This window comes from Bacillus sp. FJAT-27001, assembly GCF_019039175.1.
In the GTDB taxonomy this organism is placed as follows: Bacteria; Bacillota; Bacilli; order Bacillales; family Bacillaceae; genus Bacillus; species Bacillus velezensis.
In genome coordinates, this window is the sequence record NZ_JAHOAA010000002.1 from 455,722 (window position 1) to 510,032 (window position 54,311).

At 46.1% G+C, this 54,311-nt stretch carries 68 protein-coding genes, 1 tRNA gene and 1 riboswitch (1 of these 70 running past the window's edge); of the genes, 55 read left to right on the plus strand and 14 right to left on the minus strand.

From position 1 onward, the window contains the following. Positions 1-79: 79 nt before the first annotated feature. From rpmG to BGM27_RS07020, 3 genes are all read left to right on the plus strand, one after another. Positions 80-229 carry a 50S ribosomal protein L33 gene (rpmG, locus tag BGM27_RS07010; RefSeq protein ID WP_003153056.1) on the plus strand — a complete coding sequence of 50 codons (150 nt, stop codon included), beginning with the start codon at positions 80-82 and terminating at the stop codon, positions 227-229. Positions 230-307: 78 nt separating this feature from the next. Further along, entirely contained in the window at positions 308-862 is a 555-nt protein-coding gene (locus BGM27_RS07015; protein WP_007408310.1) for a 5-formyltetrahydrofolate cyclo-ligase, read from the plus strand. 70 nt (positions 863-932) lie between these two features. Then, entirely contained in the window at positions 933-1,106 is a 174-nt protein-coding gene (locus BGM27_RS07020; RefSeq protein WP_007408311.1) for a hypothetical protein, read from the plus strand. A gap of 75 nt (positions 1,107-1,181) precedes the next feature. On the opposite strand, the gene nhaC is transcribed toward BGM27_RS07020, so the two are convergent. Next, positions 1,182-2,546, minus strand: coding sequence for a Na+/H+ antiporter NhaC (gene nhaC / locus BGM27_RS07025; RefSeq protein ID WP_007408312.1), 1,365 nt, complete (start codon positions 2,544-2,546; stop codon positions 1,182-1,184). A gap of 197 nt (positions 2,547-2,743) precedes the next feature. On the opposite strand from nhaC, the gene BGM27_RS07030 reads away from it, so the two are divergent. The 5 genes from BGM27_RS07030 to BGM27_RS07050 all read left to right on the plus strand — a co-directional run bounded on the left by BGM27_RS07030 (position 2,744) and on the right by BGM27_RS07050 (position 6,590). Next, complete coding sequence (locus BGM27_RS07030) at positions 2,744-2,953, plus strand: YqgQ family protein (RefSeq protein ID WP_007408313.1); 210 nt, start codon at positions 2,744-2,746, stop codon at positions 2,951-2,953. Between the two features lie 34 nt (positions 2,954-2,987). Further along, entirely contained in the window at positions 2,988-3,950 is a 963-nt protein-coding gene (gene glcK / locus BGM27_RS07035) for a glucose kinase GlcK (protein ID WP_003153068.1), read from the plus strand. Between the two features lie 82 nt (positions 3,951-4,032). Beyond that, positions 4,033-5,160: a M14 family metallopeptidase gene (locus BGM27_RS07040; RefSeq protein ID WP_007408314.1), complete on the plus strand. Its 1,128-nt coding sequence runs from the start codon at positions 4,033-4,035 to the stop codon at positions 5,158-5,160. A gap of 72 nt (positions 5,161-5,232) precedes the next feature. Continuing rightward, a complete protein-coding gene (locus BGM27_RS07045) occupies positions 5,233-6,270 on the plus strand; it encodes a YqgU-like beta propeller domain-containing protein (protein ID WP_007408315.1) in 1,038 nt (345 codons plus the stop codon). Positions 6,271-6,275: 5 nt separating this feature from the next. Further along, positions 6,276-6,590, plus strand: a complete 315-nt coding sequence (locus BGM27_RS07050) for an MTH1187 family thiamine-binding protein (protein WP_003153073.1) — start codon at positions 6,276-6,278, stop codon at positions 6,588-6,590. A 32-nt stretch (positions 6,591-6,622) separates the two neighbouring features. On the opposite strand, the gene BGM27_RS07055 is transcribed toward BGM27_RS07050, so the two are convergent. Further along, complete coding sequence (locus tag BGM27_RS07055) at positions 6,623-6,796, minus strand: DUF2759 domain-containing protein (RefSeq protein ID WP_003153076.1); 174 nt, start codon at positions 6,794-6,796, stop codon at positions 6,623-6,625. 153 nt (positions 6,797-6,949) lie between these two features. Here BGM27_RS07055 and BGM27_RS07060 point away from each other — a divergent pair, with 153 nt between their 5' ends. Beyond that, positions 6,950-7,588, plus strand: coding sequence for an MBL fold metallo-hydrolase (locus tag BGM27_RS07060; RefSeq protein WP_007408316.1), 639 nt, complete (start codon positions 6,950-6,952; stop codon positions 7,586-7,588). A 39-nt stretch (positions 7,589-7,627) separates the two neighbouring features. On the opposite strand, the gene BGM27_RS07065 is transcribed toward BGM27_RS07060, so the two are convergent. After that, entirely contained in the window at positions 7,628-7,873 is a 246-nt protein-coding gene (locus BGM27_RS07065) for a DUF2626 domain-containing protein (protein WP_003153078.1), read from the minus strand. Positions 7,874-8,109: 236 nt separating this feature from the next. Between BGM27_RS07065 and BGM27_RS07070 the strand changes: the two genes are divergently transcribed. Further along, positions 8,110-8,490, plus strand: a complete 381-nt coding sequence (locus BGM27_RS07070) for a Spx/MgsR family RNA polymerase-binding regulatory protein (RefSeq protein ID WP_003153079.1) — start codon at positions 8,110-8,112, stop codon at positions 8,488-8,490. A gap of 64 nt (positions 8,491-8,554) precedes the next feature. Here BGM27_RS07070 and BGM27_RS07075 read toward each other — a convergent pair. Next, positions 8,555-8,625 (minus strand) — tRNA-Gln (locus BGM27_RS07075). A 71-nt stretch (positions 8,626-8,696) separates the two neighbouring features. Between BGM27_RS07075 and BGM27_RS07080 the strand changes: the two genes are divergently transcribed. Next, the gene (locus BGM27_RS07080) at positions 8,697-9,527 is read left to right on the plus strand and encodes an STAS domain-containing protein (protein WP_007408317.1); all 831 of its coding nucleotides are present in this window, start codon (positions 8,697-8,699) and stop codon (positions 9,525-9,527) included. A gap of 37 nt (positions 9,528-9,564) precedes the next feature. On the opposite strand, the gene BGM27_RS07085 is transcribed toward BGM27_RS07080, so the two are convergent. Beyond that, positions 9,565-10,866, minus strand: a complete 1,302-nt coding sequence (locus BGM27_RS07085) for a hemolysin family protein (RefSeq protein ID WP_007408318.1) — start codon at positions 10,864-10,866, stop codon at positions 9,565-9,567. Between the two features lie 145 nt (positions 10,867-11,011). Here BGM27_RS07085 and BGM27_RS07090 point away from each other — a divergent pair, with 145 nt between their 5' ends. From BGM27_RS07090 to BGM27_RS07130, 9 genes are all read left to right on the plus strand, one after another. Further along, entirely contained in the window at positions 11,012-11,962 is a 951-nt protein-coding gene (locus BGM27_RS07090; protein ID WP_007408319.1) for a magnesium transporter CorA family protein, read from the plus strand. Positions 11,963-12,153: 191 nt separating this feature from the next. After that, a complete protein-coding gene (comGA, locus tag BGM27_RS07095) occupies positions 12,154-13,224 on the plus strand; it encodes a competence type IV pilus ATPase ComGA (protein WP_007408320.1) in 1,071 nt (356 codons plus the stop codon). Further along, positions 13,211-14,248: a competence type IV pilus assembly protein ComGB gene (gene comGB, locus BGM27_RS07100; protein WP_007408321.1), complete on the plus strand. Its 1,038-nt coding sequence runs from the start codon at positions 13,211-13,213 to the stop codon at positions 14,246-14,248. Before comGA ends, comGB begins: the two co-directional genes overlap by 14 nt. Positions 14,249-14,252: 4 nt before the next feature. Next, positions 14,253-14,561, plus strand: a complete 309-nt coding sequence (gene comGC / locus BGM27_RS07105; RefSeq protein ID WP_003153087.1) for a competence type IV pilus major pilin ComGC — start codon at positions 14,253-14,255, stop codon at positions 14,559-14,561. Further along, complete coding sequence (comGD, locus tag BGM27_RS07110) at positions 14,551-14,988, plus strand: competence type IV pilus minor pilin ComGD (RefSeq protein WP_007408322.1); 438 nt, start codon at positions 14,551-14,553, stop codon at positions 14,986-14,988. Before comGC ends, comGD begins: the two co-directional genes overlap by 11 nt. After that, a complete protein-coding gene (gene comGE, locus BGM27_RS07115; RefSeq protein WP_007408323.1) occupies positions 14,972-15,286 on the plus strand; it encodes a competence type IV pilus minor pilin ComGE in 315 nt (104 codons plus the stop codon). The genes comGD and comGE overlap by 17 nt, the downstream gene beginning before the upstream one ends. After that, positions 15,195-15,695, plus strand: a complete 501-nt coding sequence (gene comGF / locus BGM27_RS07120) for a competence type IV pilus minor pilin ComGF (RefSeq protein WP_258566475.1) — start codon at positions 15,195-15,197, stop codon at positions 15,693-15,695. The genes comGE and comGF overlap by 92 nt, the downstream gene beginning before the upstream one ends. Then, positions 15,696-16,073 carry a competence type IV pilus minor pilin ComGG gene (gene comGG / locus BGM27_RS07125; protein ID WP_007408325.1) on the plus strand — a complete coding sequence of 126 codons (378 nt, stop codon included), beginning with the start codon at positions 15,696-15,698 and terminating at the stop codon, positions 16,071-16,073. A gap of 56 nt (positions 16,074-16,129) precedes the next feature. Further along, the gene (locus BGM27_RS07130; protein ID WP_003153093.1) at positions 16,130-16,309 is read left to right on the plus strand and encodes a YqzE family protein; all 180 of its coding nucleotides are present in this window, start codon (positions 16,130-16,132) and stop codon (positions 16,307-16,309) included. A gap of 39 nt (positions 16,310-16,348) precedes the next feature. Here BGM27_RS07130 and BGM27_RS07135 read toward each other — a convergent pair whose 3' ends face one another. Then, positions 16,349-16,678 (minus strand): DUF3889 domain-containing protein, encoded by a 330-nt coding sequence (locus tag BGM27_RS07135; RefSeq protein WP_020954231.1) that lies wholly within the window; start codon positions 16,676-16,678, stop codon positions 16,349-16,351. A gap of 258 nt (positions 16,679-16,936) precedes the next feature. On the opposite strand from BGM27_RS07135, the gene tapA reads away from it, so the two are divergent. The 3 genes from tapA (at position 16,937) to tasA (ending at position 19,014) form a co-directional block, all read left to right on the plus strand. Further along, complete coding sequence (tapA, locus tag BGM27_RS07140; protein ID WP_020954230.1) at positions 16,937-17,608, plus strand: amyloid fiber anchoring/assembly protein TapA; 672 nt, start codon at positions 16,937-16,939, stop codon at positions 17,606-17,608. After that, positions 17,580-18,164, plus strand: a complete 585-nt coding sequence (gene sipW / locus BGM27_RS07145) for a signal peptidase I SipW (protein WP_007408328.1) — start codon at positions 17,580-17,582, stop codon at positions 18,162-18,164. Before tapA ends, sipW begins: the two co-directional genes overlap by 29 nt. Before the next feature lie 64 nt (positions 18,165-18,228). After that, complete coding sequence (gene tasA, locus BGM27_RS07150) at positions 18,229-19,014, plus strand: biofilm matrix protein TasA (RefSeq protein ID WP_007408329.1); 786 nt, start codon at positions 18,229-18,231, stop codon at positions 19,012-19,014. Positions 19,015-19,061: 47 nt separating this feature from the next. On the opposite strand, the gene sinR is transcribed toward tasA, so the two are convergent. The 4 genes from sinR to BGM27_RS07170 all read right to left on the minus strand — a co-directional run bounded on the left by sinR (position 19,062) and on the right by BGM27_RS07170 (position 22,267). After that, positions 19,062-19,397: a transcriptional regulator SinR gene (gene sinR / locus BGM27_RS07155; protein ID WP_003153104.1), complete on the minus strand. Its 336-nt coding sequence runs from the start codon at positions 19,395-19,397 to the stop codon at positions 19,062-19,064. Positions 19,398-19,430: 33 nt separating this feature from the next. Continuing rightward, positions 19,431-19,604 carry an anti-repressor SinI gene (gene sinI / locus BGM27_RS07160; RefSeq protein WP_003153105.1) on the minus strand — a complete coding sequence of 58 codons (174 nt, stop codon included), beginning with the start codon at positions 19,602-19,604 and terminating at the stop codon, positions 19,431-19,433. 176 nt (positions 19,605-19,780) lie between these two features. Then, a complete protein-coding gene (locus tag BGM27_RS07165) occupies positions 19,781-20,575 on the minus strand; it encodes a YqhG family protein (protein WP_007408330.1) in 795 nt (264 codons plus the stop codon). A 21-nt stretch (positions 20,576-20,596) separates the two neighbouring features. Further along, positions 20,597-22,267 (minus strand): DEAD/DEAH box helicase, encoded by a 1,671-nt coding sequence (locus BGM27_RS07170; RefSeq protein WP_007408331.1) that lies wholly within the window; start codon positions 22,265-22,267, stop codon positions 20,597-20,599. Between the two features lie 144 nt (positions 22,268-22,411). Next, a riboswitch (glycine riboswitch) is annotated at positions 22,412-22,512 on the plus strand. Positions 22,513-22,690: 178 nt separating this feature from the next. On the opposite strand from BGM27_RS07170, the gene gcvT reads away from it, so the two are divergent. The 3 genes from gcvT to gcvPB are packed head-to-tail and all read left to right on the plus strand — an operon-like array spanning position 22,691 to position 26,620. Then, a complete protein-coding gene (gene gcvT, locus BGM27_RS07175) occupies positions 22,691-23,791 on the plus strand; it encodes a glycine cleavage system aminomethyltransferase GcvT (protein ID WP_007408332.1) in 1,101 nt (366 codons plus the stop codon). A gap of 14 nt (positions 23,792-23,805) precedes the next feature. Next, positions 23,806-25,152 (plus strand): aminomethyl-transferring glycine dehydrogenase subunit GcvPA, encoded by a 1,347-nt coding sequence (gcvPA, locus tag BGM27_RS07180; RefSeq protein WP_007408333.1) that lies wholly within the window; start codon positions 23,806-23,808, stop codon positions 25,150-25,152. Then, the gene (gene gcvPB, locus BGM27_RS07185) at positions 25,145-26,620 is read left to right on the plus strand and encodes an aminomethyl-transferring glycine dehydrogenase subunit GcvPB (RefSeq protein WP_007408334.1); all 1,476 of its coding nucleotides are present in this window, start codon (positions 25,145-25,147) and stop codon (positions 26,618-26,620) included. Before gcvPA ends, gcvPB begins: the two co-directional genes overlap by 8 nt. A 52-nt stretch (positions 26,621-26,672) precedes the next feature. On the opposite strand, the gene BGM27_RS07190 is transcribed toward gcvPB, so the two are convergent. Then, positions 26,673-27,053: a rhodanese-like domain-containing protein gene (locus BGM27_RS07190; protein WP_007408335.1), complete on the minus strand. Its 381-nt coding sequence runs from the start codon at positions 27,051-27,053 to the stop codon at positions 26,673-26,675. 193 nt (positions 27,054-27,246) lie between these two features. On the opposite strand from BGM27_RS07190, the gene BGM27_RS07195 reads away from it, so the two are divergent. The 3 genes from BGM27_RS07195 to BGM27_RS07205 all read left to right on the plus strand — a co-directional run bounded on the left by BGM27_RS07195 (position 27,247) and on the right by BGM27_RS07205 (position 29,601). Beyond that, a complete protein-coding gene (locus tag BGM27_RS07195) occupies positions 27,247-28,083 on the plus strand; it encodes a lipoate--protein ligase family protein (RefSeq protein ID WP_003153114.1) in 837 nt (278 codons plus the stop codon). Between the two features lie 99 nt (positions 28,084-28,182). Beyond that, the gene (gene mntR, locus BGM27_RS07200) at positions 28,183-28,611 is read left to right on the plus strand and encodes a transcriptional regulator MntR (RefSeq protein WP_007408338.1); all 429 of its coding nucleotides are present in this window, start codon (positions 28,183-28,185) and stop codon (positions 28,609-28,611) included. Positions 28,612-28,725: 114 nt separating this feature from the next. Then, positions 28,726-29,601, plus strand: coding sequence for a patatin-like phospholipase family protein (locus BGM27_RS07205; protein ID WP_007408339.1), 876 nt, complete (start codon positions 28,726-28,728; stop codon positions 29,599-29,601). On the opposite strand, the gene BGM27_RS07210 is transcribed toward BGM27_RS07205, so the two are convergent. Further along, positions 29,598-29,993 carry an SA1362 family protein gene (locus BGM27_RS07210; protein ID WP_007408340.1) on the minus strand — a complete coding sequence of 132 codons (396 nt, stop codon included), beginning with the start codon at positions 29,991-29,993 and terminating at the stop codon, positions 29,598-29,600. The genes BGM27_RS07205 and BGM27_RS07210 overlap by 4 nt on opposite strands. 34 nt (positions 29,994-30,027) lie before the next feature. Then, on the minus strand, positions 30,028-30,984 hold the full coding sequence (locus BGM27_RS07215; RefSeq protein WP_007408341.1) for a DUF1385 domain-containing protein: 957 nt from the start codon (positions 30,982-30,984) through the stop codon (positions 30,028-30,030). A 221-nt stretch (positions 30,985-31,205) separates the two neighbouring features. Between BGM27_RS07215 and BGM27_RS07220 the strand changes: the two genes are divergently transcribed. The 26 genes from BGM27_RS07220 (at position 31,206) to spo0A (ending at position 53,567) form a co-directional block, all read left to right on the plus strand. Next, a complete protein-coding gene (locus BGM27_RS07220; protein ID WP_003153121.1) occupies positions 31,206-31,736 on the plus strand; it encodes a YqhR family membrane protein in 531 nt (176 codons plus the stop codon). A gap of 131 nt (positions 31,737-31,867) precedes the next feature. Next, positions 31,868-32,929 (plus strand): M24 family metallopeptidase, encoded by a 1,062-nt coding sequence (locus BGM27_RS07225; RefSeq protein WP_003153122.1) that lies wholly within the window; start codon positions 31,868-31,870, stop codon positions 32,927-32,929. A 24-nt stretch (positions 32,930-32,953) separates the two neighbouring features. Beyond that, positions 32,954-33,511 carry an elongation factor P gene (efp, locus tag BGM27_RS07230; RefSeq protein WP_003153123.1) on the plus strand — a complete coding sequence of 186 codons (558 nt, stop codon included), beginning with the start codon at positions 32,954-32,956 and terminating at the stop codon, positions 33,509-33,511. Positions 33,512-33,657: 146 nt separating this feature from the next. Further along, entirely contained in the window at positions 33,658-33,939 is a 282-nt protein-coding gene (locus tag BGM27_RS07235) for a YqhV family protein (protein WP_003153124.1), read from the plus strand. A gap of 77 nt (positions 33,940-34,016) precedes the next feature. Further along, on the plus strand, positions 34,017-34,940 hold the full coding sequence (gene spoIIIAA / locus BGM27_RS07240) for a stage III sporulation protein AA (protein WP_007408342.1): 924 nt from the start codon (positions 34,017-34,019) through the stop codon (positions 34,938-34,940). Further along, positions 34,934-35,449: a stage III sporulation protein SpoIIIAB gene (gene spoIIIAB, locus BGM27_RS07245; protein WP_007408343.1), complete on the plus strand. Its 516-nt coding sequence runs from the start codon at positions 34,934-34,936 to the stop codon at positions 35,447-35,449. Before spoIIIAA ends, spoIIIAB begins: the two co-directional genes overlap by 7 nt. 22 nt (positions 35,450-35,471) lie before the next feature. Further along, complete coding sequence (spoIIIAC, locus tag BGM27_RS07250; RefSeq protein ID WP_003153142.1) at positions 35,472-35,678, plus strand: stage III sporulation protein AC; 207 nt, start codon at positions 35,472-35,474, stop codon at positions 35,676-35,678. 12 nt (positions 35,679-35,690) lie between these two features. After that, positions 35,691-36,080: a stage III sporulation protein AD gene (spoIIIAD, locus tag BGM27_RS07255; protein WP_071392571.1), complete on the plus strand. Its 390-nt coding sequence runs from the start codon at positions 35,691-35,693 to the stop codon at positions 36,078-36,080. A 32-nt stretch (positions 36,081-36,112) separates the two neighbouring features. Next, a complete protein-coding gene (gene spoIIIAE / locus BGM27_RS07260) occupies positions 36,113-37,321 on the plus strand; it encodes a stage III sporulation protein AE (protein ID WP_003153145.1) in 1,209 nt (402 codons plus the stop codon). Positions 37,322-37,337: 16 nt separating this feature from the next. Beyond that, positions 37,338-37,958 (plus strand): stage III sporulation protein AF, encoded by a 621-nt coding sequence (spoIIIAF, locus tag BGM27_RS07265; RefSeq protein WP_007408344.1) that lies wholly within the window; start codon positions 37,338-37,340, stop codon positions 37,956-37,958. Next, on the plus strand, positions 37,951-38,643 hold the full coding sequence (gene spoIIIAG / locus BGM27_RS07270; protein ID WP_007408345.1) for a stage III sporulation protein AG: 693 nt from the start codon (positions 37,951-37,953) through the stop codon (positions 38,641-38,643). Before spoIIIAF ends, spoIIIAG begins: the two co-directional genes overlap by 8 nt. 3 nt (positions 38,644-38,646) lie before the next feature. Further along, positions 38,647-39,297: a SpoIIIAH-like family protein gene (locus BGM27_RS07275; protein ID WP_007408346.1), complete on the plus strand. Its 651-nt coding sequence runs from the start codon at positions 38,647-38,649 to the stop codon at positions 39,295-39,297. A gap of 153 nt (positions 39,298-39,450) precedes the next feature. After that, the gene (accB, locus tag BGM27_RS07280) at positions 39,451-39,930 is read left to right on the plus strand and encodes an acetyl-CoA carboxylase biotin carboxyl carrier protein (RefSeq protein ID WP_007408347.1); all 480 of its coding nucleotides are present in this window, start codon (positions 39,451-39,453) and stop codon (positions 39,928-39,930) included. Between the two features lie 14 nt (positions 39,931-39,944). Continuing rightward, entirely contained in the window at positions 39,945-41,297 is a 1,353-nt protein-coding gene (gene accC / locus BGM27_RS07285) for an acetyl-CoA carboxylase biotin carboxylase subunit (protein ID WP_007408348.1), read from the plus strand. 21 nt (positions 41,298-41,318) lie between these two features. Beyond that, on the plus strand, positions 41,319-41,726 hold the full coding sequence (locus tag BGM27_RS07290) for an Asp23/Gls24 family envelope stress response protein (protein ID WP_003153156.1): 408 nt from the start codon (positions 41,319-41,321) through the stop codon (positions 41,724-41,726). A 264-nt stretch (positions 41,727-41,990) separates the two neighbouring features. Continuing rightward, entirely contained in the window at positions 41,991-42,383 is a 393-nt protein-coding gene (gene nusB / locus BGM27_RS07295; RefSeq protein ID WP_007408349.1) for a transcription antitermination factor NusB, read from the plus strand. 11 nt (positions 42,384-42,394) lie between these two features. After that, the gene (gene folD / locus BGM27_RS07300) at positions 42,395-43,246 is read left to right on the plus strand and encodes a bifunctional methylenetetrahydrofolate dehydrogenase/methenyltetrahydrofolate cyclohydrolase FolD (RefSeq protein WP_007408350.1); all 852 of its coding nucleotides are present in this window, start codon (positions 42,395-42,397) and stop codon (positions 43,244-43,246) included. 123 nt (positions 43,247-43,369) lie between these two features. Next, entirely contained in the window at positions 43,370-44,713 is a 1,344-nt protein-coding gene (gene xseA / locus BGM27_RS07305; protein WP_007408351.1) for an exodeoxyribonuclease VII large subunit, read from the plus strand. Continuing rightward, complete coding sequence (locus tag BGM27_RS07310; RefSeq protein ID WP_007408352.1) at positions 44,713-44,967, plus strand: exodeoxyribonuclease VII small subunit; 255 nt, start codon at positions 44,713-44,715, stop codon at positions 44,965-44,967. Before xseA ends, BGM27_RS07310 begins: the two co-directional genes overlap by 1 nt. Beyond that, on the plus strand, positions 44,957-45,847 hold the full coding sequence (locus BGM27_RS07315) for a polyprenyl synthetase family protein (RefSeq protein ID WP_007408353.1): 891 nt from the start codon (positions 44,957-44,959) through the stop codon (positions 45,845-45,847). The genes BGM27_RS07310 and BGM27_RS07315 overlap by 11 nt, the downstream gene beginning before the upstream one ends. 143 nt (positions 45,848-45,990) lie before the next feature. Next, the gene (dxs, locus tag BGM27_RS07320) at positions 45,991-47,892 is read left to right on the plus strand and encodes a 1-deoxy-D-xylulose-5-phosphate synthase (RefSeq protein WP_012117963.1); all 1,902 of its coding nucleotides are present in this window, start codon (positions 45,991-45,993) and stop codon (positions 47,890-47,892) included. After that, positions 47,889-48,734, plus strand: a complete 846-nt coding sequence (locus BGM27_RS07325) for a TlyA family RNA methyltransferase (RefSeq protein WP_007408356.1) — start codon at positions 47,889-47,891, stop codon at positions 48,732-48,734. Before dxs ends, BGM27_RS07325 begins: the two co-directional genes overlap by 4 nt. 96 nt (positions 48,735-48,830) lie before the next feature. Beyond that, positions 48,831-49,280 (plus strand): transcriptional regulator AhrC/ArgR, encoded by a 450-nt coding sequence (gene ahrC, locus BGM27_RS07330; protein ID WP_003153173.1) that lies wholly within the window; start codon positions 48,831-48,833, stop codon positions 49,278-49,280. A gap of 31 nt (positions 49,281-49,311) precedes the next feature. Next, entirely contained in the window at positions 49,312-51,042 is a 1,731-nt protein-coding gene (recN, locus tag BGM27_RS07335; RefSeq protein WP_007408359.1) for a DNA repair protein RecN, read from the plus strand. A 163-nt stretch (positions 51,043-51,205) separates the two neighbouring features. After that, positions 51,206-52,486 carry a SpoIVB peptidase gene (gene spoIVB, locus BGM27_RS07340; RefSeq protein WP_007408360.1) on the plus strand — a complete coding sequence of 427 codons (1,281 nt, stop codon included), beginning with the start codon at positions 51,206-51,208 and terminating at the stop codon, positions 52,484-52,486. 280 nt (positions 52,487-52,766) lie between these two features. Beyond that, complete coding sequence (gene spo0A, locus BGM27_RS07345; protein WP_003153177.1) at positions 52,767-53,567, plus strand: sporulation transcription factor Spo0A; 801 nt, start codon at positions 52,767-52,769, stop codon at positions 53,565-53,567. 148 nt (positions 53,568-53,715) lie between these two features. On the opposite strand, the gene alr is transcribed toward spo0A, so the two are convergent. Further along, on the minus strand, positions 53,716-54,311 hold the 3' portion of the coding sequence (gene alr / locus BGM27_RS07350) for an alanine racemase (RefSeq protein WP_007408361.1). The gene runs 586 nt beyond the window's last position; 596 of the gene's 1,182 nt are visible here — the last part of the coding sequence; the start codon falls outside the window, past its right edge — the gene reads right to left on this strand; the stop codon is at positions 53,716-53,718.

Genomic DNA, 54,311 nt, shown 5'->3' on the forward strand with positions numbered 1-54,311 from the left:
ACTCTAGCATTCCGTCCATTATAGTGGTATTATATATAAGTCTGAATAAGTAAATGATATTTAGTTTGGAGGGAAAATAATGCGCGTTAATATTACTTTGGCTTGCACTGAATGTGGTGAGCGTAACTATATTTCTAAAAAGAACAAACGCAACAATCCGGACCGCGTTGAATTTAAAAAATATTGCCCACGTGATAAAAAATCTACGTTACACCGTGAAACAAAATAAGCTGTTTAAAACAGCGGAAAAAGCTGGAGCTTTCAATAAAGTTCTGGCTTTTTTGTCTTTCAGGGAGGTTTGAGAAACGTGAAAGCACAAATCAGAACCGCTATAAAAGCAAAGCTTTCTGACATGACAGAAAGTGAATGGGAGAAAAAATGCCGAAGCATGCGTGAAACGCTGTTTTCTTTAAAAGAATGGAAACAGGCCCGCGTGATTGCCGTTACCATCTCGACACGCCTGGAAATTCCGACACGGCCGATTATTGAACAGGCCTGGAAAGAGAAAAAACAAGTCTGTATCCCAAAATGCTTTCCGCAGACGGGAGCGATGGAGTTCCGTACATTTTCTGCGTATGATCAGCTGGAAACCGTATATGCGGGCCTCAGTGAACCGATCGAGAGCCAGACGGAAAAAGCCGCCCCAAATGACATTGACCTTGTGATTGTGCCCGGCGTGGCTTTTGACCGGGAAGGCTTCAGAATCGGATACGGCGGAGGATATTATGATCGGTACCTCTCCGGTTATAAAGGCCGTACCGTGTCGCTTCTCTTTGACTGCCAGCTGACAGACCGCATTCCCCGCATGCCCCACGATATTCCGGTCGATATGATCGTGACTGAATCTGAAACCATCGCTTAATCGCATAAAAAACTTCTTGCACCGGAATAATTCTCGCTGTTTGACAAACGATAGGGGCAGGAGGGATAAGATGAAAAAATTGTTGATCTACTCATTATGCGCCGTATCTGTTTTAGCCGTTTACCAAAACCGCTACCGTCTGATGAACAGCGTGCTCAGCCAGCCGGGGATCAGACGGTCATTCATTCATTTCTTTTTAAAAATACCGTTTATCAGAAACAAATTCATTCAGCAGGCATTTTAAACAAATCCCGTTTTTCAGCGGGATTTTTTGCATAAGAAAACCTGCCGGTAAAAAACGGCAGGTTTTCTCGTATTGTCAGCTTTTTTTCAGGAAACCGAGCAGAATTGAGATCATAGGAGAAATGTACAGGAAAAAGGTAAACGGCAGGTAGTCGATGACGGAAACCCCTAATGCGCTTGCCATAAAAGCGCCGCTTACTCCCCAGGGAATCAGCGGGTTGATCAATGTTCCGCCGTCCTCAAGCGACCGCGCAAGGTGAATCCGCTTAATGCTGAGCTTGTCATATAAAGGTTTATAAGATTGACCCGGAATTAAGATCGACAAATACTGCTCACCTGTCGCAAGGTTTACGCCTATACTTGAGAAGACGGTCGCCATGACAAGACGTCCTTTCGTATGCACGCCTTTTATCAATCCTTGAAGCAGCGCCGCGATCAGGCCCGTTTTTTCCATCAGGCCGCCGAGCGCAAAGGCGATCATGATCAGAGAGACTGATCCCATCATCGATTGGAGCCCGCCTCTGTTGATAATGCTGGCCACAGCCTGGTCGCCGGTTTTAAACGCCGTCCCGCTTTGCAGGGCGGATATAAATCCTTGAATGCTGCTGTCAGGAATAAAAACAGCAGTCAGAAGCCCTGCGGAAATAATACCGGCGGTAAGCACCGGAATCACGGAAACCCGTCTCACAGCTAAAATGATCACCAACAGAGGTGAAAGAAGCGACCAAGGCGTAACGTGCACGGCCTCTTTTATTCCGGAAATGACCGCCTCAATATTTTGCGTTGAAGCGGCATTTATTGAAACCGATGAACCGAGAATATAAAAAAGAACAATCGTGATCAGCAGTGCCGGAACGGTAGTGCCCATCATATGGCGAATATGCTTAAAAATCGGAATTTCGCCGATTCCGGCGGCAAAATTCGTCGTGTCGGACATCGGTGACATTTTATCACCGAAACAAGCCCCGCAAATGACTGCTCCCGCCGTCCATTCGAGCGGAACTCCCGCCGCGCTTGCTACCCCTAACAGCGCGACGCCGATTGTACTGACAGTTGTCAGACTTGAGCCGACAAGCGTGCTGATAATCATGCAGGAAAATAATGCGGTCAAAAGCAGCAGACTCGGCTGTATAATCGACAAAGCGTAAACGGTGACGGTGGGAATGGCGCCGCTGTACATCCAGGCGCCGATCAGCACACCGATCAAAGCCAGCACGATAATCGGCTGCACACCGTTTTTCAATCCGCTGACAATTCCTTTCTCAAGACTCTCCCACGAGAAACCGAGCCACAAACCTGCCAGAGACAGAATAATGACGCAAAAGAACAGCGGCATATGCGGCTCTGTATGAAAGAAAAACAGGCAGGAAATAATGACTGCTAACATCAAGACAAATAAACTGATGGCTGAGATGAACGTCAGCCTTTTTTCTTGTTTCAAAACAACACCCCATCAAACTTTAATCCTTTTGTGCTTTTGGGCACGAAAGTATTGTAACAGAAAAACGCATAAATGAGTGTTTTTTTACAATTGCGAATATACAATTTATGAAAATAATACAAGGATATTTTCTCCAATCGTTTTTTGCTTGACGCCCGGATCAGTGATGAAATACGCTTATACTAAGAAGAATAGAAATGGTGAAGAAGATGAATTCATTTTATGACGTGCAGCAGCTGTTTAAGTCATTCGGACATATCGTTTATTTCGGTGACAGACAAGCCGAAATTGACTTTATGAAAGATGAATTAAAGGAAATGTACTTGTCAAACGTGATTGAAAGAGAATTATGGCAAAAAGCCGCCGGAGTTCTTCAGAGAGAATCGGAGCGGATCAAAGGCAGATAACACAGCAGGATTTTAATAAGAAAAGGAGATTATTATGGAAGATACATGGTTTGCGGGGATTGATCTTGGCGGAACAACCATCAAGCTGGCCTTTATCAACATGTACGGTGAAATTCAGCATAAATGGGAAGTTCCGACCGATAAATCAGGAAACACAATTACGGTCACGATCGCCAAAGCGCTTGACCAGAAGCTGGAAGAACTGAACAAGCCGAAACGGATCGTAAAATGGATCGGAATGGGAGCGCCCGGACCCGTGGAAATGACGACGGGGATGGTCTATGAGACGACAAATATGGGGTGGAAAAACTATCCGCTGAAAGACCATCTCGAGGCGGAAACGGGTATTCCGGCCGTCATTGAAAACGATGCCAATATCGCAGCGCTCGGAGAAATGTGGAAGGGTGCAGGTGACGGGGCTAAAGATGTCATTTTAGTGACGCTCGGAACCGGAGTCGGCGGAGGCATCATCGTCAACGGAGAAATCGTTCACGGCAAAAACGGGGCCGGCGGAGAAATCGGTCATATTTGCAGTATTCCGGAAGGAGGAGCTCCGTGCAACTGCGGAAAATCCGGCTGCATCGAAACGATTGCGTCCGCAACCGGCATCGTCCGCATCGCGAAAGAAAAGCTTGCGGCGGTTTCCGACTCTTCGCTCTTACAAGTGCGCGATCTGACAGCACGTGACGTGTTCGAAGCGGCTAAACAGCAGGATAAGACAGCGCTTGAAGTCGTCGATTATGTCGCAAAACATTTAGGCCTCGTGCTCGGAAATCTGGCAAGCGCCATGAATCCGACGAAAATCGTGCTCGGCGGAGGCGTCTCCAAAGCGGGTGAAATCCTGCGGTCAAAAGTGGAAGAGACTTTCAAAATCACCGCGTTCCCGCGTTCTGCGGAAGCGGCCGATATTTCGATTGCGGCACTTGGAAATGACGCCGGAGTCATCGGCGGGGCGTGGATTGCCAAAAATGAATGGCTCAAACATCAAAACTGCTGAAGAAAGTCAGCCTGCCCATATCGCGGGCGGCTTTCTTTTTTTATCTCCCCAGTCATATAGTTTTTAAAAAAGGGGGATGAACATGGCGGGAATTCGTGTCAAACCTGAATTGAAACAGCATATGAAAGATATTGCAAAGGTGCTTTCAATTGATGAAAAACTGTTGAAAGCCGCTGATAAAACGGCGGAAAACGATGAATTATTTTGTCCCGGCTTTGCCGTGAGCGGGCAGTCAGAGGGTCCGCCGCTTGAGACGCTGAGCGGGCTTTCGCGATACATCCGGCACTGTGAAAGGATTCTTTCCGCTGATCAATGGGTGAAGGAAGAAAAGGTGTACGGCTCCGAATCGGTTTATGAAGAAATTGAGAAAATAACGGATGTCTTTCCGTTTGTCACGTGCCGTAAAATCGGCAGTTCCGTATTGGGAAAGCCGCTTTATGAGCTGAAAATAGGTGCGGATACGGCTGAAAGAAAAGTCCATGTAAACGCCTCATTTCATGCCAATGAATGGATCACCACCTCGGTCGCGCTTAAATGGTGTAAAGAATATTGCGCGGCATTATGCGAAAATAAAACCGTTTTCGGGCACTCTGCGCTTGATATATTCAGCCTGACATCATTGTCATTCGTTCCGCTCGTAAATCCCGACGGTGTTGATCTCGTACTTTACGGATGTGAAGATTTATCAGAAAAAAATGAATTTCTTAATCGATTAAATGAACACCGCCCGGATTTCCGCGAATGGAAGGCGAATATAAACGGTGTGGATTTAAATAAACATTTCCCATCCAATTGGGATATTGAACAGAGGCGCAAACCGAAAGCCCCTTCATACCGTGATTTTCCGGGGACGGCGCCGCTCACTGAACCGGAGGCGCAGGCGATGCACCGGCTGATAACGGAGCAGCCGCCTGACCGGCTGATCGCTCTTCATACGCAGGGAGAAGAGATTTATTGGGGATACGAAGAATGTGAACCGGAGCAATCATCCCGGATGATTCGGGAGTTTGAAGCGATAAGCGGAAACCGCTATCAAGGCGTTAAAACCATTGACAGCCATGCGGGTTTTAGGGATTGGTTTATACAGCAGTATGGAAAAGAGGGCTATACCATTGAGCTCGGGAAGGGAAAAAACCCTTTGCCTTTTCATCAGTTTGCTGATATTTATCAAGCGACGGAAGGTATTTTGTGGAGGTCGCTTGTTTTTTGAGACATCTGTGAAATTTCTCATTTGTTTACATAAACAAATATGGGACAATAGAAAAGAATGGAGGGAAGGCTGGTGAGATACTTGGTTTGTGTTCTGCTGTCCGCATTCGTTCTGTGTTTAGCGGCCTGTGAACCATCTCATCAGCAGCAAGACACAGGCGTTTCGGCAAAATCGGCAGAACAGAAAATCGTTCCGCTCAGTAAAAAGGAAGCGGAGAAAACGGAAGGATGGCTGGATAACAGAACGATCCTGTATACAGCACATCATCAGCTGATGAAATATGATCTTTTCAGCGGAAAATCCGAACGGCTCTATGAAACAAAGGGCAATATTGTCAATGTAAAGATCAGCCGGAAAAAACAGCTGATTCTCGTACAGGTGACAAGCAGCGGTCAGACTGAGCTTGTGCTTATGAACAAGCAGGGGAAAAGACTTTATCACAAAGCCTTTAACTCTTATGAACTGGAGACGGCTTGGAATCCGTATGACCCGTATCAAATGATGATTACCGTTTTTACTGAAACATGGGACTTCACTGCCTATACGGCCGATATGAACAACGGCATTTTAAAAAAGAGTCCCGTTCAGGCCCCTTTTGTCCATTGGACATCCACTGATGAATTCCAATATATCAAGCAAGGAAAAACGGAGGAAGAGGGTCCTTTATATTCTTATGACTTGCAGACAAAAAAAGAAAAAAGAGTGCTTCATCACGTCATCTGGGCCGATTCCCGCCCGGGCATGACGATTGCCGTCAGACAAACGGATCAATCGGACGGAGACGGCGAGTTCCTTTTCCAAAAGCCGGCATCCGTGACGTACCGCTTTCCTCTCCAAAAAAAGTATGAGAGCTTTGCGCCGATGGAATATGATTACGATCAGACACACAAGCGGTTTTACATATTTAAGCCTGAAGGCCGCTCTTACAATCTGATCAGTTTTGACTTAGGAGACGAACGGGAGCGGACGGTGCTCAAAAACACGGAAATGGAGCCGATTCAGATCTCTCCGAACGGGGAATACGCTTTATACGGCTTTACGTATGACCGTCTGATTTCACTGAAAACAGGCATGACAGAACCAATCATAACAAATGAAAAAGGAGTTTGAACCAAATGGCAATTGCAGATGTGACAATCATTCCGATCGGAACAAAAACACCGAGCGTCAGTGAGTATGTAGCGGATGTGCAAAACATTTTGGAGGGTTACAAAGCTGCCGGCAAGATCAAATTTCAGCTCACGCCGATGAACACTTTGATTGAAGGTGAGCTGAGCGACTTATTCGCAGTCATTCAGGACATTCACGAAGCCCCGTTCCAAAAAGGGCTGCACAGAGTGGCGACAAATATCCGCATTGATGACAGACGTGATAAAGAAACGACACTGGAGAGCAAAATCAAAAGTGTCAGCAAACATTTGCAGCAATAAAAAATAAGCCTGTATCCATTGGATACAGGCTTTTAATGTGCAGTAGGATAGCCGCTGGTTACAACGGTCATTACGGTAAACCAGCCAAACACGCCCAGCGTGGCGGCGGCTAACAAAAATCCCAGGATATTTCTCTGTCTGACAGCCCGCAGGACTCCTAATACAGCTAATAATGCGACAAGGCCGAAGATTACAACAAGTAACATCATGCTCCTCCTTTGTCATTGGAACCTGAAAATCTTTCCATTTCATTTTAACCGTTTTCATTTTGTTTGTCGATAGCGTTTTCCCGCCGCATTCATTGAATCTTCCGCAGAAAACCTTCATAATAAGGGCATATACATAAAGAGGTGATGAAAGTGAAATGGAGACGAATGCCGGCCGGTCCGATTCAGGCAAACGCGTATTTTCTTGTCAGTGAGGATCAGTCCTGTCTTATTTTTGATCCGGGCGGGGAAGCGGACAAAATCAACAATTACATAAAAGAAAACAATCTGAAGCCGCTGGCTATCTTACTGACGCACGCCCATTTTGACCATATCGGCGCGCTTGACGAAGTAAGAGACAGATGGGATGTTCCCGTATATCTTCACAAAAATGAAGAAAAGTGGCTGGAGGACTCTTCCTTAAACGGATCAGGCATATTGCGGGGCATCGCCGTAACGGCACGGCCCGCCGAACGGCTCATCGAAGGCGACGGCATTTTGGACATCGGGCCTTTCCATTTGGAGACATTGTTTACGCCGGGACATTCACCGGGAAGCGTTTCTTATTATGTGAAGGACGCGGATCTGGTGATTTCAGGTGATGTGCTCTTTCAGGGAGGCATCGGCCGAACTGATTTACACGGCGGAAGTCAGGACGTATTGCTTGAGTCCATTCATCAAAAACTGCTCACGCTTCCCGGACATACACTTGTATTAAGCGGGCACGGGCCGGAAACGGACATCCAGACAGAGCAGGAGCGAAACCCGTTTATCAATGGTTTTTCACTGTAAATGAAAAAAGACAGACCATAATCGGTCTGTCTTTTTCTGTCAGTGGGTTCCGCCGCCCGGTGTCATAATAAAAATAGAGTAATATGTAAATCCGGCGAAAAATACGGTTAAGTAAGCTCCGAAAATATAAATATACATCCGCTCAGTCAGATTCAAATAAGAAAGAAATACGAAAAAGATCGTCTGTCCAAAAAACAAAAGTGAAGCGTCTTTCATGCCCCCTAAAAAAAACATGACTGCAAATATCCCCGTCCAAAATCCTAACACCCGGAACATGCGATTCATTCCTTATCCCCTCCCGAGAGTCTATCTGAAGTTTATTATAATAGATCGGCACTCGAAATGTAAACATTTTCATGATTATATTTATTGTGGAATTTATGTCTTTCCCTGTGTTTTATATCTTATGCCGCCCTCTGAAAAAGATCCGAAAAATCTTTTTGAAATATGTTTAATGAAAAAAAGTTCAGGGTACTTATGTTAACAAAGAGACGGATTATCCGAGGGAGGAATTTTTAAAAATGAAAGAACTTATTTTTTATTCATACCCGAGCTGCACATCATGCCGAAAAACGAAACATTGGTTAAAAGCCCACAATGTTGACTTTCAAGAGCGCCATCTATTCAGGGAGACACCGACAATTGATGAATTGAAGCAGATCTTATCATTAACGACTGAAGGAATTGATGAAATATTGGCGACGAGAAGTCAAACATTTAAAAATCTCAACCTGAACATTGAAGAAATGACTGTAAATGAAGTGCTGAAGCTTTTGACTGAGAAGCCGAAACTGCTGCGGCGTCCGATTCTGATCGATCGAAATAAGCTCGTTATCGGATACAATCCGGGAGAACTGATGAAGCTGACGAAGAAAAAAACGGTACATCAATCTGTATCATAAGAGAAAAACGAAGATCCGCTGATCAAAATTTATCAGCTAATCTTCGTTTTTTGCGGTTGCGGGACTGGGCTAGCTGGATTCGAACCAACGATCACGGAGTCAAAGTCCATTGCCTTACCGCTTGGCTATAGCCCATCGGATGTAATTACAGTATGTGCGTCCGGCGCCGATTTATACATACAAAGGAATTTGAATGGAGGAGACACGTGAAACATTTGAGTGAAACATTATCTCGAACCTTAATTGAAGAATCAGGTGAAATCACACGCCAGTGGCTGCTCATACCAAAATCGGGGCGGCCTTCAGATGATCAGAAAGCGGAAATGCAGCACCGTCTGTTAATTGAAATCGTTGCCGGCATTTTATCGGAAAAAGACGGCGGGGAAGAGGAGCTGACAAAATGGGCGCTTCAGTTCGCAAGGGACCGGGCCGTCCATGAAGTACCGGTCTATGAAAGCGTCACGAGCTTTAAAGAATTCCGGAGATTGGTCTGGAACCGCATACAGACGTGCTGTGAAACAATGTCTGAGAAGCCTGGGGCGAATGCGGTATTCCATTGGGGAGAGAAGCTGAACAAAGCAATTGACCATATGATTGAAGTATTTACAGAGGAATATTATAAAGTGACGGTTACACAATTAAACGCCCAAAAAGAAATGATTAACGAACTAAGCGCGCCGATTATGCCGATTGCCGACGGTATTGGAATTTTGCCGCTCGTCGGCGAAATTGACACCTACCGGGCAAAAATGATTTTGGAATCGGTGCTTGACCAATGTTCTTCACTCCGTCTTTCTTATTTATTTTTAGATATATCAGGTGTGCCGATTGTGGATACGATGGTCGCTTATCAGATTTTTAAAGTGATTGACAGCACAAAACTTCTTGGCATAGAAACGACAATCTCAGGCATCAGGCCGGAAATCGCGCAGACCGTCGTGAAGCTCGGCATCGATTTTTCTCAGGTGAAAACGGAGCAGAGTCTGGCGAAAGCGCTGGCAAAAAACGGATTTATCGTAAAAGAATCATTAAGATGATAAAAAGCTGAATGGCCGGGAGGGATGTCTCCCTCAGCTATTCAGCTTTTTCAGCTTCAATCGTAATGATATGATGGCTGTCGATTTCTTTTACCGTAAATGTGTAGCCTTCAAAATCAATGGTGCTCCCGGGCTTCGCGTCAATATGCTGAGTAAGAAACCAGCCCCCGAGTGTATCGACTTGATCAGCCGTAATCTCTGTTCCGAGTACATCATTGACGTCGCTGATCAGCAATTTGGCGTTCAGGAGATAGCGGTTCTTCCCAAGCTTTTGAACGGAAGGTGTTTCATCCGTATCAAATTCGTCGCGGATTTCGCCGACGATCTCTTCAATGATGTCTTCCGCCGTTACTAATCCCGCGGTTCCGCCGTACTCATCAATGAGAATGGCCATATGGGCGTGTTCCCGCTGCATTTTAACGAATAATTGATAAATCGGAATCGTCTCAATCACATGGATCGCCGGCTGGATGTAAGGGCTGAGTTCGTGTTTTGTAAACGCCGCTCCTTCTGACAGGAATCTGAATAAAACTTCTTTTATATTGATGATGCCGACTACATGATCTTTATCTCCTTTTACTACGGGATACCGGGTATATTTATTTGTTTTGATAATGTCCCGGAGCATATGTCCCGATCCGCTGTCTAACGGCAGACTCACCATTTCATTCCGGGGCACCATAATTTCTTTGGCAGTGCGCTTATCAAATGTAAAAATGTTATTTACGTAATGCAGCTCGCTTTTTTTGATCATGCCGCTTCGATAGCTTTCGGCAAGGAGCACCCGCAATTCCTCTTCCGTATAAGCCATTTCATGTTCGGAAGCAGGCTTCAAGCCGAACATGGCTGTAATCAGGCGTGCGGAATGATTGAGCAGCCAGATGAACGGAAACATTAACTTATAAAACAAAATCATCGGTCTGGCAGATAAAAGTGTAATCCGCTCGGCTTTTTGGATAGCAAAACTTTTCGGGGCGAGTTCGCCGATGACGACATTCACATATGTAACCAGCAGAAAGGCGATGATTAATGACAGTACTTGGGCAACCGCTTCGTGAACTCCGGTTTTTAAAAATAACGGCTGAAGCATTGCTTTGACTGTCGGTTCACCCAGCCAGCCGATCCCCAAAGCGGTGACGGTGATGCCCAATTGGCACGCCGATAAATATTCATCGAGGTGTGTAATGACATGCTTGGCTGCTTTTGCTCCTTTTACATTTTCCTCAATGAGCTGATTAATGCGGGAGCGCCTTGCTTTAACGATTGAAAACTCTATGGCGACAAAACACGCCGTTAATAAAATAAATAGTACGATGGCAGATAGTTTGATGATATACAATGTAACGCCTTCCGCGAAGGAAGGCTTGCACCTCCCTTTTTTCGGAATAATACCACTGTAGAAAGCTGCTCAAACATCGAGCCTGGTTTAGCCCGCCTCATTTACGGTAATAAAACAAGAAAGCGATACTGGAGGATGACAAGAGATGAAGGTACATTCGGGAGCGGACTGGCTGTGGTACCAGCTCGGTCCGCATGAAAAAACGGAAGCGAAAAAAATGATCCATCACAATCACTGGCCGCAATGCGAAAAGTGGTTTGAACATGAAAATCATATAAACTTTCTGCGCTCAGATACAAATGATCAGAATAATGAAGCGGTTTTCGGTTCTTTAATCTATCATCAAGGATTAGATGATGAAAAAAACCATACCGTATTTCACTTTTATATTACGAGAGACTTCTTTTTTACGATTAATTTTGATTTTTCGCTGCTGCGCGGTGTAAAAGAAAAGCATGCCACACAGCAGATTCAAACCTGTGAAAATCCGATTGAAGGCTTTTTTGTTCTGCTGGGAGAGCTGATGAATTCCTATCTGATCGGACTGGATGAATTTGAAGTCAAGCAGCGGACGCTGAAATGGCAGATTCATGATGACAACAGCAAAGGAATCTTGGAAAATGTGCATAAATTGCGCCATGAGCTGTTCATTTGGAAAGGTCTTACACTGGGGGCTAAAAAAGTGGAAATGGCTTTAAAAGAAGCGTTTCTTCCGAAAAATGACAGGCAGAAAGATTACCTCAGAGCTCATCAAAAGATGGAAAGAGGAATTACATATATCAATGAGTTTGATCAGGAATTGAGCAATCTGCTGCACGCCGAGGAAGTCATTACCTCCCAAAGAGGAAATGAAATTGTGAAAGCCTTGACGATCTTTACAACTCTCTTTACCCCGATGACGGCGCTTGGAGCTCTCTGGGGGATGAACTTTGATAACATGCCGGAGCTTCATTGGAAATATGCGTATATTTGTTCCATCGTGCTCATTATTGTATCAACCCTGCTGATTTATATTTATCTGCGGCAGAAAGGCTGGACAGGGGACATTTTGAGGGAGCATCAAAAAAAATATTTGCGGAAAGAAAAGAAACGCTAAGAAGAGCAGGCATACGCCTGCTTTTTTGATGGCTGAAAATGGCCGAATGGTTCCGGATTTCATTCGGTAAATCAATGTCAGGGGGCTTATTTTTTATTTTTTTACGTTTTACACAGTGTAAAACGCATAATCTCTCCTTTGCCGGCTTTTGTGTATCTGATTTACAATACGTGCGGAAGGAGGGAAGTCTTGTGGAAAATATTGAAACATACAGCAGGAACATCATAAATGAGGCCTATACGGCAAGGGCTTCAGATATACACATTGTGCCGAGAGAAAAGGATGCTTTCATTCATTTTCGCATCGGCCATGCTCTTGTGAAAAAAAGAGTCTTAAAAAAAGAGGAATGCGTAAGGCTTATTTCTCATTTCAAGTTTTTATCGGCCATGGATATAGGAGAAAGACGTAAGCCGCAAAACGGGTCATTGTCTCTGCCGCTTCCGACGGAAACCGTTCATTTGAGAATGTCAACCTTGCCGACAATGAATGATGAAAGTCTTGTCATCAGGCTTTTGCCTAAGCGGCAGATTCCCCCTTTGGATAAACTGTCCTTATTTCGGGGGGCGGGCGCCGCACTATTGTCCTTTCTGAAGCATTCGCACGGCCTGCTTCTGTTTACCGGCCCGACCGGCTCTGGAAAAACGACTACTCTTTACTCGCTTGTCAACTATGCAAAAAGGCATTTCAACCGGCGGATTGTCACGCTTGAAGACCCCGTAGAAACAAGAGATGAGGATGTGTTGCAAGTTCAGGTGAATGAAAAAGCCGGAGTCACATATTCCGCCGGTTTAAAAGCGATTTTAAGACATGATCCCGATATGATCATCTTAGGGGAAATCAGGGATGCCGAGACGGCTGAAATCGCAGTCCGCGCGGCCATGACGGGACACCTCGTTCTTTCAAGCCTGCATACAAGAGATGCTAAGGGCGCCATATACAGGCTGCTGGAGTTCGGCGTGAACATGACAGAAATTGAACAAACCGTCATTGCCATTGCCGCTCAGCGTCTGGTTGATTTAACATGTCCGTTCTGCAAAGAGGAAAACTGTTCCGTGTACTGCCGGATGTACAGACAGACACGCCGTGCGGGCATTTATGAACTGCTCTACGGGAAAAACCTCACCCAATGCTTTCAGGAAGCAAAGGGAGAGCACGCCAATTTTCAATATCAGACGCTCCGCAGGCTGATCAGAAAAGGAATCGCGCTCGGCTATGTCACGACCGACAATTACGATCGGTGGGTGTATCATGAAGCGGATTAAACGAACCTGGCCCTTGAAGGATCAAGCGGCTTTTTTGAAAAGGCTCGGTGAAATGACGGAAAAAGGATACAGTCTGATTGAAGGGCTCAGACTGCTGCAACTACAGCTGCATAAACGTCAGCTTGCAGAGCTGACGGACGGAATCCGCCGGCTGAGGGAAGGTGATGCGTTTTACCAAGTGCTTGAGGCACTGTCTTTCCACAAAGAAGCCGTCTCTATCTGCTATTTCGCGGAGAAACACGGAGAATTGCCGGGGGCGATGAAACAAAGCGGCGACTTGTTACAGAGAAAGCTCATGCAGACGAATCAAATCAAAAAAATGCTCCGGTATCCGGTGTTTTTAATTTCTTCCGTCTGTGTCATGTTTTATATCCTGCAAAGTTTAATTATTCCGCAGTTTTCTGGGATTTATCAATCAATGAATATGAATACATCCCGTACGACTGCTTTCATCTTTGCATTTTTTCGGCATTTTCATGAAGCCTGCGCACTGGCGCTGTCCGCCGCTTTCTGCTTGTTTTTGTACGTTTGGTTCTTATGTAAAAAAAAATCCCCGCAAGATAAAATGCTGATTGTTGTGAAAATACCACTATTAGGAAAAGCGGCCGTTCTTTTTAACAGCTACTTTTTCTCTTTACAGCTCAGCAGTCTTCTGAAATCCGGCCTATCTATCTATGACAGCTTAACAGCTTTTAAAGAGCAATCTTTTCTGCCTTTTTATCGTGAAGAAGCAGAGATGCTCATTACACGTCTGAAAGCCGGAGAAACCATAGAATCCGCTCTTTCCGGGCATCCGTGTTATGAAAAAGACCTTGCGGCTGCAGTCAGCCACGGACAGGCAAACGGCCTGCTTCACCGCGAACTTTATACGTACAGCCAGTTTATGATGGAGCGTCTTGAACAAAACGCGGCGAAGTATACCAGCATTCTCCAGCCTGTCATTTACGGTGTTGTGGCCGGTATGATTTTAATTGTCTACATGTCAATGCTGATGCCGATGTACCAGATGATGAACCAAATGTAAGGGAGTGCTTCGTCTGAAAAATCAAGATGGATTTACTTTAATTGAAATGCTGATCGTTTTATTTATCGTTTCCATTCTGCTTTTAATCACCATTCCTAACGTTACAAAACATAATCAAAGCATTCAGCATAAAGGCTGTGAAGGACTGCAGAATATGGTGAAAGCCCAAGTGACGGCGTACGAAATCGACCATGAAGGTAAAATGCCGGATATGAACGATTTACAATCAGAGGGGTATATCAAAAAGAATACAGCCTGCCCGAATGGTAAACAGATCTTAATTAGTGGCGGAGAAGTTACAGTTGAACAATAACAGGCGGACAGAAAATGGGTTTACCCTTCTTGAAAGCCTGATTGTGTTAAGCCTGGCGTCCGTCCTGCTGACGGTTTTGTTCACGACGGTTCCGCCGGTCTACACCCACCTTGCCGTGCGGCAAAAAACAGAACAGCTCCAAAAAGATATTCAGCTTGCTCAGGAAACGGCTATCGCAGAACATAAAAGAACAAAGATCACTTTTCTTCCAAAAGAGCATAAATACAAACTGCAGTCAGGCGGAAGGATTGTCGAGCGTTCCTTTGATTCGCTTCACATTACACTTGTGACTTTACCGGAGAGCCTTGAATTTAACGAAAAAGGCCATCCGAATTCGGGAGGAAAGATTCAATTGAAGAGCGCCGGGTTCACCTATGAGATCACAGTTTACTTAGGGAGCGGAAATGTCCATGCTAAACGGAAATAAGGGGTTCTCTACTATTGAAACACTATCAGCAATGGCCATTTGGCTGTTCCTTATGACGTCTATCATTCCGGTCTGGACGGGCATGCTGACTGATGGTCTGAAAATAGAAGATCGCCATGAAGCGTACCAGCTTCTTCAGAAACATATCAGCACTTATATGATGACCGGAAAAAAGCCGCCGTCTCCCGGTGTGAAGTGGAAGGAGGATGGTGAGTATTACAAAGTGTGTACGGCTGACCGCAGCGAAAAAGAAATGTGCCTCAGCATTCTCAAAACAGACTGGCTTTACGCTTCTTAATGTTTTGTTCTCCTTGGCAGTCTGTCTTTTCCTATCAGGCACCTTGGGCCCGATTTTACATCTGTTTTTATCAAACCGGACCGATAACGGCGGATTAGACAGCCGGGAGCATCAAATTGCCGTTCAGCAGATCATGAACGAATGTAAACAGGCTGAGACTGTGAAGCCGGCGGACGGCGGACGGGCGTTAGCATGCCGGAAAACAGGAGGCGAAGAAGTGCGTTTTGAAATTTATCATAAGATGATAAGGAAAAGAGTAAACGGAAAAGGCCACGTGCCGATCCTGCAAAACGCGGCATCATTAACGGCTGATGTGAAAAACGGCCTGCTCTTATTAGAGATCTCAAGCGTTGCAGGTAAAAAGAATCAGGCGGTCATTCCGGTTTACAGCTTTTTTAAAGGTGATTAAATGTACAAATCTGACGGTTTTATATATCCCGCGGTTCTGTTTGTTTCTGCCGCAGTTTTACTTGTCATCAGCTATACTTCATCTGATTTCATCACCCGAAAAACATTTGCAAAAGAGGCCGGGGAGTACTGGACCGGAGAGAACCTGCTCCAAAACGGCGCGCTGCTGTCAAGCCGCCATATGACACAGGGACAAAGGGTCCAAACTGGTACACAGCGTTTTCCGTATGGCACCGTTTCTTTTCACATCACGGGGAGTGATCGGCGGGAAACGGTTCAGGTTACAATTCAGGCGGAAACCACGACAGGAACGAGACGGGAGGCTCACCTTTTGTTCGATCAGAAGAAGAAACAGCTGATTCAATGGACGGAAGTATAAAAAAGAGGCGGCGGGACAACACTTCATAGTAAAGACAGCACTATGAGGTGAGAGCCGTGAAAACAAATGATTATGTAAAATATATGACTGAGCAATTCGTTAAATATTTCGATACGCCGAAACAGGAACGGAGAGAGCGAAAAGAAGTGCGGAAAGAAAAGAAAGTGCCGGCTTCTCAGCACTGGTTCGGAATATTGCCGTATAGTTTTAAGCTGTGGATGCAGCGGAAAAAATAAAGTGAATCACACGAAAGGTCCTCCTGATACAGGAGGGCCTTATTGGTATTCCTCAATGACGGCAATTTTATTTACCTTTTGGCTGTAGGGATTAAAAGAAATCGTAACAAACACGCCAAATTCTTTTTCGCCATCCCGCAATGTCAAGTGGTATTGCTTGACTGCTTCGTCCGTTCTTTTCCGATCCCACACCTTTTGAATAAATAACGTTTGGGCGAGCGGATATCTTTTTTTAGCTTCCTTTTCTGCTAACTTTTCCCATTTTGATTTATGGTGAACAGCATAATAAGGCACCGTTTCCGCCTGAGCTGTTCCTGAAACCCCGAAAACAAGAAGAGAAAGGCAAATCAGACTTTGTTTGATCATCATTCTTCGTCCTTTCGCTGTATATACTTTCCATTTTGTTCTAGGCACCTCGTTATTTTCTCACGTTTTATTAGAAAAAATTCCAAAAAGGTGTGTAATTTGAAGCAAAACGCTGTTTTTAAAAGATACCATTCTCAAAAACGAACAATTTGACCGATTTTGACATTTTTCAAGACGATAATCCTTGATTATACTTTGTTCATACAGTTCTTTAAAGAGAACGGTTGTCATATTTATTAACAGTTTTACAGGGGGTAAGGCATGTTCCGATTGTTGCGAATGGAAAAAAAGGGCAAGGTGAGATGGCGGATGATGCTATTTTTACGGCTTTCGTTCATTTTTTGCCTGTCCGTGACGATATGTGCTCAGTTCACAGGTGATACAAGTTCCTCCTTCAATGATGTGAAAAGCTTCAGTCTCCAGGTTCAAACGTGCGGAGATTTTCAATATACGGATGACGATTGCCGTTATGACGAACGCTGGGATCAAAGTGATTTACATATAACAAATCAAACTGATACGTCAGGCACCGTGTGTGCGCCGCTTCAGCTCTATGCCGAGCTGGAGAATAAGGGAAAAGAGCGGACTGTTTCTGACTGGAAATGGGAGCTCCATAAAATTGCTTCTCAGCAGCAGCCTTTACGAAACGGCAATGTTGTGGATAAAGGGCTTATTACTGATAAAAAAAGCAAAACGATTTATAAAATTGAGTCAAAGCGGTCTTTGCAGCCGGGCATATACGCATTCAAGGTTTACAAGCCTGAAGGGTATCCGGCGGACGAAGAAAAATTTGAGTGGTCAAAACCGATGAAACTCGTCAAATGCCGGGAACAGGCGACCGTTTCCGATCTAAAGAAAACGGAGAAAGAGCCGGCTGAGCCGGTAAAAGAAAGCGGGGAAGAACATGAAAAAAACGCTGAAACTGATCAGTAATATTTTGTATGCCGTCATCTTCAGCTTGATTATTGTGCTGACGTTAACGGTGATTTCGACCCGGGCTTCCGGGGGTGAGCCGGCCATCTTCGGCTATACGCTGAAATCCGTGCTGTCGGGTTCAATGGACCCGGAATTTAAGACGGGTTCGCTCATAGCGGTAAAGAAAATTTCTGACGTGAATGACTTAAAAAAAGGGGATGTGATCACCTTTACCCAAGATGACGGAACAGCCGTCACACACAGAATAATCGGGATCACAAAAAAGGACGGGAGCCTGCTGTTTGAGACAAAAGGGGACCATAATGCCGCCCCGGATGCCGCACCCGTTCAAGCTGAAAAAGTGGCGGCCCAGTATACGGGATATCAGCTTCCGTATGCCGGATATGTCATACATTTGGCCAGCCAGCCGATCGGAACGGCGATTCTGTTAATCGTTCCCGGCGTCATGCTTTTGATTTACTCAATAACAGTCATTGTCAGCGCCCTCCGCGATATTGAGCGGAAAACGAAAGCGCTGGAAGAACATGCGAAAAAGGGAACCATCTCTACATGAATACGGTTGCAACCTGGCGACAGGATTTGATAACAAAAATAAAAAGTAAGGGGAGAGTACAGACATGGGTATGAAAAAGAAATTAAGCTTGGGCGTTGCCTCAGCCGCACTCGGTTTAGCATTAGTAGGAGGAGGCACATGGGCCGCATTTAATGATGTGAAGTCGACAGACGCTACATTTGCGTCAGGAACACTTGATTTATCGGCTAAAGAACAATCAGCCAATGTCAATTTGTCAAACTTAAAACCAGGTGATAAATTGACGAAAGATTTTGAATTCAGAAACAACGGTTCACTTGCCATTAAAGAAGTGCTGATGGCTTTGAATTTTACTGACTTTAAAGGAGCAAAGAAAGGAAATGAATCTGCGGAGGATTTCCTCAGTCAGTTTGAAATTACGGTTCTGACAGTCGGTAAAGAAGGGGGCAACGGCTATCCTAAAAATATCATTTTGAAGGCGGCCAGCCTGAAAGACTTATACTTAATGTCAACAAAACAGGATAAAGCAGCTGCCGAAGCGATCAGCAAGCACATTGATCCGAAATTCCTGAGTGAGAGCGGAAAAGTCAATGTAGCAACCATTAACGGCAAAACAGCTCCTGAGTACGACGGAGTTCCGAAAACGCCTGCTGATTATGACCAGGTGAGAATGGAAATCCAATTTAAAAATGACACCGCAAAAACTGCGGACGGATTAAGTGTGCAAAACAAGTTCCAAGGCAATGCGATTTCTCTTCAATTCTCTTTTGAAGCAACGCAATGGAACGGCTTGACCATTACGAAAGATCATACGGATAAAGACGGTTACGTCAAGGAAAATGAAAAGGCTCACAGTGAGGATAAAAACTAATCCGAAAGTCGGACAGTTAAAAGAGGAGTTGTGCACATATGGCGGCACTACTCCTCTTTTTGCGCTTTTCTCCATTTTTGATAATCTAAAAATTCACGAAATTGTTTTTTTGATACCCCGGATGTCATCGCATCGCGAACTAATTTCTCCCATTCACTATCTAATTGACCATCGTATTCGGTTTCATGTTTTTCATCAAGTAAAGTATGAACCGAGACGTCCAGAACAGCGGAGACTTTTTCGAGAAATTGAATGGAGGGGTTCGTCTGTAAATTTCGTTCTATTGAGCTTAAATAAGACTTCGCTACCCCAGCTTTTTCAGCTAGTTCTGATAGTGAGTAGCCTTTTTCTTTTCGGTATTGTTTAATACGCTGGCCAATCAATGTCATCACCTTCCTTGTGATATTATAGCACATTCAGAAAGGATTTACGGTATGACTTCTGGCTGCCTGGATATGTTGAGAAGACTTTTTATGCGAAAGCAGGTATTTGCGTATTTCTTCTAGGCTGATATTTGCTTTTTGGGCTTCTAATATCAGCTCAACCCATTCCTTATCTAATTGCGAAAATTCCATTTTTGCATTTTTCATGCATTTTCTCCTCCTAAAATACTTGTTTATGTATTTCAGCCAATCCGCCCATGACCTTATCTTTACATGTCTGGAAGTGATTCATCGCATGCGAAACGCCAGAAATTTTTTCTATATACTTTTATTATAATATAGAATTTCCAGAAAAAACGGGAAAGGTGTCGAATGGATAACGCTTATCCAGAAAAATTACTTTGCAGGAAAAATAAACCGCCGTTTTCAATCTGAATGTGAATGTTCGGCTGATATAAGGCTTTCAGCGCTTGTTTTTCCAAATGGTATTCCTCAGGTTTTTCCTCTGTCTGCTCATAAAACTGATCGAGCAGCCTGAGGTCCTTTTTCCATCTGGCGATCGCGCTGTCAGCCCAGTCTGACGGCTCTTTGGCGGCAGCGTCTTTTAAGTAATGCTCCATTCTTTTAATTCCGCTTTCCGGCTTAATCATCGGCGATATGGTAAAGCAATAGTCTGATATTTGCGAGGTCAGCGGAAGCGGTGCAAGCTTCTGCTGAAACCCTTCTATAATTGTTCCAGATACAAGATGCAGGCCTAAAGACAAAAGTCTGTCTTTTTTCATGTCGGATTGGTATGAAATCACTACATTTAATCCAAGCCAGGGCTGAAGCGGCACTCTGGCTCCGGCTGATACAATTTTCTCATATATTCTTGTAAATCTCCCATTTTGTTTAACTGCTTGAAAGATTTGAAAGAGGCGCGGGGCTCCAAAGTAAATAAATTCGCCGTCCATATCCTCCGGAGCCGTTTCTTTATCAGTGATGAACGTGATCTTCATCGGGTTCGGTTCGCCGCCCGTTTTTTCACGCCAATGCCAATAAAACGGGCGGTTCATAATTTGTTTGTCCATCTCGACCGTCAACTGAACCGTCATAAAACCCGGCCCGTGTTCTGTAATCGGACAGTGGTTCGCTTCAAAAAAGCGCAGTAAAAATTCGTGAACCTCCTGCTGTCTCATGTCGCGCTTCCTCCTTTTAGATTAAGATCCTTTTTTTCTGGCGGGCTTTTCCGTACCGTACGACAGAAAAGAGGTGAGATTGTCCATTTTGATTCTCATTTCTTCCTCTGTCAGCGAATGGCATAAAATATCATGCAAATGGTCTTCAAAATTGCTCACTTTGATTTTTGTTAAGATGTCATCTAATTCTCCGACGACATTTTCAAATAAATGAATTTTGTCATACAGAAGTTTTAAGATATGCTCTTCCACCGTATGTTTTGTCGCCATATTGTAGATATGAACATCTCTTTCCTGACCGAGTCTGTGAATCCTTCCGATTCTTTGTTCAAGCCGCATCGGGTTCCACGGGAGGTCATAATTGATAATATGGTTGCAGAATTGCAGGTTGATCCCTTCGCCTCCGGCTTCTGTAGCGATCAGCACCTGCACTTTGCCGCGGAAGAGATCCTTCATCCAGTCTTTTTTTCCGCGTTTAAATCCGCCTCTGAACGGAACGGAGCTTATGCCGTTCTGCTGAAGGAACCATTGCAGGTAAATCTGTGTCGCCCTGTATTCAGTAAAAATAATGACTTTATCATTAATCTTTTGGATCAAGTCAACAACTTGAATCGCTTTTGAGTTTTGCGTGACTTGATTGATGCGGTCCATTAAATTAGCGATCGTCTGATCATCGAATGCGGGCGCTTGTTTGTCTTTTTGGTCAAGCATTTTTTTGAGCGTCATATACACGGCTTCCCTGCTTGAACAGCATTCTCTTTGCAGCGTCATAATGGAAAATGCGCTTGCGGGCTTTTCCGTGCCGTTTTTCAGTGCGACGATGTCATCGTAAAGCGCCTGTTCCGTCGGTGAAAAGGTGATCGGCACTGTTTCCACGTGGCGCTTCGTCCATGTAAGGCCGGTGTCGCTCCGCGTGTTGCGGATCATCACCTTATTGACGAGTTCTTTCAAATGCTCATGAGCGTCAATCCCGTCCTTCTGATTGAAGGTTTCTTGAAATCCGCTTTCGTTTCCTAAATGGCCGGGCTTTAACAGTGACACTAAATTGAAGATTTCTTCGATCCGGTTTTGAATCGGCGTTGCCGTCAAAAGCAGGCAGTATTTCTTCACAAGACTTCTCGCAAATTCATAATTTTTCGTTTTGCTGTTTTTGAGCTTGTGCGCCTCGTCAATAATGACGAGATCATACGGAATAGAAAGGACAATGTCTTTGTGAGGCGAGCGTTTGGCCGTATCAATAGAAGAAACGACGATATCGCACTGTTCCCACACATAGCTTTTCTTCTGTTCAACAGCGGGTATTAAAAACTTCTCCTGAAGCTCTTTCACCCACTGGGAAACGAGTGATGCCGGCACAAGAATCAGGATTTTTTTGGCCAGCCCGCGAATCATATATTCTTTTAAAATCAGGCCCGCTTCCACCGTTTTTCCGAGCCCCACTTCATCAGCCAAAATCGCCTTGCCGTTCATTTTTTCAACGACTTTCTGCGCGACCTCAAGCTGATGGGGAAGCGGAGTGAAATCGGGCAGGTATAAAGGAGCCCTCAATCCTTCAAATTCAGGAATGGCAAGGGTCTGCTGGACTTCAGCCGACAGTTTGTACATCTCCCAATTTGACCAGGGACCGTCCGTTTTCAGCCGCTCAGAAAACTCTCCCGGCCAGTTTGCATCAAATATGATCTCTGCTGTCATATGTAACAAAACCGCCTTTCTTTTAAAAAACTGATTTATCATAATTTTTGTTGCCGGACGTAAATGAGGGTGGTAGGATATAAGTAATGATTTCACTAAAAGATATTGCTTTAGTATGTCCATAAAATTGGTAAATATGAGCGAATGACAGCAAGGGGAGAGACTCGGACGAAAGATGGGCGTCCGGGCGCCGAAGGAGCAAACTGCGGAGTGAATCTCTCAGGCAAAAGAACTCTTGCTCGACGCAACTCTGGAGAGTGTCTGCACTTAGAAGAAGCAGGCCACCAAAGGGGACGTCTTTATGATATGTTCATAAAGTAAACTTTCAGGTGCCGGGACAGAGAAACCTTCATTTTCATGAGGTGTTTCTCTGTCCTTTTTTATATGTTTTTACAATGCACCAATGACTGAAGGGGGAAGATGATGCTGAAACGAACACCGCTTTATGACGTGTATAAAGAATACGGCGGAAAAACGATTGATTTTGGAGGATGGGAGCTGCCGGTTCAATTTTTTTCTATTAAAGAGGAGCATGAAGCCGTCCGCACAAAAGCGGGCCTGTTTGATGTGTCCCATATGGGGGAAGTTGAAGTATCCGGTAAAGACGCCCTGTCTTTTCTCCAAAAAATGATGACAAATGACGTTGCCGATTTAAAGCCGGGAAACGCGCTTTATACCGCCATGTGTTATCCTGACGGCGGTACGGTGGATGACTTGCTGATCTATCAGAAAAGCGAGAGCTGCTATCTGCTCGTGATTAACGCGTCTAATATTGAAAAGGACATCGCTTGGCTGACGGAACATACGGAAGGCGATGTCACGCTGACGAATCAGTCTGACGGGATTTCACTGCTTGCTGTTCAGGGGCCGAATGCTCAGTCGGTTCTTACGAAGCTGACTGAATGTGCTTTGTCCTCCTTAAAGCCGTTTACATTTATTGACGAGGCGGACGTTGCCGGACGACAAGTCCTGCTTTCAAGAACAGGCTATACCGGTGAAGACGGATTTGAGTTATATTGCCGCAATGAAGATGCGGTTCATCTATTTAAGGAGATACTTGCAGCGGGAGAGCATGAAGGCCTCGTTCCGTGCGGCCTCGGCGCCCGTGATACGCTGAGATTTGAAGCGAAGCTTGCTTTATACGGTCAGGAATTGACGAAAGATATTACACCGATTGAAGCCGGAATCGGATTTGCCGTGAAACACAAGAAAGATTCCGATTTTTTCGGGAAGTCTGTATTGCGCGAACAGAAAGAAAAAGGAGCCCCGCGAAAGCTGGTCGGACTTGAGATGATTGAAAAAGGGATTCCGAGACACGGGTACGCCGTGAAAAAAGACGGTGTTCCGATCGGTGAAGTCACGACAGGCACGCAATCTCCGACTTTAAAGAAAAATATCGGCCTTGCCTTAATCAAAACGGAATTCAGTGAAGTCGGAACGGAAGTAGAAGTGGAAATCCGTAAAAAAACGGTAAAAGCGAAGATTGTCCGAACACCGTTTTATAAACGTCCAAAACAGAGCTGAAAAAGGAGAGTCATATGAAGCATCGATATTTGCCCGCGACAGAACAGGATAAAAAAGAAATGCTGAAAGCCATCGGCGCAGAAACAATTGATGAACTGTTTGCCGATATTCCGGAAAATGTACGGTTTCAAAAAGACTACCAAATTAAAAAAGCAAAATCAGAAACAGAGCTGACGAGAGAGCTGACAAAGCTTGCGGCGAAAAATAAAGACGCTGTTACATATGCATCTTTTCTGGGCGCAGGAGTGTACGATCACTACCAGCCGGTTATCGTCGATCATGTGATATCCCGATCAGAGTTTTACACGGCATATACGCCTTACCAGCCTGAAATCTCACAAGGAGAGCTGCAGGCGATTTTTGAATTTCAAACGATGATCTGTGAATTAACGGGAATGGATATCGCAAACTCCTCTATGTACGACGGGGGAACGGCGCTGGCGGAAGCGGCGATGCTTGCGTCGGGACATACGAAAAAGAAAAAAATCGTTATTTCCGCAGCCGTTCATCCGGAATCGCGGGATGTTTTGAAAACATACGCAAAGGGCCAATATATTGAGGTTGTAGAGGTGCCTGCGAAAAACGGTGTCACAGATCTTGAAGCATTGGAACATGCCGTTTGTGATGAAACGGCCGCCGTGATCGTCCAGTATCCGAACTTCTTCGGACAAATCGAGCCGTTAAAGGACATTGAGCCGCTCGCACATAAAGGAAACAGCCAGCTGATTGTTTCTTCAAACCCGCTCGCGCTCGGTATTTTGAGACCGCCCGGGGCATACGGAGCTGATATCGTCGTCGGGGACGCGCAGCCTTTCGGCATACCTGCGGCGTTCGGCGGCCCGCACTGCGGCTATTTTGCAGTAACGAAAAAACTGATGAGAAAGGTGCCGGGCCGGCTTGTCGGCCAAACGGAGGATGAAAACGGGCGAAGAGGTTTTGTTCTCACTCTTCAGGCGCGCGAGCAGCATATCAGAAGAGACAAAGCCACGTCTAACATTTGTTCAAATCAGGCGCTGAATGCTTTAGCGGCTTCAGTCGCGATGACGGCGCTCGGAAAAAACGGCGTCAAAGACATGGCCCGCCAAAATATATTGAAAGCTGATTACGCGAGACGCCAAGCGGAAAAAGCAGGCTTGCACGTAGCATTTGACGGCCCGATATTTAATGAATTTGCCGTCAGGCTGAATCTTCCCGTCAAGGAAGCAAACCGACGGCTTCTGCAAGACGGCATAATCGGCGGATATGACTTAGGCCTTGCGTATCCGGAACTGAATCAGCATATGCTCATTGCCGTCACAGAGCTGAGAACAAAAGAAGAGATCGATTCGCTTATTGCGGGATTGGGGGATCAACATGAATAATCAAGATCAGGCGCTTATTTTTGAAATGTCCCGCGAAGGGCGTATCGGTTACAGCCTTCCGGAGCTTGATGTGCCGGAAACAGAGCTTGAAAGTCTTCTTCCCGGTGACTATATCCGCGATGAAGACGCAAAGCTGCCGGAAGTATCAGAGCTCGATATTATGCGGCATTATACCGCTCTTTCTAAGAGGAACCACGGAGTTGATTCAGGCTTTTATCCGCTCGGCTCCTGTACGATGAAATACAATCCGAAATTAAATGAAAAAATTGCCCGGATCGCAGGTTTTTCCGCTATTCATCCGCTTCAGGACGAGGACACGGTTCAGGGGGCGCTTGAGCTTTTATACGATTTAAGCGGACACTTGGAGGAGATTACGGGCATGGACGAGGTGACGCTGCAGCCTGCGGCGGGCGCTCACGGCGAATGGACCGGCCTGATGATGATCCGCGCCTATCACGAAGCGCGGGGAGACTTCGGACGGACGAAGGTGATTGTCCCTGATTCAGCCCACGGTACGAATCCGGCATCAGCCACGGTCGCCGGTTTTGAAACGATTACCGTCAAGTCAAATGAGCACGGGCTGGTTGACATTGAAGATTTGAAAAGAGCGGTAAACGAAGAAACAGCGGCGCTGATGCTGACGAATCCGAACACCCTCGGGTTATTTGAGGAAAACATTACGGAAATGGCTGAAATCGTCCATCAGGCCGGCGGAAAGCTTTATTATGACGGAGCGAATTTAAATGCCGTGTTAAGTAAAGCAAGACCGGGAGATATGGGATTTGACGTCGTTCACCTTAATCTGCATAAAACATTTACCGGGCCGCACGGCGGGGGAGGACCGGGCTCAGGTCCGGTCGGAGTGAAAAAAGAATTCATTCCGTATCTGCCGAAACCCGTTCTCACGAAAAAAGAGGGGCGTTTGACTTTTGACTATGACCGGCCGCAGTCGATCGGGCGTGTAAAACCTTATTACGGCAACTTCGGCATTAATGTCAGAGCCTACACGTATATCCGGTCCATGGGGCCTGACGGCTTAAAAGCTGTGACCGAAAACGCGGTTTTAAATGCAAATTATATGATGAGAAGACTCGCGCCTTATTATGATCTCCCGTATGACCGTCATTGCAAGCATGAATTTGTGTTATCGGGAAGAAGGCAGAAAAAGCTCGGCGTACGAACGCTTGATATTGCCAAACGGCTTTTGGATTTCGGCTATCATCCGCCGACTGTGTATTTTCCTCTCAATGTTGAAGAAAGCATCATGATCGAACCGACGGAAACGGAATCAAAGGAAACGCTAGATGCGTTTATAGATGCCATGATTCAAATTGCGCGGGAAGCGGAGGAATCGCCTGAAATCGTTCAGGAAGCGCCGCATACAACAGTTGTCAAAAGAATGGATGAAACCAAGGCGGCAAGAAAGCCCGTTTTAAAATACGAACGTACACTTGACGGCAGCCGCTGACACGGTGTAAAAAAAGAGCTGTCCGTTTTATACGGAAGCTCTTTTTTTATGATTAGTTTTTTGCTTTAATTTTTCCGCCCCATTTTTTAAATCCGCCTTTCAGGTTGTAAATATCTTTACAGCCGTGTTTGCGGAGCGTCTGTGCCGCGCGTCCGCTGCGGACATTGTTTTGGCAGTACAGATAAACGGGTTTATCAGGACGGATTTCACTTTTGCGCTGTTTCAGCTGTGACAGCGGAATGTTGCGCGCGCCGAGAATATGGCCGCCTTCAAATTCATTCGGTTCACGGACGTCAATCAGCTGCGCTTTTCTGTAGCCCGCGCGGAATTCCTCTTCCGTAAGTGTTTTCATTAAACGCTGCTGGTAAAAATACGACACGATCATATAAACGATAAACGCAGCAACAATAATTAAAGCAATCATATTAGACAATGCGATTCTACTCCTTTAACTTATAAAATCAAAACCCTGCTTCCTGAAAACAAGGCTTACCGGACGTTTTGGGACAAATACTATTATAGTAAAGCATGAAGCGATTGTCATCCTTAATGAAACGAAATATTTTTCATTTTCAAGGCAGTTTGTTAAACTGATTTTATTAAAACGATAAAGAAGGGTTCAGTGTATGGAAAAAGAAACATGGCGGTTTATTGACTCAGGGAATGAAAGCCCGGCATTTAACATGGCGCTGGATGAAGCGCTTTTATATTGGCACAGCCAAAAAAAAATTCCACCGGTGATCCGTTTTTACGGCTGGAATCCGGCAACTTTGTCTGTCGGGTATTTTCAAAATATTAAGAAGGAAATTAACTTTGATGCAGTACATAAACACGGCCTCGGGTTTGTCAGAAGACCGACAGGCGGACGGGGTGTTCTGCATGATAAAGAATTGACATACAGCGTAATCGTTTCAGAGGATCACCCGGAAATGCCGGCCACGGTGACAGAGGCGTACCGGGTGATTTCAGAAGGTATTCTGCAGGGATTCAGAAACCTTGGACTTGATGCCTGCTTTGCGATTCCGCGAACGGAGAAAGAAAAAGAAAGCTTGAAAAATCCGCGCTCGTCCGTCTGCTTTGATGCGCCTTCGTGGTATGAACTGGTCGTCGAAGGACGGAAAGTTGCCGGAAGCGCACAGACACGCCAAAAAGGCGTCATTCTTCAGCACGGTTCCATCCTGCTTGACATTGATGAGGATAAGCTGTTTGATCTGTTTTTATATCCGAGCGACAGAGTCCGTGAACGCATGCAGCGGAATTTCAAAAACAAAGCGGTAGCCATCAACGCCTTAGCGCCGAAACGGGTAACGATGGATGAGGCCAGAATCGCTTTTAAAGCCGGTTTTGAGGAAGGGCTGAACATACATCTTGAGCCCTACACACTCACGTCTGAAGAGCTTGCATTTGTCAATGAGCTGGCTGAGACGAAATACGCGTCCGATGAATGGAATTATAAGCGCTGATAAGGCTTGACAGACCGGAAGCATCCTTGTTTTTTCATGACCGTTAGTGTAAACTTGTAATGGTTTATAAAGTTAAGGTGCTTTTTGGGAGGGTTACTTATGACAACACCAAGTATGGAAGATTATATTGAACAGATTTATATGCTGATAGAAGAAAAAGGATATGCACGGGTTTCTGATATCGCGGAAGCTTTGGCAGTCCACCCCTCCTCTGTAACGAAAATGGTTCAAAAACTAGATAAAGACGAGTATTTGATTTATGAAAAATATCGCGGGCTCGTATTGACGTCAAAAGGCAAAAAGATCGGCAAACGGCTCGTATACAGACACGAATTGCTTGAGCAGTTTTTAAGAATCATTGGTGTTGATGAAGAGAAGATTTACAATGATGTTGAAGGAATCGAACATCATCTGAGCTGGAACAGCATTGACCGCATCGGCGACCTCGTTCAGTATTTTGAAGATGACGAAAGCCGGAAAAAAGAATTGAAATCCGTACAGAAAAAAACCGAAAATCCCGGTGAATAAAGGGCAGCCCGAAATGGGGCGCCCTTTTTTTAATGTCTTCATTCTTTGGTCTATTTCGCCCAGCCGTTTCTTAAAATAATAATACACCTTGAGATGGAAGGGAGAGGGCGCGCTATGCAGATTGACGGCGTATTTTCGGGCGGGGGGATAAAAGGGGTGGCGCTTGCCGGCGCTTATGAAGCGCTGGAAGAAAAGGGCTTTCGCTTTGAAAGGCTCGCCGGAACAAGCGCCGGCGCAATTATTGCCGCATTTATCGCTGCGGGCTATACGAGCAGAGAGGTTCATTCCATCATAGATGAGGTGGACGGAAGGCAATTGCTTGATCAGAGATACTCATTCCTCCCGCTGAAAATCCTGCGGTGGGTGTCGATATATTGGCGCCTCGGACTATACAGAGGCGATATGCTGGAAAAATGGATTGCGGATAAATTAAAAGCGAAGGGCATCATCGCGTTCGGCGATTTGAAAAAAGGCTCGCTCCGTCTCATCGCTTCAGATCTGACGAACGGAACGATGATCGTGCTTCCTGACGATCTTCCCCGCTACGGATTAAATCCGGAGATGTTCCCGGTTGCCAGAGCCGTCAGAATGAGCTGCAGCATTCCTTATTTTTTTGAACCGATAAAACTGAAGACAGAAAAAGGCAGCTCAACGGTTGTTGACGGCGGCGTGTTAAGCAATTTCCCGATTTGGCTGTATTCAAAAGAACGCAAACGGCCGGTCATCGGAATTTCGCTTTCGCCAAACGAAAAAGAGCGCCCGAAAAAATCAATCCGCAACGCTTTTGAGCTGTTCGGGGCTTTGTTTGAAACGATGAAAGACGCTCATGATGCCAGGCATATCGCGACAAAGTACGAACAGAATATTATTTTTATTCCGGTGGAACATGTGATGGCGACGGAGTTTTATCTCACACCGCAAAAAAAACTAGCTCTCATTGAGCTAGGAAAAAGCAGAACAGAGCAATTTTTGAAGCAATGGAGCTATTAAAAAAGCGCTCTGTTTTTCTTTTTATTCTTTTTGCCTTCTATGACGGTAAGCTGGGTCTGGCTTTTTTTCTTAAGAATCATCGGCTTCGGTCTGCTGCTGCTCGGCACGCTCCGCAAATGGCTGACCCGGCCTCTGTGTCCGGCGCGGTGCTTCGCTTTTTGCTCCTTCATTCGGAGCCGCGATTGTCTGGCCGCTTTTCTGAAAGCGGTTCCGTCACGGCCGGTGCGGCGGTTCAGGACCGTCCTCACGATAAAATAAATTATGATGCCTGCGATAATAACGGTGATCGCTCTTGAAATCATCTGCCCGGGGTTGGTTACCGCCGCATAAATGAAACCGAATGCGCCAAGCGCTATCAATACAGCAAAAAAAGGTTGTACACGATGATTCATAACTGCCCACCTCCAAAATAATAACGGTAACGGTTCAGATTACGTTGTGAGACGGTTTTTCGCTCTGTTCTGAAATGTCTTCCAGTCTGAGAAGCTCGTTAAAGCTTTCTATGGCAACCTCGACCTGGTCATCCGCCGGTTCCTTTGTCGTTAAAAGCTGCAGCCACAGGCCGGGATAACCGAGCACTTTCAAAACGGGGATATTCCGCACTCTGTTCGTCAGCTGGAGCACTTCAAAGGAGATGCCGAGAACGACCGGTATAAGCGCAATCCTGTCTAAAATCCGCACCCAAAGCGGATCTGTCGGAACGAGTAAATAGATGAACATGCCGACAATGATCGTAAATAAAATAAAGCTTGAACCGCAACGGTAATGAAGCCGTGACTGTTTCTGAACATTTTCTATTGTAATTGGCAAATTCTGTTCATAACAGTTTATGACCTTATGTTCGGCTCCATGATATTGAAACACTCTTTTAATTAACGGCGTCATTGATAAAAAATAAATGTAGCCGAGAAGCAGAATAAGCTTAAACAGACTTTCGATTCCGATCTGCGCGGCGTCTGAGGAAAATACGGGCCTTACAAGCTCCGCTAAGAAGACCGGGACGAGCGTAAAAACGAATTTGCTGAACAAAAACGACAGAACGCCGATCACCGCCAGGCTGAAAAACATCGATAAGCCCGAACCTTTCTTATCTTCCTGCTCCAGCTTTGCGTCATCTTGAGGATCAAGCCCGTAACGTTCGCTGGAAAAGTTTAAATGCTTTGTGCCGTTGGCGCTCGCCTCAATGATGGCGACGATTCCCCGCAAAAAAGGAATCTTTTTTAAAGCCGAAAGCTTGGCGTTCGGCACTCTCGGAAGCTTGAAAAAATCAATGCTTCCGTCATTCCTGCGGATGGCGGTAACATAATTTTTTCTGCCGCCGAACATGACCCCTTCAACGACAGCCTGCCCGCCGTAAGCAGGGGGCGTTTTTTGTTTGGACATTGTTTATCAACCTGCCTGTTTTTTTAGGATTTACTAACCATTTCCTTTCACTCTATTGTACAGGAAACCGCGGTAAACCTCTAGTTAGACAGCCGGAAAATCAATGCTTTTTCTACATGCAGTATACCCCGTTTCTTTAGATTTTACTCATTGAATGAAAATATGGCGCAGCTTTTTATGACTTTTCAATTTTGGGGCAGTCTATGACTGGAGGTGCCATGATGACAAGCGAAAAACATTCAGAACAGGAAGAAAAAAAGAAGCAGGATGATGATCAGCAGCCTGTTTCATTTACCGGCAGAATTTGCGGTATCGGATTTGCCGGCGGCGTATTTTGGAGTTTGATCGGCTATCTCGGGTATGTCTTTCATTTTTCAGAGATCAGCCCCAACATGATTCTTCAGCCGTTTATGATCGGAGAATGGAAAAAACAATGGCTCGGCACGATGGTCAGCATCGTTGTCATCGGATTCATTTCAATTGCCGGGGCGTTTATTTATTTCGTCTGCCTGAAACGTTTTAAAACCATGTGGCCGGGGATGGTGTACGGCGTCATTTTATGGTGTGCGGTTTTTTTCTTATTCAATCCGATTTTCGAAGATGTGAAATCCGTCACTGAATTGAAATCAGATACAATCGTGACGACGCTTTGCCTTTACATTCTGTACGGTTTGTTTGTCGGCTACTCAATTTCCTTCAACTACAATGAACTTACGTCAGACAAGCTTGCAAGGGCGCTTGGCAACAAGTGAATAAGTGTATAATCCCTGTCCGGTATGGTAAAATGTTCACGAGAAGTGAACATTTTTTATGCTGAAAACCGGGCGGGGATGCTCCCGCATTGTCAGGCGGCAGTCAAGAATCGGCGAGGAGGAGAAAGGGAATGAAACTTGAGAAATTGCGAAATCTTTTCGGTCAGCTGGATATAGACGGAATGTTGGTGACAAGCTCCGCCAATCTGCAGTATATGACGGGATTTACGGGTTCGTCAGGCCTTGCGGTCATATCGAAAGAACGTGCGGCATTTATCACGGATTTCCGTTACACCGAGCAGGCGAAGACGCAAGTGAAGGGTTTTGACATTATCGAGCACGGCGGAAGCTTAATCCAAACGGCTGCGGATACGATTCTTGAGTACGGCATTAAAAAGCTCGGCTTCGAGCAAAACAGCATGACGTACGGAACATATGCATCCTACCAAGCGGTGCTGCAGGAAGCGGAGATGGTTCCCGTCGCGGATTCCGTTGAAAAGTTGCGCTTGATTAAGTCAAGTGAAGAGATTAAGATATTAGAGGAAGCTGCGAAGATTGCGGATGATGCGTTTGAACATATTCTGACGTTTATCAAACCGGGCATCTCAGAGATTTCAGTTGCAAACGAGCTTGAATTTTATATGAGACGTCAAGGAGCAGACGGCTCTTCCTTTGATATGATCGTCGCCTCGGGAGTCAGATCCAGCCTTCCCCACGGAGTGGCAAGCGGCAAATTGATTGAAAAGGGAGACTTGGTCACGCTCGATTTCGGCGCTTATTATAAAGGCTATTGTTCTGACATCACACGCACCGTCGCGGTCGGAGAGCCAAGTGATAAACTGAAAGAGATTTATCAGGTCGTATACGATGCCCAAGCGCTTGGTGTCCTGCATATTAAACCCGGCATGACGGGAAAAGAAGCGGACGCCCTGACGAGGGATCACATCACCGCAAAAGGCTACGGACAGTATTTCGGCCATTCGACAGGACACGGGTTTGGAATGGAAGTCCATGAATCACCGGGGCTGTCTTTCAGGTCATCGGCCGTTCTTGAGCCGGGCATGGCGGTAACGGTTGAGCCGGGCATATACATACCGGAAGTTGGGGGCGCAAGAATCGAAGATGATATCATCATTACTGAGGACGGCAACCGGACAATTACGCATTCCCCTAAAGAATTAATTATTTTGTGATCGGAATATAGGAGGACATCAAACATGATTTCAGTTAACGATTTTCGTACAGGACTAACGATTGAAGTAGACGGCGGCATTTGGCGCGTCGTTGACTTCCAGCACGTAAAGCCGGGAAAAGGAGCGGCATTTGTCCGTTCTAAATTGCGTAACCTGCGCACGGGCGCTATCCAGGAGAAAACATTCCGTGCAGGTGAAAAAGTCGCGAAAGCGCAAATCGAAACAAAAACGATGCAGTATCTTTATGCCAACGGCGATCAGCACGTGTTCATGGATACAAGCTCATATGAACAGCTTGAATTGAACGAAAACCAAATCGAAGAAGAATTAAAATATCTTCTGGAAAATATGTCTGTGCACATCATGATGTATCAGTCTGAAACGCTCGGTATTGAACTGCCGAACACAGTTGAACTGAAAGTTGTTGAAACAGAGCCGGGAATTAAAGGCGACACGGCGTCAGGCGGCACAAAACCTGCCAAAACGGAAACAGGTCTTGTCGTAAACGTACCGTTTTTCGTGAACGAAGGCGATACGCTGGTTGTAAATACATCAGACGGCTCTTACGTGTCAAGAGCGTAGTCAAAGAAATTCGGAGTCTGCTCCTTTTACGGGGCAGGCTTTTTTTTGCGTTCTGCCTGAATCTTTCTTCTATATGAAAATAGTGAGACTACTTCCGTCAGCTAGAGCATATAGTGTAACAAAATGCTTGAAGTTGGGGGATTGCAATGAAATTTTTGTTTGGTTCAATCAATTCTACTGTTTTAACGATGGCCGGTTTACGAGTTTTGTCCTCGCTCATTGAATTATCGGCCGCTATTATCATGCTTTTGACAAACGACATCAGAAAAGCGGTTGTAGTGAATAGTATTTTGGCAATCGTCGGCCCGCTGATCTTTATCATCACAATGACGATCGGCATTTATCAGATTGCCGGACAGCTCTCATATGCAAAATTAATATTGATTTTTGCGGGAGTGGTGCTGATTTTGGCCGGTGTGCATAAATAGAGGGCCGGGGTGTCATAAAGTCTGTCCCGGATCATACATTTTAAAGAAGCCAATCGGTAAAAAAGGAGGAGACTCTATTGAATGAGATTACAGAGGTTCTCCCTGAATTATTGAGAGATGCCATCTCCGCCGTGCCCGAAGAAGCGAGGCGGGATACAGAAGAAATCAGAATACGTGTCGACAGGCCGGTTGAACTGATCCAAAAAGGACAACCTTTGTATTTGTCATATGTCTGTACGGCCGGCGACGCACAGCTGATCCTCAGCCGGCTCAGCAATTACAGTATGTACACGCTGGAAGAAGAGCTGAAAAAAGGATATATCACAATCAGAGGAGGCCACCGTGTGGGGCTGGCCGGAAGAGTCATCGTCGAAAACGGAGCCGTCAAAGGACTCCGGGATATTACTTCTTTTAATATCCGAATCGCCCGGGAGAAGCTGGGAATCGCAGAACCGCTCATTCCTTTCTTATGGAAAGAAAACTGGCTGAATACGCTGATCATCGGTCCTCCGCAAACGGGGAAAACGACCTTGCTTCGTGATTTGGCCCGGCTCTCCAGCACCGGATCAAAACGCATTCCCGCAAAAAAGACAGGTATCGTAGATGAACGTTCGGAAATTGCCGGCTGCCTGCGGGGCATTCCCCAGCACAGTTTCGGCCGCAGAATCGATGTCCTTGATGCCTGTCCGAAGGCGGAAGGGCTGATGATGATGATTCGCTCTATGAGTCCTGATGTCATAATTGTGGATGAAATCGGGAGAATGGAAGACTCACAAGCGCTGCTGGAGGCGCTCCATGCGGGCGTATCCGTTATCGTATCTGCGCACGGGTGGAATATGAAAGACTTGGTCAAGAGGCCGTCGCTGAAAATGCTTTGGGAGGAAAACGTGTTTGACCGATATGTTGAACTGTCAAGGCGCCGCGGTCCGGGAACGATCAGCAGGATGTACGGAAAGGACGGGGAACCTGTTCCGCATGCTGAAAGCGTGATGACATGCTGAAGCTTTTGGGTGCCGTGTTTATTCTGACAGCGACGACTTGGACCGGATTTGAGATCGCCAAAATGTATATAGAAAGGCCGAGGCAGATCCGTCAGCTGCGCGCGGCGCTCCAATCGCTTGAAGCGGAAATCATGTTCGGGCATACACCGCTGCATACCGCCTCGGGACAAATTGCTGCACAGCTTTCCAAACCTGTATCGTTATTGTTTCAAGCTTTCAGCAGAAGGCTTGAGCAGGGAAGCGATTCCGCCAAAACGGCTTGGGAACAGAGCTTGAAACATAATTGGTCGTCCATGGCGATGAAAAAAAGCGAATATGATGTGCTGAAGCAATTCGGAGAGACGCTCGGGCTCCATGACCGTGTTTCTCAGCAGAAACATATCAAGCTTGCGCTTACACATTTGGAAGCGGCGGAAGCGGATGCCGGACGGGCGCAGGCGAAAAATGAAAAAATGGTGAAAAGCTTAGGATTTTTAGCCGGACTGTTACTCATTCTTCTATTGATGTAAACATGAGGGGAGCAAACATAAAATGGGAGTCGACGTAAATGTCATTTTTCAAATCGCCGGAGTCGGTATCGTGGTTGCGTTTCTGCACACCATACTTGATCAAATGGGAAAAAAAGAATACGCCCAGTGGGTGACGCTGCTTGGCTTTATCTATATTTTATTTATGGTGGCGACGATTGTCGATGACCTGTTCAAAAAGATCAAAGCTGTGTTTCTATTCCAAGGATAGGGGGGCTTACAGATTGAGATTGTTCAAATTGTAGGTTTAGGCCTGATCGCCACATTTCTCTCCCTGATCGTAAAAGAACAGAAACCGACTTTCGCGTTTATGATTGTCGTCTTCAGCGGCTGCGTGATCTTTCTTTATCTCATCGACCAGATTTACGACATTATCAGAATGATAGAAAAAATAGCCGTCAATGCAAATGTCAATATGGTCTATGTGGAAACCATTTTAAAAATTATCGGCATCGCCTACATCGCTGAATTCGGAGCGCAGCTTACAAAGGATGCGGGCCAGGGAGCGATCGCTTCGAAAATAGAGCTGGCCGGAAAAATTTTGATACTGGTAATGGCCGTGCCGATACTCACCGTCATTATTGAAACGATTCTCGGACTTATTCCTTCTTGATCAAAAATAAAATGGAAAGGGGGGCACAAAAAATGAAGCGCTTTCGGTGGGCGGGAGCTTTTTTGTTCATCCTCTTATTTTTTCAGACTGAATGTGTACAAGCTGCCGGAACAGACGGTGCGTCGCAGGAAACCGCAGTTCACCAAGAATCCGCTGATGAAGTGGCGAAAAAGCAGGCCGAAGCGCTGAAAACAGAAGGCATCGGAAAGTTTTGGGACGACATCATGACAGAATACGGCGGTCTTCTGCCTGAAAGCCAAAAGGGAAGCATCATCGACTTTATTAACGGAGAAAAAACGTTCTCGCCGGAGGCATGGCTGAAGGCTTTATTTTCATACTTGTTTCATGAAGTGCTCGCAAACGGAAAGCTTCTGGGAACTTTGATTCTTCTCACCATTTTTTGTGTCATTCTGCAGCTCCTGCAAAATGCGTTCCAGCAGAGCACCGTCAGCAAAGTGGCTTATGCAATCGTCTACATGGTGCTGATTATTCTCGCTTTAAACAGCTTTCATGTTGCCGTTAATTATGCCAGTGAAGCGATCCAGACGATGACAAGCTTCATTCTCGCGCTCATCCCGCTTTTACTTGCGCTTTTGGCGTCTTCCGGGGGAGCCGTTTCCGCAGCTTTTTTTCACCCCGTTATTTTATTTCTGATGAATACGAGCGGCCTTCTCATTCAAAACATCGTCATGCCGCTTATCTTCCTGTCAGCGATTTTAAGCATCGTCAGCACGATGACGGATCAATATAAAGTCACGCAGCTTGCCAATCTGCTCAGAAATATCGCGATCGGCGCGCTTGCCGTATTTCTCACCGTGTTTCTCGGCGTCATCTCCGTACAGGGGGCTTCGGCTGCCGTGACGGACGGGATTACGCTCAGGACTGCAAAATTTATAACAGGCAATTTTATTCCCGTGCTCGGCCGGATGTTTACGGATGCGACGGATACGGTCATCAGCGCCTCGCTCCTATTAAAAAACACCGTGGGAATCCTCGGAGTCGGAATTTTGATCTGCATCTCCGCGTTTCCGGCGATCAAAGTGCTCTCGCTCGCTTTTATTTATAAGCTCGCGGCCGCTATTCTGCAGCCGCTCGGAGGCGGGCCCGTCATTACGTGCCTCGGCGTCATCAGCAGAAGCGTACTGTATATTTTCGCGGCGCTCGCCATCGTCTCTCTCATGTTTTTCCTCAGCATCACAGTCATTATTACAGCAGGCAACCTCACCATGATGATGAAATAAAGGAGGCCCATTGGATATGAGCTTTTTAACAGAATGGCTGACAAGCATTATTTTATTTATCTTATTCGCCATCGTCATCGACATGCTGCTGCCCAGCTCCAGTATGCAAAAATACGCCAAGATGGTTGTCAGCCTGCTGTTAATCATTGTCATGCTCAACCCGATATTCAAACTTTTCAAAACAGACCCGGAAATCATCTTCGATTATTTGACAAAACAAGAGCAATCTCAATCCGCTGATATAAAAAATCAAATTAAATCAGAAAAAAAAGAAATACAAGCATCAAACCGCGCATATGTTTTAGAAGAAATGGCTGTCCAACTAAAAAAGAAAGCGGAGGAGATGTTCAGTCATGACGAATACAAAATAGACGACATCCGCCTTACAGCGGAAGAACAGGTTCGTTCAGAAGAAGATGTAAAAACGATCAGCGTGTATATGGCCCCATCTTCTGAAAAAACCGTGCAAACCGTCGCACCGATCGACATCCGCACAGACCGCAAATACGAACCGGAAGGCGCAGCCGACAAAAAAGAGGCCGCAGACATCAAAGAAAGACTTGCGGATATATGGGAAATCGGCAGTGAGAAAATTACGGTTTATATGGAAGGCGGGGAGAAAAACGGCCATGAATAAAAACGGACTATGGACCATACTCAAAAAACAGCTGATGATCGGACAGGCGAAAGACGGAGAAAAACCAAAACTGACAAAATATCATTACTTTCTGTTCGTGTTTGTGCTCGGAGTATCTTTTATGCTGGTGAGCCAGCTGTTCTCTTCACCGGAGAATACCGGGAAGGACCAAGCGGTGCAGACCGTCATGTCCGGCCGAACGGAAGACAAAAGCGGGCAAAAAAGCGCACCCGTTTTTAAGGCATCGAAAGACGGCAGCGCAAAAACCACTATCGATGATTACGAAAGAGACTATGAAAACCAGCTGAAAGAAATCCTTGAAACGATTATCGGCGTGGAGGATGTCTCAATTGTCGTAAACGTAGACGCAACATCTTTGAAAGTGTTTGAGAAAAATAAAACGAAAAAAGACACCACCACTGAAGAAACCGATAAAGAAGGCGGCAAAAGAAGCGTAACCGATCAAACCTCTGAAGAACAAATTGTCATGATTCGAAACGGGGACCAGGAAACCCCGGTCGTCGTCCAGACGAAAAAGCCCGATATCCGCGGTGTACTCGTTGTCGCTCAGGGAGTGGACAACGTTCAAATAAAAAAAACCATCATTGATGCCGTCACAAGGGTGCTTGATGTTCCGAGCTACCGTGTAGCGGTTGCCCCTAAAAAAATCAAGGAGGATTCATAAATCATGCTGAAAAAACAAACGGTTTGGCTTTTAACAATGCTCAGTCTCGTCGTGGTATTAAGTGTTTATTATATTATGTCGCCGGAAAGCAAAAATGCCGTGCAGATGAAAAGCGAAAAAAGCAGCGGAGAAGTCGCCACTGAAAAAACGCCGGCTCCTGAAACGAAAGATAAGAGCGGAAGCGGCACGGAAAAAGAAGACGGCACAAAAGGAACGAAAGATTCTAAAGGCACAAAAGAGGATAAAGAAACATCAGCCGAAGCTTCGGACAAAGACGGATCGGTCGCCACAGAAACAGCTGATGAAAACTTATTTACCGCATACCGCATGGAGCTTGAAGACGCGAGAAGCAAAGAAAGGGAACAGTTAAACAGCATTGTTTCAAGCGATGATGCGACCGCAAAGGAAAAAAGCGAAGCCTACGATAAAATGACGGCGCTGAGCAATGCTGAAGGGACGGAAAAACAGCTGGAAACGCTGATTAAAACACAAGGCTACAAAGATGCGCTCGTGGATGCTGAAGGAGACAAAATCAACATTACCGTCATGTCTGACAAACATTCAAACGCAAAAGCTTCCGCTATCATTGACCTGGTGGAAAAAGAAATCAAGACGATGAAAGACGTCGCCGTCACGTTTGAACCGACAAAATAAGAGACCTGAACCGCCCGCACCCGCTGCGGGCTTTTCTGATGTCATTTTAGATCAGTGTTGAATTTACACAAGCGCTCCTGTAAGATAAACATAGTATGTACTTTTAGTAGCAACCCATAAATTTCTATTTTTTATACATAGGAGTGGAAACTGATGTTAAAAATCAACGAAATTCATGAACTGATAAAAAGAATCGATGAATCTTCCATCGACGAATTTGTTTACGAAATTGAAGGCGTAAGCCTCAAACTGAAAAAAAATGAAGCGCCGGCAGTGAATGTAACGGGACAAGCCCAAGCCGTTCCCGCCGCTTACGCACCTGCTCCGCAGGCTGCAAAACCGGAAGCGAGTGAAGCCGCTCCTGCTCAGGAAGCGCCGAAACAAGACGAAAACCTGCACAAAATTACGTCTCCGATGGTCGGAACGTTTTATGCTTCTTCATCGCCGGAAGCCGGCCCTTACGTAAACCAAGGTTCAAAAGTGAGCGAAAATACAGTTGTTTGTATCGTAGAAGCAATGAAACTCTTTAACGAGATTGAAGCCGAAGTAAAAGGAGAAATCGTTGAAGTGTTAGTTGAAAACGGCCAGCTGGTCGAATACGGACAACCTCTATTTCTTGTAAAAGCTGAGTAAGGAGACCTGCTATTATGATTAAAAAGCTATTGATCGCCAACCGAGGAGAAATCGCCGTCAGAATCATCCGGGCCTGCAAAGAGCTGGGCATTGAAACTGTAGCCGTTTATTCTGAGGCAGATAAAGACGCCCTGCATGTCCAAATGGCCGATGAGGCTTTTTGTATCGGGCCGAAAACATCAAAAGAAAGCTATTTAAATGTAACGAACATCGTCAGCGTCGCAAAGCTGACCGGCACGGATGCGATTCATCCGGGATACGGGTTTTTAGCTGAAAACGCCGACTTTGCCGAGCTGTGCGAAGAATTAAACGTAACGTTTGTCGGCCCTACGGCTGACGCCATTTCAAAAATGGGAACAAAAGATATCGCCCGCGACACGATGCAGCTGGCGGGCGTGCCGATTGTGCCCGGTTCAAAAGGAATCATAAAAAATACGGAAGAAGCGGTTTCGCTTGCAGGTGAAATTGGGTATCCTGTCATTATAAAAGCCACTGCGGGCGGAGGCGGAAAAGGCATCCGGGTCGCACGCACAGAAGAAGAATTGATCAAAGGCATTGAGATTACCCAGCAGGAAGCCGCTACGGCATTCGGAAATCCGGGTGTGTACATCGAGAAGTACATAGAAGATTTCCGCCATGTTGAAATTCAGGTGCTTGCGGATAATTACGGAAACACGATCCATCTCGGAGAGCGTGACTGTTCTATCCAAAGACGTCTGCAAAAACTTCTTGAAGAGTCACCGTCACCTGCGCTTGATTCTGAAATCAGGGAGCAGATGGGTGAAGCAGCGGTAAAAGCAGCGAAGGCCGTCGGTTACACGGGAGCCGGCACAGTAGAATTCATCTATGACTACAGAGAACAGCGCTACTACTTCATGGAGATGAACACGCGTATTCAAGTAGAGCACCCTGTCACAGAAATGGTGACGGGAACGGATCTGATCAAAGAACAGATCAAAGTGGCATCCGGACAGGAGCTTTCGCTCAGACAGGAAGATGTTGAATTTAACGGCTGGGCGATTGAATGCCGCATCAACGCTGAAAACCCTGCGAAAAACTTCATGCCTTCACCCGGTAAAATTAACATGTACCTGCCGCCGGGCGGACTCGGCGTACGCGTGGATTCAGCCGCATATCCCGGCTACTCGATCCCGCCGTACTATGACAGTATGATTGCTAAAGTCATCACATACGGAACAACGCGTGATGAGGCAGTCGCACGGATGAAACGCGCGCTGAGCGAATTCGTGATTGAAGGTATTGAAACGACGATTCCGTTCCATTTGAAACTGCTTGAACACGAAACATTTGTCAGCGGAGAGTTTAATACAAAGTTTTTAGAAACATATGATGTAATGGGCTCATAATTTTTGCGGGAGGTGAATTGAATGGAAGACAACAGTGTGCTTAAAATGGATCATGATGAGGCTCATTTAGGCAAGGTTGAAATTGCTCCTGAGGTCATTGAAGTCATTGCCGGCATCGCCGCTTCCGAAGTTGAAGGAGTTGCTGAAATGCGCGGCAATTTCGCCACGGGCGTCGTAGAACGCTTCGGCAAAATCAATCACGGCAAAGGCGTAAAGGTCGATTTAGCCGATGACGGGATTACCATCGACGTCTATTGCGTCGTTCAATTCGGGATCTCGATCCCGAAAGTGGCGGCAAGCGTTCAGGAGAATATCCGCCAAACCTTATTAAACATGACGTCTCTGACCATTAATGAAATCAATATTCATATCGTCGGCATTCAATTTGACACGAAAGCCCAAGAAGTCGAAATCGACGAAGAAATGTAATGAGCGTATAAAAACCAAGGGGATGGGCAGCCCTTTGGTTTTTTATACGTTTCCCGTCATTTCAGGCATGAAGAAAGCCGGCTTACAAACGGCAGCCGAGTTTCTTCATGCTGTGAAATCCGAATGAAATTAATGCGTTTTGTGAAAATATTCGGCATTAGGGTAAAAAAACCTAAATTTCGACATGCGATTGAGAAAAAAATATGTTATGATCTCTTTAAGCTTAACGACAAGCGGATAAAGCGGATCTGAAGGAGAAAGAAAATGAAAAGAAGAACAGCTAGAGAAAAAGCTTTGCAGGCACTTTTTCAGATTGATGTCAGCGATATTGCACCGAACGATGCCATTGAGCACGCGCTTGATGGTGAAAAAACAGATGCCTTCTTTGAACAGCTGGTGTACGGAGTGATCGAACATCAGGTTCAGCTTGATGAAATGATTTCCGGCCATCTCGTCAATTGGAAGCTTGACCGGATTGCAAACGTAGACCGCGCGATCCTGCGTCTGGCGGTGTATGAAATGGTCTATTCTGACGACATTCCTGCTAACGTGTCATTAAACGAAGCAATCGAGCTGGCAAAACGGTTCGGCGACGATAAAGCTGCAAAATTCGTAAACGGGGTTCTTTCTAACATTAAAACTGATATCGAATCATAGGAGGAAAGAAAATGACTGCAACAATCATCGACGGAAAAGAAACGGCTAAAGAAAAACGCGAACAATTGGCAAAAGAAGTAGAAGAGCTGAAAGCACAAGGCGTAGTGCCTGGCTTGGCGGTCATTTTAATCGGAGACGATCCCGCTTCTGTTTCATATGTGACAGGCAAGAAAAAAGCCGCTGAAACAATGGGAATGAAATTTAAGCTTGACCGCTTTGACTCAAGCTTAACCGAGGCGGAGCTTTTAACAGTGATTGATCAGTATAATCAAAATCCGGAATTCCACGGCATTCTCGTCCAGCTGCCGCTCCCGGATCATATTTCTGAAAAAGCCGTAATCGAGCGGATCTCCCCTGATAAGGATGTTGACGGTTTCCACCCTCTCAACGTCGGGAAAATGCTGCTTGGCGAAGATACATTTCTTCCATGCACGCCGCACGGAATTGTCGAGTTATTGAAAAAGACGAACGTAGATCTTTCCGGCAAAGAAGTTGTTGTAGTCGGACGAAGCAATATTGTCGGTAAACCGGTCGGCCAGCTGCTGCTGAACGAAAACGCGACCGTCACATATTGCCATTCCCGGACGAAAAATATGTCTGAGCATACGAAAAAAGCAGATATTCTTGTGGTAGCAGTCGGTAAAGCGAACTTCATCAAAGCCGATCAAATCAAAGAGGGCGCCATTGTCATTGATGTCGGCGTCAACCGTCTCGAAAGCGGAAAACTTTGCGGAGACGTTCAGTTTGATGAAGCGAAAGAAAAAGCATCTTTCATTACGCCGGTGCCGGGCGGAGTAGGTCCGATGACCATCACAATGCTTGCGCATAATACTGTTAAATCTGCCAGACGTACGTTATCATAGATAACCGGAGACAGTCACAAAAAGTGTGACAATGAGCACGATACCCGCTTCTTAAGGCTCCTTTCAGCCAGAGCGGGTTTTCTTAGTTTAGGGCAAAAAGCCTTTATGAAAGGAGTGCAGGATGTGAGTGAAGCGGCATATGTCACGGTTTCCGCGCTGACCAAATACATTAAACGAAAATTCGATGTGGACCCTCATCTTGAAGACATTTGGATTAAGGGTGAGCTCTCCAATGTTAAAATTCATACGAGAGGCCACATCTATTTTACATTAAAAGATGAGCATGCCCGCATGCAGGCCGTCATGTTTCAGAGGCAAAGTTCGAGGCTTGCGTTTAAGCCAGAAGACGGAATGAAGGTCATCGTAAGAGGCGGCATCTCCGTCTATGAACCGAGCGGAAGCTATCAGCTGTACGCGAAAGAAATGCAGCCGGACGGTGTGGGGGCGCTCTACTTAGCATATGAAGAATTAAAGAAAAAACTTGCCGGCGAAGGGTTGTTTGATGACCGGCATAAGCAGGCCATCCCCGCTTTTCCGGCCACGATCGGGGTCGTCACGTCACCGACGGGAGCAGCCGTCAGAGACGTCATTACCACACTCAAAAGAAGATACCCCCTTGTGAAAGTCATTGTGCTTCCCGCGCTCGTTCAAGGTGAAAATGCCAGCAGATCGATTGTGAAGCGCATTGAAGAAGCCAATGCACAAAAAATGTGTGACGTCCTGATCGTCGGAAGGGGAGGGGGCTCGATCGAAGAATTGTGGGCATTTAACGAAGAAATCGTGGCCCGGGCGATTTTTGCTTCCGCCATTCCGATTATATCAGCCGTCGGACATGAAACAGATTTTACAATCAGTGATTTCGTCGCAGATATCCGGGCGGCAACGCCGACAGGAGCGGCAGAAATCGCCGTCCCCCACACGACGGACTTAATGGAACGGACAAAAACGGCGGAAGTCCGCCTGACAAGAGCGATGCAGCAGCATATCAGCAAGAAAAAAGAACGGGTTCAATCGCTCCAGTCATCCTACGCGTTCCGTTTTCCGAAACGATTGTATACCCAAAAAGAACAGCAGTTTGACCTTTTGTATCAGCAGTTCCAATCACAGCTCACGGGGCTTACGGACAGGAAACAAAGGCAGCTGGAGCGGAATACGTACAGATTAACGGCGCTCCACCCTGAAACCCAGCTGAAACAGGCGAAAAAACGGTACGAGGAGCGCTCAAATCAGCTCGCCCGAAGCATGAATGTCCAGCTGAAGCAGCTTCATTCGCAGTTTCAGACGGTTCTTGGTAAACTGAATGCATTAAGTCCGCTTCAGGTGATGGAGAGAGGATACAGCCTGGCCTATAAAGACAAAGAGCTGATCAAAAGCGTTGATCAAGTGGAACAAAATGATACGCTAGAAGTAAAGATGACAGACGGCGTTCTGACGTGTGAAGTATTGCAAAAGAGAGGCGAACGATAATGACAGAAACCAAAAAAAGTGAAGAGCTGACATTTGAAGAGGCGATGAAAGGCCTTGAAGGCATTGTGGCAAAGCTTGAAGAAGGAGACGTGCCGCTGGAGCAGGCGATTAATTATTTTCAGGAAGGGATGGCCCTTTCAAAAATGTGCCATGAAAAGCTTCAGCATGTTGAAAAGCAAATGGACTTTATTTTAAAAGATAACGGCGAACTTGCACCTTTCAGCGTTCAGGAGGAAGACGAAGGTGACAAATAAACTGGACGCATTTTTAGCATCGCGCAAACAACTGATTGAACAGCAGCTTTCTTTGTATACAGAACGGCTTGCGATGCCGGAAACCCTCAAAAAATCTATGCTGTATTCTTTGGAAGCGGGCGGAAAGAGGCTGCGCCCCCTCGTCGTCTTAGCCGTTCTGAATGCTTACGGAAAAGATGAAAAAGACGGGATTCCGGTCGGATGCGCTGTCGAAATGATTCATACGTATTCTTTAATCCATGATGATTTGCCTTGCATGGACGATGATGATCTGCGCCGGGGAAAGCCCACAAACCATAAAGTCTTCGGAGAAGCGGCAGCCGTATTGGCCGGAGACGGGCTTCTGACAGAAAGCTTTAAACTGATCACATCTCATGTGTCTGAGGCGGTTTCAGCAGAAAAACGGCTCCGTCTCGTCGATGAGCTGATCAGCGCGGCGGGAACGGAAGGAATGGTCGGCGGACAGGCTGCCGACATGGAAGCGGAACAAAAGCGGATAACGCTTGAGGAGCTGGAATCCATCCACGAGCGGAAAACGGCCAAGCTCCTCGGTTTTTCCGTGACGGCGGGCGCCATTTTGGCAGATGCGCCGGAGGATGAAGTCGAAAAGCTCCGTCTGTTCAGCAGCCATATCGGCATCGGATTCCAAATCAGAGACGACATCCTTGATATTGAAGGGCATGAGGAGAGGATCGGCAAACCGGTCGGCTCAGACACGTCGAATGAAAAGTCAACGTATCCGTCGCTTTTAACGCTTGAAGGCGCGAAAGAAAAGCTTGCGTATCATATAAGCGAGGCGAAACAGATCATCAGCGGCCTTTCTCTTCAGAAAGAATTGCTGCATGACCTCTGTGATTTAATCGCGGCGAGAGATCATTAAAAACGGTCCTGATTTGAAGGGGCTGCCGCTCCTATGGTAAAATGTAAGCAGTTTCGATGAAAATACAAAGGGAGTCTTTTTCTTTTTTCAAAAAGACACTGTTTAATTTGCAGAAATTCATGCTGAAAGTGAGTTGATCCGCTTTGGATCTTTTATCAATACAGGACCCGTCATTTCTTAAAAAGATGTCAATTGAACAGCTGGAAGAGCTGAGTGAGGAGATCCGCAATTTCCTCATCACATCGCTGTCTGCCTCTGGCGGCCATATCGGGCCGAACCTTGGGGTTGTCGAGCTGACAATTGCGCTTCACAAAGAATTTGACAGTCCGAAAGATAAATTTTTATGGGATGTCGGACATCAGTCCTATGTTCATAAACTGTTAACCGGACGCGGCAAGGAGTTTGAAACCTTGCGCCAATATAAAGGGCTTTGCGGTTTCCCGAAACGCAGCGAAAGCGAACATGACGTATGGGAAACAGGGCACAGCTCAACCTCGCTCTCAGGCGCGATGGGAATGGCTGCCGCCCGTGATATTAAAGGATCGAAAGAATATATCATCCCGATTATCGGAGACGGCGCTTTAACCGGAGGAATGGCGCTTGAAGCGCTGAACCATATCGGTGATGAGAAGAAAGACATGATCGTCATCCTGAATGATAATGAGATGAGCATTGCGCCGAATGTCGGGGCGATTCATTCTATGCTGGGACGGCTTCGCACGGCCGGCAAATATCAATGGGTAAAAGACGAGCTTGAATATTTATTTAAGCGCATCCCGGCCGTCGGCGGAAAATTGGCCGCCACAGCTGAACGGATAAAAGACAGTTTGAAATATATGCTTGTGTCAGGCATGTTTTTTGAAGAGCTGGGCTTTACGTATTTAGGCCCGGTTGACGGTCATTCCTACCACGAACTGTTTGAAAACCTGCAATACGCCAAAAAAACGAAAGGCCCTGTCCTGTTACATGTCATTACGAAAAAGGGCAAAGGCTATAAACCGGCTGAGACCGACACAATCGGCACATGGCACGGAACGGGTCCTTATAAAATCAATACGGGTGATTTCGTCAAGCCGAAAGCCGCGGCGCCTTCATGGAGCGGACTTGTCAGCGGCACCGTGCAGGAGCTGGCGCGCGAGGATGACAGAATTGTCGCGATTACACCGGCCATGCCGGTCGGCTCCAAACTGGAAGGGTTTGCGAAAGAATTCCCTGAACGCATGTTTGATGTCGGAATCGCAGAACAGCATGCGGCGACGATGGCGGCTGGAATGGCGCTTCAGGGTATGAAGCCGTTTCTTGCGATCTATTCGACCTTTTTGCAGCGGGCGTACGATCAGGTCGTCCATGACATCTGCCGTCAAAACGCGAATGTGTTTATCGGCATTGACCGCGCCGGTTTGGTCGGCGCTGACGGGGAGACGCATCAAGGCGTCTTTGACATCGCCTTTTTGCGGCATATACCAAACCTCGTTTTAATGATGCCGAAGGATGAAAATGAAGGCCGCCATATGGTCAATACAGCCCTTAATTATGAGGAGGGTCCGATCGCGATGCGCTTCCCGCGCGGGAACGGGCTCGGCGTAAAGATGGATAAAGAGCTGAAAACCATTCCGATCGGAACATGGGAAGTGCTCCGTCCCGGAAAAGACGCGGTCATTTTAACATTCGGTACGACCATTGAAATGGCGCTGGAAGCGGCTGAAGAACTGCAAAAAGAAGGCCTGTCCGTGCGTGTCGTGAATGCGCGGTTTATAAAACCGATTGATAAACAAATGATGAAGGCCATTCTTAATGAAGGTCTGCCGATTTTAACGATAGAAGAAGCCGTGCTTGAAGGCGGATTCGGCAGCACGATTCTTGAATACGCTCATGACCTCGGCATGTATCATACGCCGATTGACAGAATGGGCATCCCAGACCGGTTTATTGAACACGGCAGCGTAACCGCCCTGCTTGAAGAAATCGGTCTCACGAAGGCTGAGGTTATGAACCGGATCAAACTGCTGATGCCGCCGAAGACACATAAAGGAATTGGATCATGACAGCAAAAAAAGAACGATTAGATGTACTTCTTGTAGAAAAAGGCCTTGCGGAAACGCGGGAAAAAGCGAAACGCGCCATTATGGCGGGCATCGTATACTCAAATGAAAACCGATTGGACAAACCGGGTGAAAAAATCGCCCGGGATCTTCCGTTAACGGTAAAAGGAAACCCTCTTAAATACGTCAGCAGAGGCGGATTAAAGCTTGAAAAAGCTCTGGAAGTGTTTCCCGTCTCGGTAAAAGGCAAAACGATGATTGACATCGGCTCGTCTACAGGGGGATTCACGGATTGCGCCCTCCAAAACGGAGCCGAGCGGTCCTACGCAGTGGATGTCGGCTATAATCAGCTTGCTTGGAAGCTCAGACAGGACGAGAGGGTCGTCGTCATGGAACGGACGAATTTCCGCTATTCCGAGCCTTCCGATCTCACAGAGGGTTTGCCGGAATTTGCGACAATCGATGTTTCTTTCATCTCACTCCGCCTCATTCTGCCGGTTTTAAAAACGCTGCTTGTACCGGGGAGCGATTGTATCGCACTGGTGAAGCCGCAATTTGAAGCCGGACGGGAATCCGTCGGAAAAAAAGGCATTGTCAGAGATCCCGGTGTTCATACTGACGTTCTCCGCCGCATGAATCAATTTGCCGCTTCTGAAGGATATACAGTGAAAGGACTGTCCTTCTCACCGATTACAGGGGGAGACGGCAATATTGAGTTTCTGCTTCATTTGGAATGGGGCGGAGAAGACGGAAACGGCGCTGAACTGCCGGAAGAAGACATTCTCCGTACCGTCCGCGAAGCACATGAGACATTAAAAGCCAAAAAGACAGATGTACCGGAATAATAGGGGGCTATTATTCCTTTTTTCTGCCATCATGTACTTTTTATCAAGAAGCGGTTAACATAATGACAAGAACAGCTTGAAAACAGAGGTGCTTACATGACAAAAGGCCAAAGGCATATAAAAATCAGAGAGCTTATTACAAGCCATGAGATTGAAACGCAGGATGACTTAGTTGACATGCTGAGAGAAGAAGGATATAAGGTAACTCAGGCGACTGTCTCCAGAGACATTAAAGAGCTGCATCTCGTAAAGGTGCCGACAAACAACGGCTCCTACAAATACAGCCTGCCGGCGGATCAGCGGTTCAATCCGCTGTCAAAACTGAAGCGTTCATTAATGGATGCGTTCGTAAAAATTGACTCAGCAAGCCATATGATCGTATTAAAAACGATGCCGGGGAATGCTCAGGCAATCGGCGCTCTGATGGATAATCTCGAATGGGAAGAAATCATGGGCACGATTTGCGGAGATGACACGATCTTAATCATCTGCAGGACGCCTGAAGATACGGAGGGCGTTCAAAGCCGTCTTTTGGAGCTGCTGTAGCGTAATTATCAGATAAAAGGTGGAATGCTGTTTGTTAGCTGAACTATCAATAAAAAACTTTGCCATTATAGAGGAACTGACGATTTCGTTTGAACGGGGGCTCACCGTCCTGACGGGAGAAACAGGGGCCGGCAAGTCAATTATTATAGACGCCGTTTCCCTATTAGTCGGCGGCCGCGGCTCGTCTGAATTTGTCCGTTACGGTGAAACAAAGGCCGAGCTTGAAGGACTGTTTCTTTTGGACAGCGGTCATCCCGTTTTTGAAGTATGCCGTGAGCAGGGAATAGACGCATCTGACGACATGATTGTCATGAGAAGGGACATTAATGCCGGAGGAAAAAGCGTCTGCCGTGTCAACGGAAAATTAGTGACGATTGCGGCTTTGAGGGAAATCGGCAGACTTTTATTAGATATTCACGGACAGCATGATAACCAGCTGTTAATGGAGGACGATAAACACTTAGAGCTGTTGGACAGGTTTGCGGGCGCTGAGGCCGAATCCGCGCTTCAGGCTTACCATGAAGGCTATGAGCGTTATATGAAGCTGCTCAAAAAAGTGAAGAAGCTGTCAGAAAGCGAGCAGGAAATGGCGCATCGGTTAGACCTGATTCAATTTCAGCTTGAAGAAATCGAGTCGGCGAAGCTTGAATTGAATGAAGACGAGCTTCTTCAGGAAGAGCGTAAGCAGATATCCAATTTTGAAAAAATTTATGAATCATTGCAAAACGCCTATAATGCGCTCCGCAGCGAACAGGGGGGGCTTGACTGGGTCGGAATGGCCTCTGCCCAGCTTGAAGATATTTCGGATATCAATGAACCGCTGCAAAAGCTGTCAGAAAGTGTGTCAAGTTCCTATTATCTGCTGGAGGATGCAACCTTTCAGATGCGCAATCTGTTAGATGATCTGGAATATGACCCGGAACGGCTGAATTTTATTGAAACCCGTTTAAACGAAATTAAACAGCTGAAGCGCAAATACGGAGCGACGGTAGAAGACATTTTGGAATACGGCTCCAAAATAGAAGAGGAAATCGATCAAATCGAGAACCGCGACAGCCACCTTGAAGCGCTGAAGAAGGAATTGGAGTCGGTCGGCAAAGATGTGGCCGTAGAAGCCGCCAATTTATCAAAAATCAGAAAAGCTTGGGCTAAGAAACTGGCGGAAGCGATTCATCAGGAATTAAAAAGTCTGTATATGGGCAAATCAACGTTTGATACGGAATTTCTCGTGAAAACCGATCCGTCAGCCAGTGAAGCACCGGTTGTTAACGGGCAGCCCGTGCAGCTTACCCAAAAGGGGATTGACCTTGTGAAGTTTTTAATTTCAACAAACACCGGTGAGCCTTTAAAACCGCTGTCAAAGGTCGCTTCCGGAGGCGAGCTTTCAAGGGTGATGCTGGCGATGAAGAGTATTTTTTCTTCCCAGCAGGATGTCACCTCCATCATCTTTGACGAAGTGGACACCGGTGTAAGCGGGCGGGTTGCCCAAGCCATCGCGGAAAAAATCCATAAAGTATCGACCGGTTCACAGGTGCTCTGCATTACACACCTGCCGCAGGTTGCAGCTATGGCGGATACGCACCTTCTAATCGCAAAAGAATTCAAAGACGGCCGGACGACAACGCATGTCACGCCGCTTTCCAAACAGGACAAGGTAGCGGAAATCGGCCGCATGATTGCGGGCGTCGAAGTGACCGATCTGACAAAACGGCATGCACAAGAGCTTTTAAAACAGGCCGGACAGGTAAAAACGACAGGATAAGCTGCTGATACAGGCAGCTTATTTTTTTGTTCCATTTCTCTAACAGTGTATCCAATGTTTTTCTTCGTATGCCGGTTATAAATCAAGCGCAGGAAGGCAAAAGTATAGATGTAGCAGAAAAAGAAAGTGGTGTGGGATAGGAGCGAGGAGAGTGAAGGAATGAATGCACGATAACATGAGGAAAGCAATAGGTGTAATTCTCCTTGTTTCTTTACTAAGTGTAGGCTTTTTTAAGCCATTTAAAGAATATTTACTGATACCATCAGAAATGAGCGTCTTTGAAAACCAGACACAGGCCGTTCCGGTCAATGCATCAATAAGCGCTGAAAAGGGCGAATTATCAGAAGCCTTTACGCTGAAAGAAGAGCACGGCCATGCAAACATAACAGGGCAAACACAAGGCCGGTCAGAAGTAGTATATGATCTTGCCGGATTTCCCATTAAAAAAACGAAAGTGCGTGTCCTTCCAGAATTGAAGGTCATTCCGGGCGGACAGTCCATCGGTGTAAAACTGCATTCAGTCGGTGTTTTGGTGGTCGGTTTTCACCAAGTGATGACAAAGGATGGAAAAAAGTCTCCGGGAGAACAAGCGGGAATTGAATCTGGCGACATCATTATTAAAATGAACGGACATAAAATTGAAAAAATGAGCGACATCGCCCCGTTTATTCAAAAAGCGGGCAAAACCGGTGAATCTTTGGATTTATTGGTGAAACGCGATAAGCAAAAAATCAAAACAAAGCTGATTCCGACAAAGGACGAAGCCGAGGGGAAATATCGAATCGGCCTTTATATCCGCGATTCGGCAGCCGGCATCGGCACCATGACATTTTTTGAACCGAAAACAAAAAAATACGGCGCATTGGGCCACGTCATCTCTGATATGGATACAAAAAAACCGATTGTTGTAGAAGACGGAGAAATCGTCCGTTCAACTGTAACATCGATTGAAAAAGGAAAAGGCGGCAATCCCGGCGAAAAACTGGCAAGGTTTTCGTCAGAACGGAAAACGATCGGCGATATTAACCGCAACAGCCCGTTCGGCATCTTCGGGACACTGCATCAACCGATTAAAAACAACATTTCCGACAAAGCGCTTCCGATTGCTTTGTCAAATGAAGTAAAAAAAGGACCTGCGCAAATGCTGACGGTTATCGAAAACGATAAAGTAGAGAAATTTGATATTGAAATCGTCAGCACCACGCCGCAAAAATTCCCGGCGACAAAGGGAATGGTGTTGAAAGTGACAGATCCGAAACTGCTGAAAAGAACCGGCGGAATCGTTCAGGGGATGAGCGGAAGCCCGATCATCCAGAACGGAAAGGTCGTCGGAGCCGTAACCCACGTATTTGTCAATGATCCGACAAGCGGCTACGGCGTTCATATCGAATGGATGCTGTCTGAAGCGGGTGTTGATGTTTACGGGAAAGACAAAGCAAGCTGACTGCCGGATGATCCGGCAGTTTTTTTATGTGATGCGTTCTTCACTTCTTTCCTGGATTCATGTAAAATAAGACATGAAGATTTTTCGACAAATTCACGTTTCCTGATTTGTCAAACTTAATTTTTAGTCGAAAAACCTAGAAAATGCTAGAAAAACAAAGATATACCACTATTATTGGTAAATATGGATTTTTTAAAAGGGGAAGTAGTGGTTTTGTCGAATGTAACATGTAGCAGTCAAATGGGTTGCGTCCTGTTAATACATTGGGGGAGGAAGAAACGTGGAGAAAATTAAAGTTTGTGTTGCTGATGATAATCGAGAGCTTGTAAGCCTGTTGAGTGAATATATAGAGGGACAGGATGATATGGAAGTGATCGGCGTTGCTTATAACGGACAGGAATGTCTTTCTTTGTTTAAAGATAAGAATCCAGATGTGCTCGTTTTAGACATTATCATGCCGCATCTGGACGGACTTGCGGTTTTGGAGCGTCTGCGGGAATCAGAGCTCGAGAAGCAGCCGAACGTCATCATGCTGACGGCATTCGGTCAGGAAGACGTTACGAAAAAAGCCGTCGATTTAGGCGCGTCCTATTTCATCCTGAAGCCGTTTGATATGGAAAACCTTGTCGGCCATATTCGCCAGGTAAGCGGAAATGTCAGCAGTGTCACACACCGTGCGCCGTCTGCGCAAAGCAGCATTATCCGCAGCCAGCCTGAGCCGAAGCGGAAAAATCTCGATGCCAGCATTACAAGCATTATCCATGAGATCGGTGTGCCTGCCCATATCAAAGGCTATCTTTATTTGCGTGAAGCCATTTCCATGGTGTATAACGATATTGAACTCCTCGGCAGCATCACAAAAGTCCTTTATCCCGACATCGCCAAAAAATTCAACACGACCGCAAGCCGTGTAGAACGGGCCATCCGCCACGCCATTGAAGTCGCATGGAGCAGGGGAAATATTGATTCCATTTCTTCACTGTTCGGATATACGGTAAGCATGACAAAAGCAAAGCCAACCAATTCAGAGTTCATCGCGATGGTTGCTGACAAGCTGAGATTGGAGCATAAAGCTTCGTAACGCAAGCTTTTGGCTAGATGTCTTTTTCGCGCCTTCTATTCCGTGCATGAACGCGGAAGAGAAGGCGTTTTGAAATTTTGCTGGCGAAAACAATGGAAATCACTCACGCCGGTACTTGTTCTATACATAAATGCGGGATCTATGCCGTCTACACGTATAATACCGGAGCTGATATTTTAATGATTTTGCCGTCTCTGAAATAAAAGCGGGGGACGCGGCGGCTTAACACAGATAAGACTTCGTAGCTGATCGTACCGAGCATTTCGGCAATTTCATCAACGGAAATCTCGGCTCCTTGTTGTTTACCGTAGATGACGACTTCTTCTCCTTGTTTGCCCTCATTCTCACCTAAACTGACCATGATCATATCCATTGTCACTCTCCCCGCCACCGGCACCCGTCTGCCGCGGTGAAGAATAAACCCGCGGTTGGACAGGGCGCGGGAGTAACCGTCAGCATAGCCGATTGGAATCGTCGCGATGATTTCACCAGGTTCGGCGATATATGTGGCGCCATAACTGACGGTCCGGGGATCTGTCACCATGGCTTTCACATAAGCGATACGCGCCTTTAAACTTAGTGCGGGTGTGAGATCCACGAGGTTCAGTTCCTTTATCGAGGCGGACGGATATAAACCATATAACCCAATGCCTAAACGGATCATGTCGGCGCTGAATTCCGGGAATGCGATAGCGGCGGCTGTATTGCACATATGCACGGTAGGCAGCGTAATGTCTTGATTTT

What these genes read in the sequence shown, in the direction of transcription:
- accC (WP_007408348.1), top strand. Translation starts at nt 39,945, where the DNA reads ATGATTAAAAAGCTATTGATCGCCAACCGAGGAGAAATCGCCGTCAGA.
- tasA (WP_007408329.1), top strand. Translation starts at nt 18,229, where the DNA reads ATGGGTATGAAAAAGAAATTAAGCTTGGGCGTTGCCTCAGCCGCACTC.
- BGM27_RS07290 (WP_003153156.1), top strand. Translation starts at nt 41,319, where the DNA reads ATGGAAGACAACAGTGTGCTTAAAATGGATCATGATGAGGCTCATTTA.
- efp (WP_003153123.1), top strand. Translation starts at nt 32,954, where the DNA reads ATGATTTCAGTTAACGATTTTCGTACAGGACTAACGATTGAAGTAGAC.
- gcvPB (WP_007408334.1), top strand. Translation starts at nt 25,145, where the DNA reads ATGAATAATCAAGATCAGGCGCTTATTTTTGAAATGTCCCGCGAAGGG.
- comGF (WP_258566475.1), top strand. Translation starts at nt 15,195, where the DNA reads ATGGTGAGTATTACAAAGTGTGTACGGCTGACCGCAGCGAAAAAGAAA.
- tapA (WP_020954230.1), top strand. Translation starts at nt 16,937, where the DNA reads ATGTTCCGATTGTTGCGAATGGAAAAAAAGGGCAAGGTGAGATGGCGG.
- spoIVB (WP_007408360.1), top strand. Translation starts at nt 51,206, where the DNA reads ATGCACGATAACATGAGGAAAGCAATAGGTGTAATTCTCCTTGTTTCT.
- BGM27_RS07170 (WP_007408331.1), bottom strand. Translation starts at nt 22,267, where the DNA reads ATGACAGCAGAGATCATATTTGATGCAAACTGGCCGGGAGAGTTTTCT.
- glcK (WP_003153068.1), top strand. Translation starts at nt 2,988, where the DNA reads ATGGAAGATACATGGTTTGCGGGGATTGATCTTGGCGGAACAACCATC.
- BGM27_RS07020 (WP_007408311.1), top strand. Translation starts at nt 933, where the DNA reads ATGAAAAAATTGTTGATCTACTCATTATGCGCCGTATCTGTTTTAGCC.
- spoIIIAE (WP_003153145.1), top strand. Translation starts at nt 36,113, where the DNA reads ATGAAGCGCTTTCGGTGGGCGGGAGCTTTTTTGTTCATCCTCTTATTT.
- BGM27_RS07090 (WP_007408319.1), top strand. Translation starts at nt 11,012, where the DNA reads ATGAAGGTACATTCGGGAGCGGACTGGCTGTGGTACCAGCTCGGTCCG.
- BGM27_RS07310 (WP_007408352.1), top strand. Translation starts at nt 44,713, where the DNA reads ATGACAGAAACCAAAAAAAGTGAAGAGCTGACATTTGAAGAGGCGATG.
- comGG (WP_007408325.1), top strand. Translation starts at nt 15,696, where the DNA reads ATGTACAAATCTGACGGTTTTATATATCCCGCGGTTCTGTTTGTTTCT.
- BGM27_RS07050 (WP_003153073.1), top strand. Translation starts at nt 6,276, where the DNA reads ATGGCAATTGCAGATGTGACAATCATTCCGATCGGAACAAAAACACCG.
- folD (WP_007408350.1), top strand. Translation starts at nt 42,395, where the DNA reads ATGACTGCAACAATCATCGACGGAAAAGAAACGGCTAAAGAAAAACGC.
- BGM27_RS07065 (WP_003153078.1), bottom strand. Translation starts at nt 7,873, where the DNA reads ATGAATCGCATGTTCCGGGTGTTAGGATTTTGGACGGGGATATTTGCA.
- BGM27_RS07070 (WP_003153079.1), top strand. Translation starts at nt 8,110, where the DNA reads ATGAAAGAACTTATTTTTTATTCATACCCGAGCTGCACATCATGCCGA.
- gcvT (WP_007408332.1), top strand. Translation starts at nt 22,691, where the DNA reads ATGCTGAAACGAACACCGCTTTATGACGTGTATAAAGAATACGGCGGA.
- spoIIIAB (WP_007408343.1), top strand. Translation starts at nt 34,934, where the DNA reads ATGCTGAAGCTTTTGGGTGCCGTGTTTATTCTGACAGCGACGACTTGG.
- BGM27_RS07325 (WP_007408356.1), top strand. Translation starts at nt 47,889, where the DNA reads ATGACAGCAAAAAAAGAACGATTAGATGTACTTCTTGTAGAAAAAGGC.
- BGM27_RS07055 (WP_003153076.1), bottom strand. Translation starts at nt 6,796, where the DNA reads ATGTTACTTGTTGTAATCTTCGGCCTTGTCGCATTATTAGCTGTATTA.
- BGM27_RS07205 (WP_007408339.1), top strand. Translation starts at nt 28,726, where the DNA reads ATGCAGATTGACGGCGTATTTTCGGGCGGGGGGATAAAAGGGGTGGCG.
- spoIIIAG (WP_007408345.1), top strand. Translation starts at nt 37,951, where the DNA reads ATGAATAAAAACGGACTATGGACCATACTCAAAAAACAGCTGATGATC.
- mntR (WP_007408338.1), top strand. Translation starts at nt 28,183, where the DNA reads ATGACAACACCAAGTATGGAAGATTATATTGAACAGATTTATATGCTG.
- sinI (WP_003153105.1), bottom strand. Translation starts at nt 19,604, where the DNA reads ATGAAAAATGCAAAAATGGAATTTTCGCAATTAGATAAGGAATGGGTT.
- comGB (WP_007408321.1), top strand. Translation starts at nt 13,211, where the DNA reads ATGAAGCGGATTAAACGAACCTGGCCCTTGAAGGATCAAGCGGCTTTT.
- BGM27_RS07210 (WP_007408340.1), bottom strand. Translation starts at nt 29,993, where the DNA reads ATGAATCATCGTGTACAACCTTTTTTTGCTGTATTGATAGCGCTTGGC.
- BGM27_RS07235 (WP_003153124.1), top strand. Translation starts at nt 33,658, where the DNA reads ATGAAATTTTTGTTTGGTTCAATCAATTCTACTGTTTTAACGATGGCC.
- BGM27_RS07195 (WP_003153114.1), top strand. Translation starts at nt 27,247, where the DNA reads ATGGAAAAAGAAACATGGCGGTTTATTGACTCAGGGAATGAAAGCCCG.
- BGM27_RS07135 (WP_020954231.1), bottom strand. Translation starts at nt 16,678, where the DNA reads ATGATGATCAAACAAAGTCTGATTTGCCTTTCTCTTCTTGTTTTCGGG.
- sipW (WP_007408328.1), top strand. Translation starts at nt 17,580, where the DNA reads ATGAAAAAAACGCTGAAACTGATCAGTAATATTTTGTATGCCGTCATC.
- BGM27_RS07030 (WP_007408313.1), top strand. Translation starts at nt 2,744, where the DNA reads ATGGTGAAGAAGATGAATTCATTTTATGACGTGCAGCAGCTGTTTAAG.
- BGM27_RS07165 (WP_007408330.1), bottom strand. Translation starts at nt 20,575, where the DNA reads ATGAGACAGCAGGAGGTTCACGAATTTTTACTGCGCTTTTTTGAAGCG.
- BGM27_RS07220 (WP_003153121.1), top strand. Translation starts at nt 31,206, where the DNA reads ATGACAAGCGAAAAACATTCAGAACAGGAAGAAAAAAAGAAGCAGGAT.
- BGM27_RS07040 (WP_007408314.1), top strand. Translation starts at nt 4,033, where the DNA reads ATGGCGGGAATTCGTGTCAAACCTGAATTGAAACAGCATATGAAAGAT.
- accB (WP_007408347.1), top strand. Translation starts at nt 39,451, where the DNA reads ATGTTAAAAATCAACGAAATTCATGAACTGATAAAAAGAATCGATGAA.
- spoIIIAC (WP_003153142.1), top strand. Translation starts at nt 35,472, where the DNA reads ATGGGAGTCGACGTAAATGTCATTTTTCAAATCGCCGGAGTCGGTATC.
- ahrC (WP_003153173.1), top strand. Translation starts at nt 48,831, where the DNA reads ATGACAAAAGGCCAAAGGCATATAAAAATCAGAGAGCTTATTACAAGC.
- rpmG (WP_003153056.1), top strand. Translation starts at nt 80, where the DNA reads ATGCGCGTTAATATTACTTTGGCTTGCACTGAATGTGGTGAGCGTAAC.
- BGM27_RS07225 (WP_003153122.1), top strand. Translation starts at nt 31,868, where the DNA reads ATGAAACTTGAGAAATTGCGAAATCTTTTCGGTCAGCTGGATATAGAC.
- BGM27_RS07275 (WP_007408346.1), top strand. Translation starts at nt 38,647, where the DNA reads ATGCTGAAAAAACAAACGGTTTGGCTTTTAACAATGCTCAGTCTCGTC.
- comGE (WP_007408323.1), top strand. Translation starts at nt 14,972, where the DNA reads ATGCTAAACGGAAATAAGGGGTTCTCTACTATTGAAACACTATCAGCA.
- nusB (WP_007408349.1), top strand. Translation starts at nt 41,991, where the DNA reads ATGAAAAGAAGAACAGCTAGAGAAAAAGCTTTGCAGGCACTTTTTCAG.
- spoIIIAF (WP_007408344.1), top strand. Translation starts at nt 37,338, where the DNA reads ATGAGCTTTTTAACAGAATGGCTGACAAGCATTATTTTATTTATCTTA.
- BGM27_RS07215 (WP_007408341.1), bottom strand. Translation starts at nt 30,984, where the DNA reads ATGTCCAAACAAAAAACGCCCCCTGCTTACGGCGGGCAGGCTGTCGTT.
- gcvPA (WP_007408333.1), top strand. Translation starts at nt 23,806, where the DNA reads ATGAAGCATCGATATTTGCCCGCGACAGAACAGGATAAAAAAGAAATG.